Raw genomic sequence first — 43380 nt, forward strand, 5'->3', positions numbered from 1 at the left:
AACGGTCTGAGGATGTCTTTGACAATCTTGGGAAATGAATTTATAATCATTATCAATTATTATATTTTAATACTTCGCCCAGAATTTACCATATTTTGGGCTATTTTTATCACCTCTTTCTTAACATTCAACACTTGTGGCAATGGCCAAATTAATCAGTAAAATGGCAATGGGTGCAGTGATCAGGGAAATAATTAAATTTATTCGGTCACGAACAATTAACTGAAGGTGTCTTTGAGCTAATATCAAGGTTTGATACCCCAGGGAAGCTTGAACCTGTCTAGGCATTGCTTTGATGATTTTGGAAGCGTTGATACCTAAGCGTTGGTCGATATACTGGGTTTGATAAGGTGAACGCTTAAATTGTTCAGCAGTTGTCATCACAACTTCTTGGTTATCCAATTTAATATAAACATCAGCAAAATCACATTTTTCTAAGTTAAAGAATATACAGGCATCTTCAAAAGACCCAAAGTAACAGAGGTTACCGCCTTGACCTAAAAATGCGATGCGGTCACAGAGATTAATATTACCAGTAGCATGGGTGACTAAAATTATGGTTCTGCCTTGGTTAGCCAACTTCCTCAGAAGCTGCATCATTTTTTTATCTAACCCTGGATCTAAACCTGATGTGGGTTCATCTAAAAAAAATAGTTTGGGATCTACTAATAACTCTACTCCGATGGAAACCCGCTTTAATTGTCCACCACTGAGGTTTTTGACAAAAACATCTCGACTGGCTAACATTTCAATCTGACTTAGGGTTTGTTCAATAATTAAATCAATATCAGCATCTGGTGGGAGTCTGAGTTTGGCAGAGTATTTTAAAGCTTCTACTACTTTTAATTCTTTGTGGAGAATATCTGATTGAGGGACATAACCAATTTGATTGCGATAAATATTAAATTTATGTCGTAGGTTTTCTCCATTGATATAAACGGTTCCCTCGGTGGTGGGTTGAATTCCCAACAAAGTTTGCATTAAGGTAGATTTACCTGCTCCGCTACCCCCAACAAAAGCAACCAATTGTCCAGGTTCTATGGGTAAAGAAATTTGATTAAGCAGGACTTTTGTGTGGTTTCGAGTTTTAATAGTTTTGAAAATATTTTTAGCATCAAGACGAATATGACTGCCTGTATCAGAAGTTACTAATTCATCCCCTTGTAAAACCAAGGTATAGGGGGGGATTTTGATAATGGCACCAGAATTTAAACGAATTTTGCCATTAATTTTTATATCATTCACAAATATGCCATTGGTACTGCAATCATACAAAATATATTCCCCTGGGTTGAGATATTCAATCACCGCGTGTTTACGGGAAATGGTAGGGGCAATTATTTGTAAGTTGGCTGTGGGATCTCTACCTAAAATAGTGGATCTTTCCTTGAGAGAGATAGATGCAAAACTTTTCAGGTTATGAGAACTACTATGGGAGTAACGAAACTCTAGTGTTACTAAAATACTAAAATTTTGACCAATTTTGATAACATCTCCATCTTGGAGACAATATCCTAAATCATGGCTAATCAAATGATTATTGATAAACAATCTATTGCTGCTTGGTTGACGGCGATCACCATCGTAAATATAGTATTTTCCTTCAACTTCTAGTAAAGTAGCTTGGCAGCGACTAATCACTGACCAGTCTGGGGGTACTAATAAGTCTGCTATTTGAGGATCTCTGCCTAATATATGTTGACTATGGGAAAGTTCAAAAGCTGGTAGTATTTGACCCTGATTGGTAAGAACAAGATAGGGTCTGGTGGTTGGGGTCATATTAACTGATGATGATATGGAATTATCAATGCAGAACTAGGAAAAATTGTTCTGTGTTACCTTATTAGGTTCTCAGCAGAAAGTTTGTCATCTTATACTTTTAGAGGCAGCGAAAATTTGGCTAGCACGAACCGAATTAACATATCGCCAATGCCAAGGCTCAAAACTGACTCCTTGACTATTGTTTTGAGGAAAGGATAATTCAAAGCCGTATTTATAAGCATTATTGACAAGCCAGCTATAGGCAGGAGTTGATTCAAACTGAAATTTCAGATCAGTATTAGAGTAATTACCATCACCAATATCTAAGGCATAGCCAGTATGATGTTCACTGTGACCGGGAGGTGCACTTAATCTGGCAGCAGCTTCTTTGTTGCCTCTTCTTTGGATCTGTTGTTGAAAAAGCCTTTCTTGATCTGCTATGGAACGGAAGCCAGAAATAATCATTAACTGAATGCCTTGTGTTTGGGCTCTAGCCTTCATCTGCTTAAAAGCTAGAGCCGCTTCTTGGTCTAAATATTCAGTGCGATGATAATACTTGCCCACAGTTACAAGCCGTTTAGAGGAGTTTTCTGCAAATGCAAAATGTCCTAAGTAAGTATTTATGTTGGATAAACTAGTTTTTTTAGGATTGGGGGGATTAGATTTTTCCTGATACATAGGGTCGAGATATTCTGGAGCAGGTTCAGACAGCACTGGGGGGAGTACATTGCCAGGATGGGGATGAGAATCTACAGATATTGGTTGATCCTCCACAGGAATACCAGGAGCAGAAAGAGATGGCACAACCACAGGAACTGAAGCAGGATAACTTGTATTACTCTGGGTATCCCTTTGGGGATTTAACTGAGATAATTCTGAGGGTAAAGTATGTGGACTTTTCTGGTAATTTTTGCTGAGTTCTGGAGTATAAGAATTATCAGCTTTAGGAAAGTACCACGAAGCAAAGAAAAGTCCCACAATTAAGGAAACAATAAAAACAGTGGTAAATAAAAGAATAAATAGCAGAAGTTTCTTGGTATTCATGGTTTTTCAAAAATAAAACTTACAAGTCAACTAACTGACCAGCTATCCAGCCTGTGATACCGGAAGAAGGATGATATACCTGATACCAAAGGTAACCACTTCTGTCGTAGTCTCTACCTAGAATTTCGATAGGCTGTCCAGTTAAGCCTGTTCCAACAACACCATAATCAGTGCCTGGACCAGAGCGAATATTTTTTGTTCCCGGCCGTCCACCAATAGTTGCATAAGTACCACCACTAGACCCACTACTGGGATTGACTATTATTCTCCTAACGATAGTTTTGGGAGCAGCAGCGGCTTTTTTCTCAGCTTCCCGACGCATTCTTTCGGCAGCTAGACGATTTTTTTCAGCTTCTGCTCTTAAAGACTCAGCTTCTTGCCGTTTCTTTTCTTCTTCTGCTAATGCTTTTTGCACATCTTCTTTTTGTTTTTCACTATCCGCTAGTTTTTGTTCAGCTTCTTTTATCTGCTGCATAATAAGGAAACTTGCTGATACACCTAGGGCTACTACAACAGCAGTTAATAGGATGAGAATTAACTTACTCCAAGGAAAAGAAGATTTTGAATCAGTGGGACTATTTGAAGTTGAGTAACTGGATGAGGGAATAATGACTGTGGGGGTGGGAGATGCTGGAGCAAAGGTTAATGTTTGGGAGTTACTAGAATTAGTAGAAAATCTAGTGCTGGATATGTGGAGAGCCTGATTCATTTCTTCAGCAGTGGCATACCGACTAGCAATTTCCATCTTGACAACTTTGCTTAAAACTGTCCTGAGTCTTGGTTCTACATTAGGGGCATAACTTTCCCACTCCAGTTCCCCAGTAGCAGGATGAATTGACATTTCAATTGGTAATTTTCCTGTAATGGCATAAATCATTGTTAGCCCCAAGGCATAAAGGTCTGTGCTAAACACTGCTCGCCCTGAACTCTGCTCTGGAGCCATAAATCCTCTGGTTCCTACTACCACTGAACTAACTATGGAACCAGACCCCAAGGTGGCAGCCCCCATGGTTTCCTTTACTGCCCCAAAGTCAATTAATACAGGTAGGTGATCGCTGTTTCGGAGGATAATATTTTCAGGTTTAATATCCCGATGAATAATATTTTTGTTGTGAATGTATTTCAACGTATTGAGTAGGGAAGTGAGGATAATTATTGCTTGCTCGGAGCCAATGATTCCCACTTGAGCCAGGTTTTTGCCTTCAATGTACTCCTGAACTAAATAAAATTGATCATGATGGACAAAATAACTGAGTAAGCTGGGAATCTGTGAACTATTCCTACCCAAGTCTTCCAAAACTTTTGCTTCTTTTTCAAACAACTTTTCAATTAAGTCATAGGCGGTGTGATTATCAGAATTAATTGGCTTCAATCGCTTAACTACCACCAGTGACTGAGAAGGTAATTGGGTATCACGGGCGAGAAATGTTTCTCCAAATCCTCCTGAACCCAGGGGATTGACAATTTCATAACGGTTAGTGAGTAGTTTATCCATAGTAGGAGTTAAGAATTGAGGAAAACTTTAACTTTGGAATAACTGCATCCAATGGGATTCCACAGTTTTTTAATTTTCAACTTTGCTAACTTAAATTAAAGTTAATTGACATCTTTGCTGTACTTAAAAGATTGTATAGTTACAGCGCCTTTAAGTCAAATTTTATATATTTATACGTAGAAATATATAAAGTGCGCTAAATGGCTTTGAGAAAAAGCTTTTCTGGGATGAAACCTATTTGATTTGATAAGTGTAAAACTTAAGTTCACTTGCACTAAATCTCTCTGACAAGTGGGATTCAAAAGCGTGTCCGCTCTGATGTTCATCCCCTAACCATTCCTGTCCCGCCTTGAGTGGTGCATCGAGGGTGTAATAAATTTGTTTTTGACAAAAAATCCTCTGCTGTGGCTGATAATAGGGAACTGCTGATAATTAGAGTCCATGGGGTATATTTTGACCAGTGTTATGTACGGGCGGTGAAATTAGCTAAGATAATCTCACTTTTCAATTAAGGAACTGGTGTCGCTAAAATAACCACCACCCAAAATATTGGCTATCACCCTTCAAGCTTCCCTGACAAAGTTCATCGGTTTAGAACAGGCTGATTTGGACAAAACTATTTACCACGGTTTGGTGTCCCAGTGCGACGACCCCCTAGCCATACATTGGGATTTACACACCATTCAGCTAGTTATGTACTGGGAAAAAATGCTTAACTTTACCAGGGATTAGCATTATTCGCTTCTTGACACTGGCTGAAGTTGTTGAACTTCACCGTGAGATTATCCAGCAGTGTGGTAGCGCGTTGGGTATGGGAGATAGATGTGCTTTAGAATCTGCACTGGCTCAACCTCGGATGACTTTTGGCAGGGCAGAAAAAGACATTAAAAGACATTTCCTGGGCTGATATATGTTTTTTTGCCCAGTTTCAGATATATTATAGATTCGTGCATAATAATGCCTAAATATATACAATATATAAAAATATATGTATATGTCTTTTTTTCATCTACGTATTAAAAATATGTATAAATAAATGCTCAAATATACTAATTTTTCCTAAAACCCTACCAGAAATTATTAATCAAAATGTCTAAAAATCTTGATATTACCTCCCTTAATGAAAGTAATAATAGGGTTGTTGTCATGGTGGAACCACACAGCCAAAAAGCACAAACGCAACAAGTTGTTTACCGCATTTTAGATGCTAATCTAGACCGGGCTAGGGAAGGCTTGCGAATTATCGAAGAGTGGTGTCGCTTTGGCTTAAATAATGGTCAATTGGTTGGAGAATGTAAGTCCTTGCGTCAAGAATTGGCTCACTGGCATAGTGCTGAAATACGGGCAGCAAGAGATACACTGGGAGACCCAGGTACGGAATTAAGCCATCCCCAGGAGGAACAACGCTCTAGCATGAAAGGGCTATTGCAGGCAAATTTTTGCCGAGTCCAAGAAGCAATGCGCGTGCTAGAAGAATACGGCAAGCTTTATCATCCCAATATGGGTAAGGCTTTTAAGCAGATGCGCTATCGTGTTTATACTCTAGAGACTGGTTTAATGGGCTACCAGCGTCATCAACTGCTGTGGCGATCGCAATTATATCTAGTGACTTCCCCATCAGAAACTTTGTTCACAACCATTGAAGCTGCCCTCAAAGGTGGGCTAACTTTGGTGCAGTACCGTGATAAAAATGCTGATGATAACCTACGTTGGGAACAGGCGATGAAATTACGCCAACTTTGTCATTCTTACGGTGCTTTGTTGATCATTAATGACAGAGTGGATCTAGCTTTGGCTGTGGATGCAGATGGAGTACACTTGGGACAGCAAGATATGCCCATTGCCATAGCGAGACAATTACTGGGTCACCAGCGTTTGATTGGCAAATCAACTACAAATGCTGAAGAAATGCAAAAAGCAATTGCTGAAGGTGCAGATTATATTGGTGTCGGCCCAGTTTATGAAACTCCCACCAAAGCAAACAAGCCAGCAGTGGGCTTAAAATATGTAACCCACGCAGCCCAAAATAGCTCAATTCCTTGGTTTGCCATTGGGGGTATAGATGCCAACAACATCAACGATGTAATTCAGGCGGGAGCAGAACGGGTGGCGGTGGTCAGGGCTATCATTCAGGCGGAACACCCCACCTTAGTAACACAATATTTTGTCTCTCAGCTTCATCGTACCAAGTTATAAGCAATTTACGACTCAAAATCAGCATTTTTTAAGATGTCTAATCAAATTAGCCTCCAGGTGAATGGGGAAACTCGCAGTTGTTTTTCCCAAACTTGTTTACCAGATTTACTCCAACAGTTGGGTTTTAATCCCCGTTTAGTGGTGGTGGAGTATAACGGTGAAATTTTGCACCGTCAATTTTGGCCACAAACACAAGTACAGCCAGGAGATCGCCTAGAAGTGGTGACCATTGTTGGCGGCGGTTAATTTAACAAACCATTGGGGAGAGGTTCACAGAGGTATAGGGAACGGTGAAGGGTTTTGCGTCTAGCTAATTCTTTGCCTTTACGACCAAGTTTTTCCCGTAGCTGGTGATCGCTACACAAACGTTTGAAAGCTTGAAAAACCTCGTATCCAGATTTGGAATTCACCAGAATACCATTTTCCTCATGACGAACCATATCAATGACAGAGCCTAGACGGGAAGCAATCACAGGCTTACCAAAGTAGTTTGCTTCTAAGTATACAATTTCAAACCCCTGTATGGAGTCTTTGGTGTCTGATAAAGTTAGCATGGCAAAAATATCACAGGCTGCATAATAGCCAGCTAATTCACCCTCAGGTACGTATCCCATAAAGTGTACCCGTTGGTGTACCCGCAAGCGCTGTGCTAAATTTTTTAATGCGGATTCACATGGTCCTTCCCCACAAAGTATGTAGTGAACATCAACTCCCATTGTTAGCAGTAGCGGTAAATTTTCTATCACGCGGTCAAAATTTTTCTCCTTAACTAACCCTCCCACGGAAAGAATCACTATTGCTGTTTCTGGAATGTTGTAAGCCTTCCGTAGGCTTTGACGTAAATCATCAAGATTACCTTGACTTTTATCTACACCAAATTTTTCCGGTCTGATTACAGGTTGAATTACATGAGTAGGAGTTTGTAAGCGAAAATTCTTACGGAGGAAATCCTGGGTAATGTAACTGTTGCAAATAACTCCTTCAGCCCGTGTTAAGGTGAATTTTAAAAGCCATCGCCATACAGGATTGTGTAAACTGTCAACAATATCACCACCATGTAAATAAATAAAAAAGCGTATGGGTAGAATATAGCTCAATAGTAACAGCGCCGGAAATCCATAGGCGTGTCCCCATTCAATGTAACGGTAGTGATAACGAAAATACAGTTTGATAGCCAGGAGAAACGAGCAAATTAAATCGATAACAGGTTGTAAGAAACTCCCTATCAAACTACCTAACCAACATGGAAAATTTGGCCAGCGATATATAGGAAACTGTTGGGCTTCGTCAAATACTTTATCGCCAGAACAACCAGCAGCCAAAACAACTATCCGTTCTGGATCTTGAACACAGCGATTATAGAGATATTCCCCGATTACTGCCTTTTTTGGTAGAAAGACATGGGATATTACTAGAATGTCAGGAGATCCGGTTTGATTTCTGATTTTTGTTGGCAGTTGAGAGATATGTTCCATGTTAGTTTTGATAATGTGAATTGCAGAAATGTTGACTGTTGACTGTTGACTGTCCAAGTTGTGCGTCGGTGATAAAAAATTTGAGCAATTAATGACTCTATTCTCAATAGACAATGAACTTTATCTGGGTAAAACGCAAAAATTGTAAATTTTTATTCCAGGATTCAACACTTCTGTGTAAATTGAAGTGATTATTTAATTTGTAATATTGAAATTGAGCTATAGCATTTACCTTAGTTAAATTGTATGAAATTGACTTAGTTTGTTCTTCCATATTTATTCCCCACTAAAATTATTTTTTAGTATTGACTTTGTTGTAGCTCAAGCAAAGAAGTTAACTAAAGAAGAAACATAATACTTTGTTGTGTGAAGATATCTGCTACAACAGAAGTGAACATCGAAAGTTGAGATTGGTAGTGTCAGTGATTCCAACATCTTGTTGTAATATGTTGGCTGTTGAAATTAAGTTACTATAAATGCTCTGTCTAGCATATGTTGAGCAGCAATTTTTTGTGATGATTTCATGGCATACTTAATTAGCTCTGTATTTAATTTCTCGTGATTTTGTCATGTTAGCTAACAGTTATCCTCGAGAAACCAGAGATTTACACATTTCTTACCAGAAATTTTTACAACCCGTAATTAATATAGACAAGAGATGGATATTTGTATACATGATTACCACTTTGGAGAAGATAGTTTTTAAAAACATAATTTTCCATTTTTGTTTCAGGGAATGGATGACAAATATCTCAGCAATATTTTAGGACATTAAGGATGGGAAATTATTTATTATTTCTGTGAAGTGTTTGTTAATTATATTTGTGTTTGATGAATTGCCCAAATTTGTTTTTTTTAATTAAACCATAAATAAATATTTAACAAAATGGATGATTATAGCTTATTTACTAAATAATAAACTGCTATAAAAACTACTAAAATTTGCTTATTTAAACAGATTATCTTAAATAAATGTACATAGGTTGCCAAAGTGCCAAAAAAGCAATTCTTATAATTACTTATCCCCAGTTAATTGGGAATAAAAATAAAATCTGCCATCAAAATTCTTGTAGACACCTTTCCATGGAAGGTCTATTTGAAAAAAAACCTCTGATGCACAGTTTGAGTATTAACAGGTTAGTAGATGGAATTTTTGTAGTTGACTTAACTTATCTGCATTGATTTGCCATCAGCCGATGGGTATAATGGGTATAAAATTTTTTCTAAAGAATCACCTTAAGTCGCCAGATAATATCAGTGTATGGGGGGAAGTGTGATTTAACCACTTCTGGTAAATCAGAAATATCCCTTCAGCTTACTGCATAACTTAAATAAGACGCGTTAAATTAGAGATGTAGTTGCCAAAAAGATAAACATCAAAAGTCAAGAGCAGGTGGTATCAATCAAAAACCCTACTGTTCTGATGTAATATAATTCTGGGGGATTGAATATTTCTACCATCTCGCAAAGCAATTATAAACCAATAATTAATAGAATTTCCAACCGTGCTTACTATGGGTAACAAAATACAAAAAACCGTCAAACCACTGTTAAAAATTTTCTTGGTCTTTAGCCTAGTACTAACTTTAGCACTTAGCCACCCTGATGGAGCTTTAGCCGCCCGCACTGGTGGTCGCATTGGTGGAGGCTCCTTTAGATCTCCTTCTAGCCGCACCTACACACCTCGCACTTATGCTCCTCCCGGTGGAGGAAGGTACTACCCCGGTGGTGGTGGCTTCGGCTTTCCTTTTTTGATTCCCTTCTGGGGTATCGGAGGAGGATTTGGCGGGTTATTTACCATCTTAATCTTCTTTGCCATCGCTAATTTCCTCCTTCAAACCTTCCGCCGTGTTAGCAGTGGTGAAGGCGAAGAAGTTACCTACAGCAGCAATCAGCCTGTTTCTGTAACTCGGTTACAAGTTGGTTTGTTAGCACAAGCCCGTGGTTTGCAAGCGGAACTTAACAAAATTGCCGAATCTGCTGATACCAATACCCCCGAAGGAAGATCAGCAATTTTACAAGAAACCAGTTTAGCTTTACTCCGTCATCCAGAATATTGGGTATATACAGGAGGGGGGACAGAGCAACTTAAGTTAAGTTCCGCTGAAAGTCAGTTTAACCGTTTGTCTTTGGCAGAACGTAGCAAGTTCAGCGAGGAAACTTTGTCTAATGTCAACAACCAGTTAAAAGCAGCCTTTAACAAAGATGCTTTACCCAATGCTGACCAACTGGAAAATCCCACCCGCCTCATGAGTGAAGGTCCTGGAGAATATCTGATTGTTACCTTATTAGCAGCAACATTGGGTAAGTTCTCTATTCCAGAAGTTAATAGTTCTGATGATTTGCGTCAAGGGTTGCGGCGCATTGGTGGAATTCCCGGTGATCAAATTTTAGCTATTGAGGTGCTTTGGACTCCTCAAGCTGAAGGTGACACCCTCACATCTGATGATATACTGGCGGAGTATCCTGATTTGAAGTTGGTATGAAAAGCCTATGTGGGCTACTGTGGAATTTGACTTGATTTCCCAGGCCTTCATAGATTGGATATCAAAAATAGATGTCAAATCAAAACCTCACTCAGGTGACGAAGGTCTTGGGGGAAGGGTGAGGTTTTTATAATTTTTTACATAAATTTACGGAAAAACAATTGCTTTTAATAACCTTGGCATAACTCAGGCTTTACCTGTTGGCCTTACAGGATGTGGTATATACCTATTTTGTAAGACTTTGGTTGAGGTTTCCATGAGTACAAGGTCCAATAACCCATTGAGGTTCAACCGCCGCCGGTTTCTACTCAATTCTGCTGTGACAGCGGGTGGAATTATTACCACCAATCTGCTCTCAAAATCATCAGTGTTCGCACAAGCACCAGCATTAATTACCTCTAACGCCATGCGCCCCAGCATACCCTATGGTGTTGCCACTGGGGACATGGGCAATAATGGCATTGTAATTTGGAGTCGCAGCGATCGCCCAGCGAGAATGTTAATTGAATATTCTACCAGTGAATCTTTTAACCGGGTGGGACGTGTTCTCGGTCCAATTACTTCGGAAGAACATGATTATACAGGCCGATTTTTGCTGAAGAACCTACCTCCAGACCAGCAAATATTTTATCGAGTCACCTTCCAAGACTTAGACAATTCCAGAATTCAAAGTGAACCCGTAAGCGGTACTTTCCGCACTCCTTCCACAGTTGGGAGGGATATTTTGTTCGTCTGGGGTGGAGATACCGCCGGTCAAGGATGGGGTATTAATCCCGATTTCGGCGGGATGAAAATTTACGAAACCATGCGTCAACTTAATCCCGACTTTTTCATTCATTGTGGGGATACTGTTTATGTTGACAACCCCATTGTTTCAGAAAGAACACTTGAAGATGGCACAATCTGGAGAAACATCACCACCGAAGAAAAATCAAAGGTAGCAGAAACCCTCCAGGAATTTCGTGGCAACTTCCAATATAACTTGCTGGATGATAACGTCAAGCGTTTTAATGCTGAAGTGCCCATGTTGGCACAGTGGGATGACCACGAAACCACAAACAACTGGTATCCCGGAGAAATTCTTCAGGATAGCCGCTATGTAGTTAAGGATGTTAACTTACTAGCGGAAAGGGCAAGACAAGCATTTTTTGAATATATGCCCATGAACTACAGCACAAGATTTGGTGCTGATAGCTCAAAAATTTATCGTTCCTTCCAACATGGCCCATTACTAGACATATTCATGCTGGATGAACGTACTTATCGGGGGCCAAATACTCAGAATGTTCAGCCAAAGTCAAATGCGGAAACAGTTATGCTGGGTAGGCCACAATTAAAATGGTTGAAAAAGCAACTACTAGAGTCAAAAGCTACTTGGAAAGTAATTTCCAGTGATATGCCCTTAGGACTGATAGTTAGAGACGGTCCCAGCAACTTTGAAGCTTGGGCTAATGCAGACAATGGCCGCCCCTTGGGAAGAGAATTAGAGTTAGCCGAATTACTGCGATTTATCAAACGTCGGAATATTGAAAATGTTGTTTGGATAACTGCTGACGTACATTATGCAGCAGCCCATTATTACGACCCCAGCAAAGCAGAATTTACTGACTTTAAGCCTTTTTGGGAATTCGTTGCAGGACCCCTTAACTCTGGTACATTTGGCCCGGGACAATTAGAGAATACCTTCGGTCCACAGTTAATGTTCCAAAGTAATCCCCCGGGTATGAGACCAAATCGCCCCCCCAGCGAAGGTTTACAGTTCTTTGGCGCAGTCAAGATTGATGCTGATACCAAAGTGATGACAATCTCTCTGCGTAATTTAGTTGGGGAAGTTATTTACACCAAAGAATTAACACCGGAAAGTTAAGTCTTTCTTTAGCTCTTTTAGATCCAGCAAGATAGAACCCTATCTTGCTGGCTTTTTTATATTGTGGTTGACAGGGTATTTTGGATTTTCTCCCCATCTATCAAAAACCTGAATAGTGCGAAAATTCCATAACAAAACTTTGAGCCATAGCCTTTCCCGCCCCACATCACGTTATCATCAGCTGTTGTGGAATCTCCGTGCATTACCCCTACCATTTATGACCGCTTCTCATCCTGAAACCCAACCAACGGAACCCAATAACTCCGCCACCCCTCACATCGACACCAAACTGGTAGACCGCACTAAGCTCAGTAAAATGTACCAGCATTATGTAGAAGTGAAAGATAAATATCCCCACGCCGTACTGCTATATAGGGTAGGAGATTTTTTTGAAACCTTTTTCCAAGACGCTGTAACGGTATCCAGAGAACTAGAACTCGTACTCACCAGCAAACACGGCGGCGAAATTGGTCGCATAGCCATGACCGGCGTACCCCACCACGCCTGGGAACGCTACACCACCCAACTAGTGGAAAAAGGCTATGCAGTAGTAATTTGCGACCAAGTAGAAGACTCATCCACCGCCGTCGGCTTAGTAAAGCGAGAAGTAACACGTATCCTCACCCCAGGAACCTTACTAGAAGAAGGAATGTTAAAAACTAGTCGCAACAATTACCTAGCCGCCGTAGTAATTGCAGCAAATCATTGGGGATTAGCCTATGCAGATATTTCCACCGGAGAATTCCTCACCACTCAAGACAGCAACTTAGAACACCTCACCCAAGAGTTAACGCGGTTACAACCCGCCGAAATACTAGTTCCCACCAACGCACCAGACCTAGGTACCTTACTGCGTCCTGGAGAAACCTCCCCCCATCTTCCCCCCTGTCTACCACCGTCATTTTGTTATAGCCTACGCCCCCAAACCCCCTTCTCCCAAAACGAAGCTCGATGTAAACTATTAGAAAAATTTAAATTGCGATCGCTAGAAGGAATTGGTTGCAACCATCTACCCTTAGCCCTACGAGCAGCTGGTGGCTTATTAGAATATGTAGAAGACATGCAGAAAGTCAACCCAGTTGCCCTGCAAAAACTACGCACATACACCATCACCGACTACCTAATCATTGATAATCACAGCCGCCGCAACCTAGAAATCACACAAACAGTCCGAGACAGCACATTTCACGGTTCCTTACTGTGGTCATTACACAGAACCACCACAGCCATGGGCGGGCGAGCATTGCGACGATGGTTATTGCAACCATTACTAGACATTAAAGGTATTCGAGCCCGTCAAGACACCATTGCAGAATTAATAGCAAACACCCCCCTACGCCAAGACTTGCGACAACTACTAAAGCAAATTTACGACTTAGAACGGCTAACAGGAAGAGCCAGTTCAGGAATTGCCAACGCCAAAGACCTAGTAGCCCTAGCAGACTCCTTCTCACAACTACCAAAACTATCCAACCTAGTAGCAGACGCGTCATCCCCCTTCCTCAGAGCCCTACAAAAAATTCCCCCCACCATAGTAGAACTAGCAGAAAAATTACACGCCCATCTAGTGGAATCACCACCCATAAACATCAAAGAAGGCAACTTAATACGCCCAGGAATAAACCCTGAACTAGACCAGAGAAAAACAACCGTAGAATCAGATCAACAATGGATAGCCAACCTAGAAATTGACGAACGAGCAAAAACAGGAAATTCCACATTAAAAGTAGGATTTAATAAAACCTTTGGTTACTACATCAGCATTTCCCGTAAAACAGCCCACATACCCGACAATTACATTCGCAAACAAACCCTAACCAACGAAGAACGTTACATCACCCCAGAATTAAAAGAACGAGAAGCCCGGATTCTCACAGCCCGGGAAGATTTAAACCAGCTAGAATATCAGATTTTTACAGAATTGCGCCAAGAAGTAGGAGAAGAATCCGAAACAATTCGTAACATTTCCCGTGCCGTAGCCGCCGTAGATGTGCTGTGTGGTTTAGCAGAACTAGCCATACAGCAAGACTACTGCCGTCCAGAAATAATTGAAGGACGGGAAATCACCATCATCCATGGTCGTCATCCTGTAGTAGAACAAACCTTACCCACAGGATTCTTCGTACCAAACTCCACCCAATTAGGAAAACAAGAAAAAAACCACCCACACCCAGACAAAACAGAAGAAAACCCAGACTTAATCATCCTCACCGGACCCAACGCCAGTGGGAAGAGTTGTTACCTACGTCAAGTAGGGTTAATTCAGCTAATGGCGCAAATAGGTAGTTTCGTCCCCGCCAAATCGGCGCAATTAGCATTGTGCGATCGCATCTTCACCCGTGTAGGAGCCGTAGACGACCTAGCCACAGGTCAATCTACATTCATGGTAGAAATGAACGAAACCGCAAACATCCTCAACCACGCCACCGCGCGATCGCTAATATTACTAGATGAAATTGGCCGGGGAACCGCAACCTTTGATGGTCTTTCCATCGCCTGGGCTGTAGCAGAACATATAGCAACAGACATTCAAGCCCGGACAATTTTCGCCACCCACTACCACGAATTAAACGAACTAGCCAGTATTTTACCCAACGTAGCCAACTATCAAGTCACCGTAAAAGAATTACCCGACAAAATCATTTTTCTCCACCAAGTCCAACCCGGCGGAGCCGACAAATCCTACGGTATTGAAGCCGGACGACTAGCAGGCCTACCAGACCCAGTAATTCAACGAGCAAAACAAGTAATGGCGCAAATTGAAAAACACAGCAAAATTGCCCTAGGGTTGCAAAACATAAAATAATACACTCTCATTCATCCCCACCCTAAAATAAACCCCTTAAAACCCATTCAAATAGACATCACCAACCCAAACCCAAACAAAATTTACCCTTCCCAAATAACTTCATGATAGAACTACTACAACAAGTCAGAGTAATTGACCCAACCCTAGAAATTGACCAAATAGCCGACGTACTAATCGCCGACAATCAAATTCAAGACCTAGCCACACAAATCACCAACATCACCCCACACACACAAATCAAAAATTGTCGAGGATTAATCCTCGGCACAGGGTTAATCGACATATATAGTCACTCCAGAGAGCCAGGATTTGAACAACGAGAAACTCTGTCATCCCTACTACAAGCCGCCGCAGCCGGAGGGTTTACCAGAATTAGCATCCTACCAGACACATGCCCAGTTATCGACCACCCCGCCATTGTTGCACAATTGCAGCAAAAAAATAAGCCCAACCCAAACACACCCCATCTTTATATCTGGGGTGGAATAACTCAAAACCTAGCCGGCAAGCAACTAACAGAACTAGGAGATTTAGCCGCATCCGGGGTAATTGGATTCACAGACAATCAGCCCTGGGAAAACCTAGACATAGTGCAACGAGCCTTAGAATATCTTCAACCAACTAAAAAACCGGTGGCATTCTTTGCCAGCCATAGCTCATTATCCCCCAATGGAGTAATGCGCGAAAGCCCAGAAGCTCTGCGCCTAGGCTTACCCCCCATCCCAGCCAGCGTTGAAACCACCGCCATTGCCTCCTTATTGGAACTAGTGGCGGCCACCAGCACCCCCGTACACATCATGCGAATCTCCACAGCCCGCAGCGTAGAACTCATCGCCTCAGCGAAACACCGCGGCCTACCCATCACCGCCAGCACCAGTTGGATGCACCTATTACTTGACACCAAGGCAATTAAAACTTACAACACAAGCCTGCATTTAGACCCACCCCTAGGTAATTCCAGTGACGTAGAAGCTTTACGCACCGGAGTCAAAGAAAGAATAATAGATGCCATCGCCATAGACCACGCACCTTACACCTACGAAGAAAAAGTCCAAGCCTTTGCCCAATCTCCTCCAGGAGCCATTGGTTTAGAATTAGCACTACCCCTACTATGGCAGCATTTGGTTGAAACCGGTAAATTCACAGCCTTGCAATTGTGGCGGGCTTTAAGCACCGAACCCGCAAAATGCTTGCAACAAAAACCAAGCGCAATTACTCCCAAGGAAAAAGCAGAACTGACCTTATTCGACCCCCAAAAAACATGGATAGTAGAACAAAAAAACCTTCACACACTTTCTACTAACACACCCTGGCTAGGACAAGAACTCAAAGGCCGTGTTGTGAAAATTTGGGTTTGACACCCCCAGGTAACTGCAAAGCAGTGTAGCAGGAGATTCTTGGTTCTTAGAAACACGCTTCGATTTTATTTAAACTATTTAATAAAGTGTTTGAAAACTTATAATTAATACATCAAACATTACTTTACCCCACCTTCCCTATTTCCCCCCTTCCTTAAAAACAATTTAGTCTTCCACACGGTAGCCCAACTCCGCTAAACTCATAGACGATTGTCGCCATTTTGGTTGTACTTTAACAAATAGCTCTAGGTAGACCTTACCAGCAATGAGCTTTTGAATTTGTTCCCGGGACTCACTACCAATAGCTTTAAGCATTGAGCCTCCCTTACCAATAAGAATACCCTTTTGGGAATCCCGCTCAACGTGTATAGTTGCAAGCACACGGGTGATGCTGGGTGTTTCTTCTACTTTATCAACAGCGATAGCCACTGAATGAGGAATTTCTTCACGAGTCAACAGTAAAATCTGTTCCCGAATCAATTCCCCCATAATAAAGCGCTCTGGTTGGTCAGTTACCAAGTCAGGGGGATAGTAAAACGGCCCAGTGTCTAAATGTTCAACTAACAATTGTTGTAATTCTGGTAATTCTGCACCAGTTTGGGCGGAAAATTTGACCATCGGCCATTGTTGGGGTCGGGCTAAACCTTGGTAACTATTATCAATCAACTCAGAGTTTAGGGGTTGTTGGTCAATTTTATTCAAACCCAAAATTACGGGAGTTTCATTAGGTAATAGCAAATCGGCAATAAAGCGATCGCCCGCACCACAAACCACTGAACCATCTACCACAAACAGCACCACATCCACAGAGTCAATAGCATTTTTGGCATTTTTCACCAGCACTTCCCCCAATTGATGATGGGGTTTATGAATACCCGGTGTATCCACAAAAATTAACTGTGCCACTGGAGTAGTTAAAATCCCTCGCAAACGATTGCGTGTAGTTTGTGCTACTGGTGAGGTAATAGCTATTTTTTGCCCTACTAATTGATTCATCAAAGTAGACTTACCGACATTGGGACGACCAATAATGCCGATGAAACCCGATTTAAATTCAGGAGGAGCCTGGGGGATGGATACTTCTCCTGAAAAAGAGAAGTTGTGATTATCAATACTAGTCACCTTAAGCTCCAACGTTATATATTACAGGTTAGATAAGTTGATTCTGTTCTCAGGTCCGCAACAAACATAATTTAACCCTGGCATTTTGAGGGACTGCCTTTATATAAGTTTAATCTAATCATGACCTAACATAACTCACCTCTCCCCTGGAGCCAAGGCGAGAAGATAATAAACTATTGCTACCCTATGAACACTAAAGCCACTCCCTTAGCCTAGTAGAGCCTTCGCGCCTTTGCTAAAGTGTGGTAAATTCAACATTATCAAAAATAATTAATGTTAATTTCCACTGAAAAACTATACCGAAACTGTGAAGAACAATCAAAGCCATCCCTCATATTATTGAATTACTTGCTTACATCCTCAAAACAATGACAACCACAGAAATCAATCCCTATCTCCATGGTAACTTTGCACCAGTCAGGGAAGAAATTACAACTGATACACTCAAAGTCATAGGTGAGCTACCGGCTAACTTATCGGGGATGTTTGTCCGCAATGGGCCTAATCCTCAGTGGTCACCCATTGGCAAGTATCACTGGTTTGATGGCGATGGAATGTTACACGGTGTCAGGATCACCAAGGGTCAAGCAACTTATCGCAATCGTTACGTGCAAACACAAGGATGGAAAATAGAACAACAAGCAGGCAAAGCTCTGTGGTCTGGGTTATTTGAACCAAAACAAATGGATACTCCTGATGGTATGTCCAAAAACACAGCCAACACAGCCTTGGTTTGGCATGGTGGTCAAATGTTGGCGTTGTATGAAGGAGGGGCGCCCCATGGGATCAAGCTTCCTGATTTACAGACAATTGGTGAACATACTTACAAGGGGAAACTGGTTTCTTCCTTCACAGCTCATCCCAAGGTAGACCCAAACACGGGTGAAATGATGTTTTTTGGTTACGGGCTTACACCACCATACTTGCAATATGGCATAGTTTCACCAGCAGGGGAAATCATCCAGACAGTACCAATTGACCTGCCAATGCCGGTGATGATGCATGATTTTGCCATCACTGAAAACTACACCATATTCATGGATTTACCCTTGACTTTCAATTTGGAAAGAATCAAACGGGGGGAACCTCTGATTAGATTTGAGGGCCATCGCCCCAGTCGCTTTGGTATTATCCCTCGTTATGGCGATAATAGTAATATCCGCTGGTTTGAAAGTTATTCTTGCTACATCTTCCATGTCCTCAACGCCTATGAAGAAGATGATGAAGTAGTACTAATTGCCTGTCGCATGAGTGGGAGTACAGTTCTGGAGGTTGATAATTCCTCAACCGACCCAGAAGCAAATATTCCCCGCCTACATTGCTGGCGATTTAACCTCACCACAGGTAAAGTGCGTGACGAAATGCTAGACGATGTACCAGCAGAATTTCCCCGCATTAATGAAAACTTCTTAGGGCAATCAATACAATACGGTTATGCTGGCAAGGTGGCCAAGGATCCGCTACCATTGTTTGATGGATTAATTAAATACAACCTGAGTAATAGAAAATCCCAAATTCATCAATTCGGTCCAGGACGTTATGGCGGCGAGGCTGTGTTTGCACCTAGTATTGGTGCAACAGCAGAAGACGACGGCTGGTTAGTTACTTTTGTTTACGATCAAGCTTCACAAACTTCTGAACTTGTAGTTATCAACGCCCAAGACGTCACGGCGGAACCTGTGGCGCGGATACCAATTCCCCAAAGAGTACCCTATGGCTTCCACGCTGCTTGGGTTTCTGAGGAACAGTTAAAAATTAACTGAATAAACCAAAAGAACCTCCCACATATGGATATTTCAGTGCTTGCAATTAGTATTGAGTTTGAATAACAACAATGACTAACCTCCGGCGCAGTTGCCAAAGTAATCGCTAATGTCAAATCTGCAAACGACGAATTTTCCTTGGTAACAGCTGAGGTTGCGGAACAGTGAGTAGTTACACAATGTTAGTGGGGGTTTAATTTCCATCCATCAGCGTTGAGCTACCCGCATCAATAATAATATACCTACTCCTAAAAACAAGAAATTAGGTAGCCAAGCTCCTATCAATGGAGAAAAAACACCAGCTTGTCCCATTGCGCCACTAATAAAGAAAATTAAATAATAAGTAAAAATTACTATGACACTCACACCAAAACTTGTGCCTCGTCCGCTACGCTGACGTCTTGTTCCCATAGCCGCACCCACCAAGCCAAAGACTACACAGACAAATGGCAAAGAAATTTTTTGTTGGATGCGTACTTCAAGTTTACGAATTTTTTGCCTATCGCCACCAATACGTTCTATTTCTAATTGTTCTAAAGACTGAGCAATATTCATTTCCCCAGAATCTCGGCTTCTTTCTACTAAGTTTAATGGTGTGCGAGGTAGTTGCAGTTGTTGGTGTTCAAAGCGTAAGATATTGCGATAGGATCTGTCAGGAGCTACTAAATAAACTGTACCGTTGTAAAAATCCCAAACATTGTCAGCAGAATTCCACTCAGCAGATTCTGATACAACAATTTGATTTAAACCTTTTGTGCTGCGGTCTATGATGGTTAAACCATTCATTTGTTTACCATTAAATCGGTCAGCATAAAATAAACGTGACAATATTCTAGTCTTGCTACCATCTTCCTCTATGCTTTCTCGGTATTCGGGGTAGAAGATATTTGTCTGCTGCAAAGTGGGTTTATTTGACTTGAGAGCTTTTTCCAAAGTCACAGTTGCTTGGTAATTTGCTGCTGGCGCTATTTGTTCATTAAAAACAAATGTCATGACTGTTACCACCATGCTCAACACCACAGCCGTTAGTACCATGCGATAGACACTGACTCCACAGCCACGCATAGCAATGAGCTCGCTTTCGCTGGAAAGACGACTATAAGTCATCAAAGTAGCTAACAGCGTGGACATGGGGAAGGCTAACACAATAAAATTGGGGAATTTTAGCAAAAAAACCTGAATTGCAATATTTATCGGCAATCCAGATTCGACAATTTTCCTCACTAACTCAAACACAGCATCAATAGTCACACCTAGTGATGAAAATGCTCCCACACCAAACAAAAAAGGTCCTACCAATTCTTTGGTCAGGTAGCGGTCCATGAGAGTAAAAGGCAACAGCGAATAGAGACTGGATAAAGAATAAAGCTTCTTTGATATCATAAGGAACTATCAAAACTAAGTATGGACATCCCAGTTCACGCCTGAAAGTTATCTCCCAAATAGTGTTGGCGGACAAGGGGATTATTATAGAGTTCTTCAGGATTACCAAAAGCCAGAATTTGTCCCTCACGCATAATATAGGCCCGGTCTGTAATGGCTAAGGTTTCCCGGACATTGTGGTCTGTAATTAAGATCCCCATACCGCGATGGCTTAATTGTGCGACAATGTGCTGAATTTCCGCAACTGCAATGGGGTCAACTCCGGCAAATGGTTCATCTAAAAATAGAAATTTCGGGCCTTCTCTCCCAGCCGCTAAAGCCCGCGCTAATTCTGTCCGCCGTCTTTCTCCTCCTGAAAGTTGAATTCCTTTGCTTTTAGCGACTTTTTCTAAGCGAAACTCCCGCAGTAAAGTTTGCATTCGTTTTGACCATTCCCATCGAGGCACATGAGTTTGTTCTAGCACCAAGAGAATATTATCTTGTACTGTGAGTTGGCGAAAAATACTTGGTTCTTGAGCTAAATAGCCAATGCCTAATTGCGCTCTTTTATGCATTGGCATAGCAGTGATTTCCAGACTATCCAGCCAGACTTTGCCGTGGTTAGGTTTTTCTAGACCTGTAGCAATGTAAAAAGTCGTCGTTTTACCGGCACCATTGGGGCCCAGTAAGCCTACGACTTCACCCTGAGAAATGGAAAGGTTGACGCGATTGACGATATTTCGCTTACCGTAAGATTTGTGAATATTCTCTAAAACAATTTTCACTATTCGCGCCCGGTTTATTAATCAATGCTAATTAGATTGTCCGCCAATTTCAGGATCATTGACCATGTAGGTGGACTCAACTTGACGGTTGGATGGAGGTAAAGCTACAAAACGTCCTTCGTCAATAAGATATGTTACTTTCTCCGCACGGATGCTATTGACTCCCTGTTGCAAAATATAAACATTTCCAGTCAAATCAATGCGACGTTCCCTGCTAAAAAATTGTGCTTGAGCGGCTGTGGCTTTAATCTGGCGAGCGGGATACAACATTTGCACATTACCGCGAGCTGTGGCTACTTGAGTGTTGGCGTTATATTCTTGCACATCAGCGCTGATGGTCAAGGGACTATTTTCCCGAGATTTTTGTGCAGTGGCAGTTTGGGTGTCAGTGGCAAATGTCAAGGAACCCAAGAGTGCAGCTGGTAGCATTAAGGCTAATCCCAGGCGACGCATTTGTGATATTGGTAATTGATGGAAGGACATGATATTTTAATTACAAATTTATGATATCAGCTTGCATATTAATCATCTCAATTTGTTTATCCAGATATAAAATCTACATTTTGGAGTAAATTGGGATAACTATTATCTGCAATATCGACGCTGTGTCACTCCTGAAGGTTTCGCTGAACTGGACGGAAATCTTGAGATGTTAGCTTTTCAACTGGAGAGTGCCGACAAAAAGCTGGCATTTGTTGGCATTTGTCAGCTTTTTTAAATCGGCTACAGTTTACTTATTCCCTAGCACAATTTTTGGTCTAGGCAAACCATGACTATTATCCGAGTTACCAGCACTAAACTTTTCTGCTCCGATTTGTTGTAGTGCTGATAACAATGCTGCACTCTGACTTAATAACTCGTCCACATCAATGTTGCTATAAACAGATGGGTAACGTCCCAGGCGGTTGCTGCCTTCTCCCAGTAAAATTACTGCACCTCGCCAGTTGCCATTAGCCAAATGGTACTGTGCTACAGCAATTTGTAAAATGCCTTGATAAAAGGTTTTTTCTGGTTCCTTTGCTTCTATCCACAAAGCTTCTAAGGTGTCATGACAGGCGTAGAAGTGCCCAGAGTTAAACTGTTCTACTCCTTGCCAAAACTCTTGGGGGATAATTTCGCTCATGCCATGCTGTTTCGCACTTCTTTAATGGTTTCTAGACTAATTTCTTGTTTGTCTCCAGCAAACTCATTGTCTGAGGTGAGAAATAGCATACAGTGGCACTCTTTGCGTTCTCTCATGGGCACACAGGGACAGTTCCAATATGCAGCATTCACTTCAGCTTCTTTGTCTTCGTAGTGGCGACAGGGACACAAAGGCGAACCTAAGTCATCTTTATGTTTTGCTAGTCCCTCAATTACCACTGCGGTGACAGAAGGTTCCGAACAAAAGAATGTTCCAGTACGTTTAGCATACTGCTCGGAAAAATGCCGCATTGCTTCTAAGCTTTTATCAGTGGATGTTTTGTTATTTTCTGATGAGATCATGTGGATCGGCGCTGATAATTTAAATATTTGTTTGCATTGTACCTCATTGGTCATTAATCATTGGGAAGAGTATATTTTTTGCAATAAGCCCATGGTCTGGGGGGTCTGATTGCAGACTTCCAATTCTACAGTTACTTTCCCTTGGTGATACAGGTTGGAGTGGGCAATGTTTAACAACTACACCCACTGGCGATTGCCTCCGCGATTGCACAAAGCGCAATCGCGGTGCTAAAAAACCAACTGGCTATGGACAAACACCCATGACTAATGGCAGTAATGGCATAGAGCCGCCATTAAAGAACACAAAGCGGCAATTTCTCTATTCATCTGATGCAATTTTAGCAATCAATACGTTATGTATAGAGTTCAACAACTCCTCCGCTGTAAAAGGTTTTGCTAAAAATCCTTGAATCCCTGTCACACTGGCCTGTACTAAAGCTTCAGCACCAGAAATAGCACTCATGGCAATAATTTTTACTTCTGGGTTGATGACTTGCAAGGTGCGAATGGCTGTTGTCCCAGATGTGGATGGTGTCATCATATCTATCAACACTAGTTGAATGTCTTGCTGGTGTTCACTATAAAGAACAAGAGCGTCAATTCCTTTCTCAGCAATTAATACTTTGTAGTTGTGAATCTCTAATGTGGTTTTGGTAATTTGAGTGATTGCTGCTTCTTCATCTACAACTAAAATTAATTCTCCGTTTCCTGTGGGCATTTTGCTCTCGTCTCCTGTGGACAAAGTGCTATTTTCACTACTGGGCAGGTAAATGTGAAATTGGCTACCAATTCCTACTTGACTGGATACTTCTACGAAACCGTCGTAGCTTTTGACGATACCAATTACTTTAGATAAACCTAAACCAGGATTTTTATTCTTTTCCTTGGTAGTGAAAAAGGGTGTGAAAATCTTATTGATGATTGTTGGATCAATACCAACTCCGGTATCAGCAACTGTAATCACTACGTAGGAACCTACTTTGGCACCGATATGTTTTTTTGTCAAGCTTTCATCAATGAAGGCTTTCTTGGCAGAGATTCCTAGTTTGCCACCTTGAGGCATGGCGTCACGAGCATTCACTAACAAGTTCATCAATACTTCATACAGTTGGGTTTGCTCTCCCGAAACTATCTCTATATTTGCAGGTATGCTTATATCTGTTTGGATAGATTGAGGTAATAGTTGTTGAATTGTCTGCTCAATGTCTTTCATCAGATTTGATAGTGATACAGTTGAGCCTTTTGTGTGAAAGTTGCTAGTAAATGACAAAATTTGCTCGACTAAATCAATTCCCCGTTTGGTATTAGTTTCTAATAACTTAAGCATTTGTACTGAACTTTCGCTTAGGTGGGGATGTTTAATGGGTAACAGTTGCGCCACGGTGATCATCGGATAAAAGATATTGTTAAGGTCTTGAGCGATGGCACTAGTCAGAGTACCGAGGCTTTCTAATTGCTTGGCGCGCTGAAGTTGTATTTCTAGTTGTTTTTTCTCGGTGATGTCGGTGTCAACACTCATAATGGATTTGGGCAAACCTGCGGCATCATACATTAGTGTCCAACGGCTGTTAACGATAATGGACTTACCGTTTCTGGTTAGTTGTCTCAACTCTCCAAACCATGAACCATGCTCTAAAACAGTTTTCAGCGCCACTGTGAGTTGAGGCGAAAGTTCTGGACACAACAGCTCCCAAGTATTTCTTCCTATCGCTTCCTCAGCCCGCCAGCCATAAATATTTTCTGCTCCTTTGTTCCAATATAAAATTTGATTTTGTAGGTCTCTCACTAAAATTGCATCTGTTGTAATATCTAGCAGCGCCGCCTGTTCGCTGATTTTTTGCTGTGCTTGGAGGCGATCGCTAATATCCCGGAATAACCATCTCAAGCCTTGTTTTTTGTGTTGATAATTACTGTCACTGGCGACAATGGTTACTTCCGCCGGAAAGTCTATTTCCCCTTTGTTGTGGAATATCCGTAATTGTTCTGTGCGTTGCTGTTTTTTCTGCCGTAATTCCAGGAGCAAGGAGCGAAATTTTAGCAATTCTGTCTGATGGATAAATACAGAAAGCGGTTTGCCCATGAGGTAAGACTGACTGACATTAAGTAACTTGGCCGCCGCATAGTTAGCTTCTTGAATTATCCCAGTTATATCAGTAACTAAATATCCATCCGGGGCAAAATTGAATAAATCTTCGTAAGACTGACGTTCTGCTTCTACAAGATGGCGGATAGCGGCTAATTCCTGGTTTTGTTCCGTTAGCTCTTCTGCCAAAACATGTAGTTCTTCTAAAGAAATTGAAGTTTGGGCGATGGCTTCTTGCAAGAGTTGTGTAGAAGTACAAGGTTTTTCTGCTTGACTAGCACGCTGAGATAAGTTTTCTAATCGCTTATGAGCTTTGGCAATAGCTTCCTCTAAATTATCCTTGATCATTTACCTTCTTCTCCTGTGATTTCTCCTATAGTTGTTTCTGTCTCGAAAACCTCTCTCGTAGAACAAAAGACTGTGGCAGTTCTTTCCCTTGGACTCTTGGGGTAAGCTGGGTATGGATTTTTTCATCTAATCTAAAGAATTAGATTGTTGTTGCTGTTGTCTTTATAGAATTTATGTGCTGTTTATCATACTTTCGATTCGCTGTACATCTGTCATAATCAATACTGCTCCTTCTATTTCTGTACTAAATAAAGGAGTAATAGCGAGATAACATTTTATCAATCTACCCCGGCGATTGGTAGCATCTAAAATCATTTCTTGGAACTGCTGTTTCCCAAATAGGCAATCTCGGATAGGCGATCGCAATTGCTCAATTGGCAAACCAATATCTAGACTAAATAAAGATTTTCCTAATACTTCTTCTGTTCTTAATCCCCACAAATCTTCTACCATATAATTCCAAACTAAAATATTAAAACTTTTATCAATTACTACTATTCCGGTTTGCAGACTTTTGAGAATACAAACCAAAAAAAGATTAGTGCGGTTGAGTTCTATAGTGCGTTCGTTGAGTTCGTTATTAATTGTTTGTAATTCTTCATTAGAGGATTGTAGTTCTTCGTTCATTGTCTCCAATGCTTCATTAGTAGATTGGAGTTCTTCATTGGTAGTTTCCAATTCTTCATTAGTAGATTGGAGTTCTTCGTTAGTAGTTTCCAAATTTTGTCGGGAACGTTGCAATTCTTCTTGCAGTTGGAAAACACGGGTAACATCTTCAAAAGTGATACTTACACCTAATACAGAGTTATCCAAATCTTTCAAAGGTATAATTCGTACATCCCAATATTGCATTTCTGCATTGGATAAATAGCGTTCTACATTTGTCAGAGTGATGGTATGGCCTTCTGCATAAACCCGTTGAATGGGTGCCCGCAGTTCTATGGGTCGGTAGGAAAGTTCTAAATCTTGAAAGGGACGACCTAAATCCTGAGTTGAAAGACCAAAAACAGTACGAGCTTGAGTGTTAACTAACGCTAATATACCATTAGCATCCACTACTATTTGGGCGATGGATAGGGAATCAAAAGCCATTTCTCGCAGCCGCATCTGCTGAGATAATCTGTTGGTAGATCCTGGATCTACTGTATTCGCCATAACTAGCAAGGGATCCCGCAAGTTTCCTACTGATACTTTCCTGAAAATGCGATTTTTTAAATTTACGGAACTAAATGAATTGGAATGTAATAACAGCATCTCTGCTTTTCCCAAAAAAAGATATCCTGTATCATTTAGAGCAAAATGAAACCGAGCCATAATTCGCCCCTGGGTCTCAGAATTAAAATACATGAGTGTATTGCGACATATGAGCAGGTCTAAACGAGAAATTGGGGCATCTTGCAGCAAATCATGACGACCAAAAATAACTGAACGGCGTAAATCTTGGCGAAAGACATAGTTATTTCCTGTAAACTCAAAATATTTATCTTTCAGTCCAGGTGGTAATACTTGGATATCCTTAACTGAATATAGAGCTTGACGGGCTTGAGTCAAAGCTTCTTCATCTAAGTCTGTGGCATAAATTTTTACCCGTTTTCCAAATTCTTCTGCTCCCAAAATTTCAGCCATGAGTATGGCTACAGTGTAAGCTTCTTCGCCAGACGCACAACCTGCACTCCAAATCCGGATTGGCTCCAAGTTATTTTTCAGTGCCACAATATTGGGTAGTACTTCCTGTCCTAAAAATTCCCAGGCTGAAACATCTCGAAAAAAACTGGTCACATTAATCAAAATGGTGTTAAACAATTGACTGAATTCCTCTGGATAAACTTCTAAATAGTCTAAATAATCCTCAAAGCTTTCTATGGAAAAATATTGCATTCGCTTCCGTACCCGGCGCATCAAAGTTGAGCGCTTATAGCCTGTGAAATCAAAGCACCGACTTTGTCTAAGATAACTGAGTAGATTTTCAAACTCAGGGTTACTTTCTGGGGAAGTCATAACTAAATAATGAAGAGTTGGGAATGGCACACACAGTAACAAGGGGACAGTTTTTGCCCCCATATTCCTGCCTTTTCTATCTTGTTGGCGATATTTTATACTTTATGCAATTTAATCATCCATAGTCAGGATGTGGTTGAAAGAATCAACTCTACCTGGAACAGCTATCTTGACAGCAATCACCATCTAACGGAAATATTACCAAATTCCAAACCAGCTTGAAATTAACTAAAAAACTCCTAAGCTCATCTCTCAGCTTGATAAAATGGGGTTTTTTCTTGCTTCAAAAGTGTTTAGATGAGAAAACCTAATCCTAAATCATAAAAACAACTGTGGCAATTTTTTTGTGCCAGTATCTACTTTGTCACACTCACGCCTGATAAGCTTACGAGTAAGCACTAGCCAGTAAACGCTCTAATGCAGTTGGTCAAGATAGCGATTTAATTAGACCATAGGAGAATAAATTATTAGTGTAGATTACGAACTACCAATGAATATATTCTATATGTTACATCATCCGATACTTTATTTTGCAAGCAACAACAAGACCTTCTGTTTATAGATTTTGTTAGCTTGAAATATTCTAGATGATTTTCAGATTACTTGGTATACATAATCATGAACTTAACCAAATGAAATATAACCTATATTATCCTGTGCCTCAAATCAGTTCAGTCGCATAACCATCCAGGAAACAAACTCCCTGGCTGAGAAAATCACAAGCCGTTTATCTTTGTATACCAAGCTAGGTAAGCACTAAATTTTAACCTTTTCTAATTATCGTTTTTTAAATTTTTTGCTTCTAAAATTAGGACGCATTGCTTCTCTACCTAAAATAAACATTCCCGTTACACCCAAGCTAACACACCAAACATACTCGTACCAATATTGGCGAATTTGAGCGATGGTATTGAGTGCAGGATGCAAAGAGTTCAAATAAAGCAGTAGCACAAGTATCATCAACCCCCCAAAACCAACAAAGCTTAAACCAACATAAATCCGTACAGGACGTAGTTCAAAGTCGCTAATTTCTTCTATGTTAATTTCTGCGAGTTCCTGCAAGGATTCATCAGCTACAGTTGATGCTACTTGTAATTTATGACTAAGTTTTGGCGGTAATATCGATATTAGTGTCGCTACAGTGGGGCGACGTAGTGCAGCCTCGGTAGACCGCAGCAATTCTAATGGCTGATAGGTATGACTCGGTTTAGGAAATTCTATATTTTTCCTAGTAGTGGGAATGGTGGCTTTGCCTTTAAAATCCATAGCGCACCTAAAAAAAAATAGGCTGCTAATAGCCTAGCGAATCAATTAGCAGTCCTGCAAATATCTTGAGCCCCTTAAAAGCCGGAGTTAGGTGGTTAACTTATGCAAGGTCTGTGAATTTAGCAATCACGGGGATTTTGGGCAGACTGCTAGTGCATCGTACCACGCCATCCCTCAGATTTTCTTGACGCACAATCATCAAATCAAATACCTGTGCCATATTTGTGGCTAGGGAACTACTTAATGGTTGTGCTGAACAGTATCCAGGCCTGTGGAGGGGTCTACCTAAAGACTGATACCAATTCCTGTTTAAATATGCGATTCTGAGCAAGGTGTAGAGGTATAGAGTTGCTTTAGGCTAGACTCATAACAAAAATTTACCTCTGTAACTGCAATTTCGTATTAAAAAAAAGATGGTTCTCACAATTTAAATGTTTTCATTCTTCACAATTTTTCTATTTTTTCGGATCAGTTGAGTATCAAGCAAAAAAACTTATTGTGTTGAATATCAATTCCTTGATGAAAAAAAGAGGAACAGTGTATGGATACTGCGGTTAAATATGATATTGGGGTTATTAGGGAAGAGGCGCGTCAACTGGTCAAAAAGGGAATTATTGACCGTCAACAGCCAATTTATTCCCTATGTAGATATGTTCCTAATCATGATTGGATATTATTTGAGTTGGAACTAGAAAAAAACGAATTTTTGCTCAGAGATAGGATAATTGACCTATTGAGTAGTGAAACATGGGAAGAAGATTGACAAGCAAAATAAATAACAAACACTGAGACAAAACCCACACATTGATTCTGGGTTTTGACATGAGAGCCATTTTTTGCATTAATTTGGCAGATACAAGATTACATAGCCTTTTCTATGATTCCTGAGAATTGAAAATATTATAATCCCGGTAGATTGAACATATCGGGATTCTGGTTGCTCACGAATATTTTATGAATGCTAATCAAATTATTTTTAAGGCTTATACTGTTTTTTTTATCTAACTACAGGCAAATAGGATATCAATTAAGCCTTTGCTATTACACCGGTACATCTTGCATTCCAACCCACCCAGTGATAGTTTTGCCTTTACTGCCATAAGTTCTATGCTGATGGCGATTTTCAATTTTTTCGGCTATTTTTTGTACAAAAACCTCTTCGAGCAAACTAGAATTTACTCGATTATACACTGGCATATCTTGCCAACAATGGCGGCAAAACCAAGCAAAGCCTGAAGCGCGCACATGGGGCAAAAGTAATCCTGAACAACAAGGGCAGTAATTCATAATTTTCCATAATCCTGATGATAAAAAGCTGTGTATTTAAAATCAAGGCTGTTAATTAATCAGTCCGTTCTCATGTAAAAAGCTATTTATATTTCCAGTGTAATTAGTAATTATGATAATTGTTAAAAAATGCTGATATAGCACAATTTTTTGTAATATTTCGCTATTTAATATTATTAAAAGCAATTAAACTTCATAAAACTTAAACTTAGCTATATCATTACCTTGATTACCGATAAAAGCGAAAAACCTGGCCCTGCTTTGGACTAGCTTTATAAAGCTCACTTTTTATTAATTAAGCTAAGGGTAAATTCATTGGAATACCTTTGAAGCAAGAATCTCCAGCTTATAGCTGTGGGGATTGTCAAAGCATCAGCATGACACAGCCAAAACAATGCTGTGAGAAAAACTTTTAATCCACATTAATGGCGGGTTTATCCCAGGCACTATTTTAGGCGTGTCAATCCACCACAGCTGAGATTTTCTGAGGTTGAGCTACTTAACAGCACCCAAAACTCAAACTGCTTCTGTATTCTTCTCCCCAGTCCGAATACGTACAACTTGTTCTACAGGGGAGATAAAAATTTTGCCATCGCCGATTTCCCCTGTGCGAGCAGCAGCAATGATTTTATCTACCACCATATCCACCTGGCTATCTTCAATCACGATTTCTACTTTGAGTTTTTGCAGAAACTCAACAGTGTATTCGGAACCCCGATAGCGTTCTGTTTGACCTTTTTGCCGTCCAAACCCCCGGACTTCAGAAACAGTCATGCCGACAATACCAGCGTTGACTAAAGCAATTTTTACTTCATCCAGCTTAAATGGGCGAATAATTGCTTCTACTTTTTTCATCATCTTGACTCCTGACTTCTAATAGGTTCGTTTATCAATTTACCCGATAGTCGTAAAACTCCATATTTTCAAATTGGAGATGTAACACTTCCACCAAGTTTCCCAAGGTTACACTGACTTGAATCAGTGTCAAATATCTCAGGAGATATGGAGATATAATGTCAGACCTTTGACCATGAGAGCTATTCTAAAAGAATATGTAAGATTTGCAACTTTTTTTAAACTGTATGCGCTCTAATAAAAGACCTCTCAGGTAGTTGTATGTAACTTTTGTATCTTCAGACAATTATTTAACCAAAAAATGAGATGTGCTACCTAAATTCAGGCAAAAACCTGAAGGGTGGTAATCATCAGGAAACCGGGTAAAACGAGGATTGTACCCGACAGCAAAAAATATTTTGTTGAATGCCCATGGGAACGGTGGTGCTGATATTTTTAGTTAAGGTAGGGATAAAACTAGGTTTAGACCTTAGTGGAATCAGTGGGGCGTCCTTAATAGCACCATTGAAACTTGGTTTGTGGACTCTTTAAGAATCCCCTGGCTTCTAGCTATGGGGAGCATCAGCAAATATTAATGCTTAAACAGCAAGAAAGCAACTGAGTTTGTCTCAGTACATTGGCGCTGGAATTGTCAACTAACGATTTTGATGTTCCAGTAAAGGACGCACAATCAAATACCCAGCACCAAAAGCAGTAAAAATGATTAACAAGATAACGATAGCTAACCACCAACCACTGAATTCTTTAACTTCTTTCTCCGTTGGAGGATAATAGTTAACTTCTTCCTCCACAACATATGTTTCTGGCATCCTCTGGTGATTGGTTTCCACAGGTGCAGACACCCTGGTTGGCTTAACAACAGGTGGACGGTGAGGAGGAACCTGCTGAGGTGGAGAGGATTTTTGTCCAGGACTTTTAACTTCACCAGTAACAAGGGTACCTTGGGGATCATTCCGCTCATGAGTAGAATTTACAAACTTTTGCAGATGTAAAAAAGACTCTACAACCTTGCCAATTTCTTGGCGTAGTAATTGATTTTCTTGCTCTAGTTGCTGTTTTTGCTCAGTGAGTGCATTTAGTTTTGCTTGTGTCAATTGTAACTCTTTTGCCAATTGTCGGTATACGTACACTGGCACAGACGGAAGGTAGGTTTCAGGAATTGGAGGTTTTGCTGGATTGTGGTGAACAGAACTTGGGGTTGTTTGCATCAGGGACTTGGTATCAAAAATTAAGGCTATGATATATCACAAAGGTACTATCAGAGTATAGTTACCCTTAACTTTTTAACAGGGGAAAAAAATGTCCCACAGGGCCTTGTCCTTTGCCAATATCTAGAGCATAAGTGAGTGAGGTGGTGACATAGGTCTTTGCTTTTTGTACCGCTGACCATAAGTCCATACCCATAGCCAGATTAGCCGCAATGGCAGCTGATAATGTACAACCAGTACCGTGGGTATTTTTAGTCTCGACTTGCTTTGTCATCAAAGTTTCCAGTTTTTCCCCATCAAAGCAGATATCAACACCATGACACTTACCCTGCATCCCACCGCCCTTCACTAAAACGGCTTTTACCTTGAGATTTCGGTGTATGACTTGAGCGGCTGCGCGCATATCATCTATGGTATTGATTGGTAAACCGCTCAAAATTTGTGCCTCGTAACGATTTGGTGTGACAATGGCAGCTTTAGGTAATAGGGCATTACGTAGAGTCTTGACAGCATGATCATCAATTAGTTGCGCCCCTGTGCGTGACACCATTACGGGGTCTACTACTAAGTTATTGATTTGTAATGTTTCTATTTGCTCGGCAACAGCAGAGATGATTTCTTGGTTGAGCAACATTCCAGTTTTGGCAGCTTGGACACCAATATCTTTCACCACTGCTTCAATTTGGGCTATGACGGCTTCTGTTGGCATAGCATCAACCCGTGCTACTCCTAGGGTATTTTGTGCAGTCACACAGGTAATTGCACTGGTACCGTGGACACAATGAAAAGCAAAGGTGCGTAAATCAGCTTGAATGCCGGCACCTCCACCGCTATCTGAACCAGCAATGGTTAAAACCACAGGTACTTGAGAAAGTATTTCAGTATTCATACATTCATAAAAATTATGGTTGAGATGGTGTTTGCTGGGCTTAGTACAGCCAACTTAGAACATTGACCAAGAAACGAGACCCAGTCCCCTGGCTTCAAACATGGGGATAAGCCGATGGTGACTTCAACCACACTGAATATTATATAGCTCCATTTCATATAATCTTTGTGAAGTCTTCACATCATCAGTATAGGAGGGTGAGCTATATCATTAATACATGAGTCAAAAATACAAACGAAGCAACAATATTACCCATTCATGCAAATACCACTGTGGATTCTTTAAGAATCCCTGCCTTTTAACCATGGAGAGTATCAAGTAGACTTTGTAAATACTTAGCCCATTTTGCAGCTAGAGGAACTTCTGTAAAGGGAACGTGTACTGACTTGGATTCAGGAAAGAGAAATTCTAACTCAATAATTCGACCTTTTTGGGGGTGATTTTCTGTTGTTACCACTTTCTTGTCTACTACAAGACGTATTTCGCTGACATCCAGTAAAGAAAAAGTTTCTAGTTCTATCAGTGCTTTAGGTGTGGGTTTCCCCCAAGTTACATTGTTATCTTTTAGACCCAAAACCGCATAAATATCATACTTTGATTTTTCAAATTGCTCCGCCCAAATACGGTATGCTTCAAGTTTTTGGTACTCCCTTGAACCTTGCCAAGCCAGCCAGAAAAATGCTGCTAATAAAGGTAACCATAAAAGACCACGTTCCATTGTTTTAACAGTCCTAAATATTGCGTAAAAATTGTACAAAGTACACCAATGAGGTGTGAGGATAGGTTATGGTAGTGAGCAAACTGGCAAAAAGCTGTGATGAGTTGAAATGAAAAAACTTATATTATTTTGCTTATTTGTCATCGGGCTAGGGGCTGCTGTTTTTGGTTTCCTGAATTTTCATGGTTTAGCATATCAAGGTGATTTTGAGACAATTTTGCTAGATTTTCGGGAAGACCTTCCCAAAGAGGTATTACAGCAGAATTTACAAGCGATCGCTCAAGAATACAACGTCACGCCCCGATTAGACAATCAATTTTCCAACCAGGACAATGTGTATATTATTGAAGGCAATGGCCAGCGATTGAAAAAACTGAAAAAATCTTCATTCGCCCAATTTACAGAATTAATCGAGCCAAATTATATCTATACAAAGATTCCTCTACCAGCTCAAGCAACTGGGTATGAAGAAGTACTTTCATCTCCAGATCATCCAGCAGATCCTTCATTAGTGGGACCTAATGACCAATATTACAGCAAACAGTGGAATCTGCACAACATTGGCATGGAAGGGGCATGGAGTCAAACCAAAGGCAGTGGTGTCATAGTAGCAGTAATTGACACTGGTATCACTCCCGTGCGCGACTTGATAGACACCAAATTCGTCAAAGGCTATGATTTTGTAAGGGATGGCGAAGAAGCCACAGATGACAACGGACATGGTACTCACGTTGCCGGCACCATTGCCCAAACTACCAATAATAAATATGGTGTAGCCGGCATTGCTTACGAGGCTAGTCTCATGCCTTTAAAGGTACTCAGTGAGTATGGTGGGGGAACTGTTGCCGATATTGCCGAGGCGATTAAATTTGCGGCTGACAATGGTGCTGATGTCATTAATATGAGCTTAGGCGGCGATGGCGAAAGCCAATTAATGAAAGAAGCCATTGACTACGCTCATAAAAAAGGTGTAACAATTGTTGCCGCAGCCGGAAACGAAAATCACAATGGGGCAAGTTATCCCGCACGTTACCCCCATGTTATTGGCGTTGCTGCATTCGGCCCAGACGGAGAAAAAGCCCCTTATTCCAACTTTGGAGCAGGGGTAGATATTTCTGCCCCTGGTGGTAGTGACATGGGTAAAATTATCCAAGAAACTATCAACCCTGAAAACAACGGCGAAGGAATATTTCTTGGACTCCAGGGTACAAGCATGGCTTCTCCTCACGTTGCTGGCGTAGCCGCACTAATTAAAGCTGTTGGAGTCAAAGAACCAGACGAAGTATTAAAAGTTATAAAGCAATCAGCACGAGTTATCCAAGATGATAGCTTAAACTATTACGGTGCTGGACAACTTAATGCCGAAGCCGCAGTCAAACTTGCGACTACAGGGCAAATCAGCTTCCAAGATTTCTTCAGGTGGTTACGAGACAACGGTTATCTTAACCCCCGATTTTGGATTGATGGTGGTGCGGTAGCACTGTTACCTAAACTACTGATGGTATTAGGTTCCTATCTGCTGGCTTGGTTTTTGCGGGTTTACTTCCCCTTTACTTGGAGTTGGTCCTTATCCAGTGGTTTAATTGCTGGTAGTTCTGGGTTATTTTTCCTCAAGGGAATATATATCTTTGACCTACCCCAATGGCCTTTCCGGCTTTTAGGTAGTTCCATTCCGGAACTAGGCAACACTCTACAAGGAACAAACGCCTTAAATCCCATATTTGCCAGCGTACTAATTCCTATAGTACTAATGGCATTATTCTTAGGACATCCTAGCTGGAAATGGTTTGCCATTGGTTCTACCCTGGGCTGCGCGGCATTTTTGACAGTTAGTGCCATTTACGACCCAGCAGTTTGGGGTTTAGGAAGTAGCAACCTAGCCCGGATTTTTCTCATCACCAATGCCTTACTGTGTTATGGACTAGCTCGTTTAGCATTAAAAACTGACAATCAAATAGCATAAGCGGAACATGGGGAATTAGGCTGCAATATCTTAGTTTCCCTACTCCCTACTTCCTACCTTCTAAATTATGAGCATCACAGTTACAGGTACTATTCAACGTCGAGATATTGGTACTGGCGCTTGGGCGTTAGTTACAGATGATGGTAATACTTACGAAATCCTTAGAGGTGCTGACAAAAACTTGCTCAAATCCGGACAAACAGCAAAAGTTACAGGACGGGTGCGTGAAGATATCATGACCATGGCCATGATTGGACCTATCTTGGAAGTCCAGTCATTTGAGATGCTTTAGGATTTTTTGCTAGTTGTTACCTACCGAATTGAGAACTTCTTGTAGACGGGTTCTAAACTCACCTTTGGGATGACCTCCTTTTACTTCGCCGACAATTTGTGATTCTCCTTCTGGAGAATCACAAATTATGTAAGTAGGCCATCCCATTTCTGATTTATCTGGATATTGAGTCAACAGAATTTTGCGATACTTACGGTAAGTAGCGGTATCTTGCATTTTTACATCAATAAATTCCAAACCCAGCTCTTCAGCTACCTTTTTGTCATAAAAAGACATTTTGTGGCAGATGCCGCATTCTTCTGAAGAAAATTTAATAACAGCTAAACTCATGAGGCTACGTGCTATGTAAGCTCTAGGGAGATTATCACATTTTGAAAAAATGAACAATAAAATTATAAAAAAAATTAATGGTTTCAGCAAACACAGGCTTTATTTGTCTGATGCAAGCAGGGGTTAGCTTCATTGGTTGTGCTGTAAAGCCCATAACGAAATTATCACCTGGTTTTTTTCTACCCTCAAAGCTAGCCAATAAAAATCTGTATATTTAGCTAAATATTTAGCCAAAAACTATGATAGGATATAGGAAACTACAGTAAAAGCATCTACTAGTTCTAGTTTTGTCTAACAGCCAGAAAATACTTTAAGAAAGTACGGTAAGTAATGCAACAATGCACTACTATCTTCCTTTTAAGGTAGTACTATTGGGGTGAATCCAGCTAGAAACTGTCATCAATGCTCAAAATCTTTTAAAAACCTTATGGGTGCAGAGGTTGCCAACTAGGGTCTAACAGTGTAGCATGGTTGGGAAATATATCTAGACGGCCCTTTCTGTTTGGAAATATTATTATGGAGATAGCTGACCCTGGTGCTATAAACTCAAGTTTCATTGCTACGGGATGCAGAAGCTGACTCGGTGTGATGGCCTGGAAAAAATTTGTGTAAACCACTTATTAAAAAACTAACAACTTAAGTCCTCTGTTAATCCTTTAAGAGTATCTAACTGCTAACATCAGGTCAAACTGCGAAAACAGTAAACTCTCGAGAGGTTTATACAGGCACAACGTTAACTGTTAAGTTTTATTTGTTCAGTTACATCTACTTCTTCTTGGTGGTTTTGTACAGATTTTTGGAAACGGTTTACTCGTTGGTTTAGTTAACAAATCATGACACTAATAACAATAAAAAACCATCAACACTAGAATATTTTTATAACCTTGCGTTATAATATTGGCCTAAGCCGCTAGAAATAAGCCAAGCCTATCGGCAGAAAACTTTCTCCAAAAACTCCATCCAATTTTTGTCAGTCAGGGGAGTTATTTGTCAGGGTCCATCTACTAATTAAATGTTCTGAGCTTACGTCTAGCCCTCCGGATGAATCTTTCCCAAGATTTGTTATTATTTCGTTTAAGTAAAAAAACCTTGTGGTGGCAACCAGCGAAGGGAGCTAGTGTTTAGGGTGTATCTGCCAATAAACTTTTCTAGGACTAAATGGGATGTTCGGGATAAAATTGTCACAAATGGGAATGTTGGTTATACCCAACATAAAAAAATCCCTCAGTGGTGGCGGTCTAGGGGAGTTAATTATCAGGACGCATTGATCAAGAATCTGTTTTTAGATGAAAGAGTTGAGTTCATTCTGGACAAAATTCTCATTAGTGATATGATGGTTTCTGTTTCCAGAATAAAAAAATCCCCCACTGAGTGTTAGTCAGGCAGGGGTTACCACTAGTTCCTTTAAGCCGTACATATCAGCCAAAGTAATAAAACTCAACTCGGATGTAATTGGTTTATTGGACACGATTAAAAAAGTAATTCCTGAAGTCTTCCACCAGGGAACAAAAGCCTTGCCGTTTAGCCCTGTAGCGGTTGATCCGTTACGCACTCACAATTTTCTACAAATTGTTTAAACGGCACTAATTATGAGGTTGCATCTGCCAATTGAATATTCACGTTGCAACTACTATTATCCGGAGAACATTATCATCAAAATGGTTACTGTTAAGGTCGCAAAAAAATCCCCTGGTGAGTGTTAGTCAGTTAGGGGAAATAATTATGAGGTTGCATCTACCAATTCGATATTCACCATGGAACTACTATTCTCCGGAGAAGCCCGTCATCCTGATTGTCAAAACATAAAAAAAATCCCCCAACGGGTGTTAGCCAGTCAGGGGAGTTAGTTATCAGGGTGCATCTACTAATTTAATCTTCTAGCTGTAACTACCTTTTCCGGAGAAAATTCTTATGGACTTTTCATGAGGATGTATTTTTTCTGTGACATTCTCCGTTATGACATCCCAAAAATACAAGAAACTAAAAATATGATTCACTTGTCATAATGAAAAATAAGCATTAATTGAGCATGAACCCTGTGTATAAAACCATGCCCAAATAAATGCCCAAACACCAAAAATAACCCTTTGGAAAATTGTTTGAGTGTTTATGCAAGCAAAATGGCTGGAAACATTGATTTATGGAGTTTAATCAGGAATTTCACCTTTCCGTAACCCCAGTAGGGCAGAATGACTATTTGGTGCGGACGGAACAAGTTGCCCCTGGGGTGCCATTGGCAGAAGAACTCGTAACTTGGCCTGTAGCTGAGTGGTTGGTGTCTGCTGGACATCTAATGAATGACCCACTGAAATCAGTGTTGCAGGGAGAAGCCATTGCTAGAAACTCTGTTAATCTGGTGGCATTGGGACAGCAACTTTATAACGCACTGTTTCAAGGTACTCTCAGAGACAGTTGGATTACTGCCCAAGGTATTGCCCAGAACCACCAACAATTGCTGCGTTTACGTTTGGGGCTAAAAGACATCAGGTTAGCACGTTTGCCGTGGGAAGTGATGCACGCAGGCGATCGCCCTCTGGCCACTGGCCCTTATATTGCTTTTTCTCGGTACCAATGCGGAATGATGGCAACATCTCGTTTGCCTTCAAGAAACAGACCAACAATGTCAGAAACCCGTGGAGTCAAAGTTTTGATGGTGCTGGCTTCTCCTCCTGATCAAGTTCGTCTAGACTTGCTGAAACAAGAAGCTATTAAACTGCAAGGCGAACTTCACCGTCAAACATCACGAACTAACGAAAGTGGCAATCATTTACCGGAGATAGAACTAACCCTGTTAGATCAACCAGGGCGAGAAGAATTGACCCAGGCTTTAGAACAGGGAAGTTATCAAGTTTTACACTACTCCGGTCACAGTAACTTAGGACCCAACGGTGGACAAATTTATCTTGTTAGTAGAAGAACTGGCTTAACGGAAACCCTCAGCGGTAATGACTTAGCCGGTTTGTTGGTCAACAATAATATTCAAATGGCGGTGTTTAATTCCTGTTGGGGGGCGTACACTGCCACATCAGATCCCGCCGGAGATTTGACGGGTGAACGTAATTTAACCGAAAGCCTAGTGAGGCGGGGAATTAGGGGCGTTTTGGCTATGTCAGAAAGAATTCCTGACGAGGTAGCGTTAACCTTGACACAATTATTTTACCGCAATCTCAGCCAGGGATATCCCGTGGATTTGTGTGTTAGTCGGGTACGTCAGGGACTAATTTCTGCTTATGGTTCTCACCAAAGTTACTGGGCGTTACCAATTTTATATCTCCAACAGAATTTTGACGGTTTGTTGTGTTCAGAAATGTCTTTAAGTGTAGATTCACTCAAAGGATATACTCATAATCCGCCTTTGAGAGTAAATCCCACTGCTATGTATTTTGCAATGGCAGATGATGCGGATATGGCTTTACCCATTGATGACATGATTCCTTCTGGCTTAGGTCATGATGGTTCAGATTTAGACTGGCTAGGTGAAGAGACATGGGGGGATTTAGTTGATGAAATTGAGTATGATGACCCTGACTATGCAGAAGATTCGGCCTTAGTGTCAGATTTGTTTCGTCAGCTAGATCAACAAAAAGCAGTCAATGAGCAATTGAGTGGCACACTTGGGCAATCCATGAGATCTGACCAATTTCCGCTAGATGAGGCTGAGGAAGATGTTGCTGCTGTGGATCACCAAATAGTGGAATTATGGACAAAAATACCAACAGTTTTAACGGAAAACACTCAAGATTTGAGACAAGATGGGAATAATCTCTCCGCCCGCAGTTCATCACCACCAACCCCATTAAATCCTCAATCTTGGACTCCTCAACTGCCGCCTATTCTCAGTATTATAGGCGCAAATAGGTTGGTAACCTTGACCCTAGTTTTCGCTACTTTGATGGGCTTGGGTTGGTGGTGGCAAAATCGACAAGTATTGTTTTTATCCGACATACCGCCAATTCCTACCCAGTCTAGAGTCGGCGGAAATGAACCAGAAATCGAGATCACAAAGGCTGTGACTGGAATTGTGACTGCCAAAGCTACAGAAAAATTAAGCCAGGGTAACTTGCAAGAAGGATTGATGGTGGTACGAGAACTACTTAATCGCGGGGCGCTGAGTGCTGCTGAAACCTGCTTGAATTTAATTCCTAAAAACCAACTGGATAATCCATCTGTTAGTTTTTTTAAGGGACGATTAGCATGGCAGTCTGTGCAGAGTGGAGACAAGAAATACAGCATAGATGATGCCCGCCGTTACTGGGAAAATGCTGTACAGGCTGAACCGGATTCGCCCTTGTATAATAATGCTTTGGGATTTGCTTACTATGCACAAGGCAATCTCAATGGAGCTAATCACTCTTGGTTTAAGGCTTTGACTTTAGCTCTCCAACAGCAGAATAATCCTCCTGCTAAATCCGGAACTTTGGAAGCAACAATATCTGAAGACGCTTTAACTTCCTATGCTGGGTTAGCTCTTGGGTTGTATAAATCCGCGCCAAATCAACCCGGTACTAAACAAGCACAGTATATCAAAGAAGCCATCAAACAATCTCAAACTGTGCTGAGGAATGATCCGATAAATTTTCAGATTAGTAAATTAAGTAGCAATTGGCTGTGGACAGAACAGGCCATTGCAGATTGGCGATCGCTCCTTCAGGAAAAAGGTGAGTAATTCCTAATTGACAGATAAATGGACAAACTTCTAGATGTTTGATGTTTAAACCTCATGAGCTTGCTCCAAGAATCCATGTGTCAGTGAAAACATTGCAAACATGGGATGCATCAGGAAAACTTCCTGCTCAAAGAACTTTATCAAAACATGGTTTTTACACTGACAACGATTTATTAATAACTCAAGGACTAAAACCAACACAAGCACAAGGAAAATTAATAGTTTATTGCCCAGGGTCTTATAATGGGCAAAAACCACAATTTAAAAATCAGATCCTAGCAAGGGTAGGGCATCAAATTACTTAAGAAGGTAATTTCCAGAGTTAAAAAAACTACCTTCTTTGTGGACACCACTGGCACTGAGGTAGTTAAAAAGTACCTTGAACATCAAGGTAGCAAATAAGGAAACACGGCGATAAATCCCCTTGACTCCCGTTTCATCCCCTGGCTAAAGCGTAGAAGTTCTTACCCTCCCACTATGGTTTCATAGACTGTAACTTTTCTAGTTGTGCTAGTACTTCTGTACTGTGGATTGATGGGTTGACTTTGAGAAAAATCTGACGCAAAATCCCTTCGGGATCAATAATAAAACTATGGCGCATTGACACAACACCGATCCAGGAACCATAAGCTTTACTCACAGCCCCAGTGGTATCAGCCAATAGGGGAAATTTTAGCCCCTCTGAATCACAAAATTCGGCGTGGGAATCAACATCATCAGCGCTAACACCAATAATCTGAGTGTTTTTCTTGATGTATTTGGGTAAGTCTTGCTGAAAACGACGAGCTTCTATAGTGCAACCAGAGGTAAAGTCTTTGGGATAAAAATAAAGGACCACCCACTTACCCTGTAAATCAGAGAGAGAAACTTTCCCCTCACCTGTGTTAGTAGGCAAGGTAAACTCCGGTGCAGGCTGATTGATGGCCGGAAGTTTACCACCAAGAGCATGAGCAGCTGGGGTAAGATGCAACCAACTGATAACAGCAAAACAGCTGACAAGTAATATGTTGAAAAAATTGCGCCGAGAAATCATGGTACACACCAAAATGAGAACTTTACACAAGTTTACAATTGTTCGTGACCTTGATGAGATTCCGGTGGAGTATCTATGCTTTCAATATATTGGCTATCTAAGAGAAACTTTCCTCTAGCAAAGTGTATACCCCAATATCCTCCGGGACGGCGGTCAAGGACTGTACCCTCTTCTCCTATGCGAATCACATCTGGGGGGCGTAGCATGGGCATGGGGTCTGCGGTTTTGACGTAGGGGGGTAGTGCTACAACTTTGACTTTACTACCAATGGCAAATTCTTTGGACATTTTGATCAAACTATCAGTTTTTACTCACTCATAACTCATAAATCATAAATTTTACTAGGGTTCATCTAGTTTTTTATTTAGTGTCAAGGTTAAGTGCCAAAAGTGGAGAATTATTGGGAATTGCGTTGTTCACGGCGCCATCGCACATTTTCCCCCATTTACTCTAATTATTGGCGTTATTAGGTGGGTCAGCACTGCTAGCATCTGTTCTTTAGATGATTCTCCTCTTTGGCGCATTTGGCTTTTCTGTTGTTTAGTCAAATTTAAGTCAGCCCAAACCCGTTATATCTGGTGTTACTTTATCCTATTTTACTGTCATTTGTTGGTTTGTTTTCCTTGATTATAGTGAATTTTTCTTAATTAGAATATAAACTCCCACACCAGTACAAATTATATTTGGTAGCCATATGCAATAAAATGAAATAATTTCTGATATGATAAGAATGTTAGTAATTAATTGAGTTCCATCATATAACAGGATAATTACTAATGTTATAGTAAAGCTATTATATCTAATTCTCGATTTTAGATTAATTCCTATTGCTGAACCCAACAAAGCAAATACAGCACAAGAAACAGGCAAAGTAAATCTTTCCTGAATATTAACTTGTAGACTGCGAAAATTTCTGCCATCGCATCCCTGTTGAAAAACTAACAATCGCTGATGACCTTGAAATATATTCATTTCTCTATAATCAAGTTTTTGTTGTTCTATTTGCAGTTGTAAAGATATATTAGATAGATATAGAGGCATGGCATCAAACATAATTCTTTCACCATAAGACCCATCTGGATTAATTATACTTTTTACTCCATGATAGAAATAACAAAATTCCTGTTGCCGATAGCATTGAGCAAGCTTAGAGTTAATAATCACCTTTAATTTTTGGGAATTTCTAATTAATAATGTTACTTCTTGCATCTGACCATAATTAAATTTCTCTGCATATATAGCGTTTTCCAGTCTAATGATGTACACTTATTAAGATAAGGTTGTGCATCTACTTGATGGTAAAAATGAAAGCATATTCTCTCGACTTTCGCCAAAAAATACTTGATACATACTTGGAAAGTGGAATATCACAACGTCAATTAGCAAAAAGATTCTGTGTAAGTTTAAGTTTTGTGGAGAAATTACTAAAGCAATAT

The 43380-nt window shown here is 40.7% G+C and carries 36 protein-coding genes; 14 read left to right on the forward strand and 22 right to left on the reverse strand.

Going from position 1 to position 43380, the window contains the following annotated elements:
• Positions 1 to 120: 120 nt before the first annotated feature.
• The 3 genes from NWP25_RS03570 to NWP25_RS03580 all read right to left on the reverse strand — a co-directional run bounded on the left by NWP25_RS03570 (position 121) and on the right by NWP25_RS03580 (position 4300).
• The gene (locus NWP25_RS03570) at positions 121 to 1779 is read right to left on the reverse strand and encodes an ATP-binding cassette domain-containing protein (protein ID WP_280698884.1); all 1659 of its coding nucleotides are present in this window, start codon (positions 1777 to 1779) and stop codon (positions 121 to 123) included.
• 87 nt (positions 1780 to 1866) lie between these two features.
• Positions 1867 to 2805 (reverse strand): M15 family metallopeptidase, encoded by a 939-nt coding sequence (locus NWP25_RS03575; protein WP_280651958.1) that lies wholly within the window; start codon positions 2803 to 2805, stop codon positions 1867 to 1869.
• Positions 2806 to 2824: 19 nt separating this feature from the next.
• Positions 2825 to 4300 (reverse strand): protein kinase domain-containing protein, encoded by a 1476-nt coding sequence (locus NWP25_RS03580; RefSeq protein WP_280698886.1) that lies wholly within the window; start codon positions 4298 to 4300, stop codon positions 2825 to 2827.
• A gap of 549 nt (positions 4301 to 4849) precedes the next feature.
• Between NWP25_RS03580 and NWP25_RS03585 the strand changes: the two genes are divergently transcribed.
• The 4 genes from NWP25_RS03585 (at position 4850) to thiS (ending at position 6742) form a co-directional block, all read left to right on the forward strand.
• Positions 4850 to 5032 (forward strand): hypothetical protein, encoded by a 183-nt coding sequence (locus NWP25_RS03585; RefSeq protein WP_280651956.1) that lies wholly within the window; start codon positions 4850 to 4852, stop codon positions 5030 to 5032.
• 13 nt (positions 5033 to 5045) lie between these two features.
• Positions 5046 to 5207 (forward strand): hypothetical protein, encoded by a 162-nt coding sequence (locus NWP25_RS03590; protein WP_280651955.1) that lies wholly within the window; start codon positions 5046 to 5048, stop codon positions 5205 to 5207.
• 182 nt (positions 5208 to 5389) lie between these two features.
• Complete coding sequence (locus NWP25_RS03595) at positions 5390 to 6496, forward strand: thiamine phosphate synthase (RefSeq protein WP_280651954.1); 1107 nt, start codon at positions 5390 to 5392, stop codon at positions 6494 to 6496.
• Positions 6497 to 6529: 33 nt separating this feature from the next.
• Positions 6530 to 6742 (forward strand): sulfur carrier protein ThiS, encoded by a 213-nt coding sequence (gene thiS, locus NWP25_RS03600; protein WP_280651953.1) that lies wholly within the window; start codon positions 6530 to 6532, stop codon positions 6740 to 6742.
• On the opposite strand, the gene NWP25_RS03605 is transcribed toward thiS, so the two are convergent.
• Positions 6739 to 7971, reverse strand: coding sequence for a glycosyltransferase family 4 protein (locus tag NWP25_RS03605; protein WP_280651952.1), 1233 nt, complete (start codon positions 7969 to 7971; stop codon positions 6739 to 6741). The two genes, thiS and NWP25_RS03605, sit on opposite strands and share 4 nt — an antisense overlap.
• Before the next feature lie 1514 nt (positions 7972 to 9485).
• Here NWP25_RS03605 and NWP25_RS03610 point away from each other — a divergent pair.
• From NWP25_RS03610 to NWP25_RS03625, 4 genes are all read left to right on the forward strand, one after another.
• Positions 9486 to 10457, forward strand: a complete 972-nt coding sequence (locus tag NWP25_RS03610) for a DUF1517 domain-containing protein (protein WP_280651951.1) — start codon at positions 9486 to 9488, stop codon at positions 10455 to 10457.
• 256 nt (positions 10458 to 10713) lie between these two features.
• Positions 10714 to 12324 (forward strand): alkaline phosphatase D family protein, encoded by a 1611-nt coding sequence (locus NWP25_RS03615; RefSeq protein ID WP_280656255.1) that lies wholly within the window; start codon positions 10714 to 10716, stop codon positions 12322 to 12324.
• Positions 12325 to 12541: 217 nt separating this feature from the next.
• Positions 12542 to 15130 (forward strand): DNA mismatch repair protein MutS, encoded by a 2589-nt coding sequence (mutS, locus tag NWP25_RS03620; RefSeq protein WP_280698891.1) that lies wholly within the window; start codon positions 12542 to 12544, stop codon positions 15128 to 15130.
• 104 nt (positions 15131 to 15234) lie between these two features.
• Positions 15235 to 16491 (forward strand): dihydroorotase, encoded by a 1257-nt coding sequence (locus tag NWP25_RS03625; RefSeq protein WP_280656256.1) that lies wholly within the window; start codon positions 15235 to 15237, stop codon positions 16489 to 16491.
• A 165-nt stretch (positions 16492 to 16656) separates the two neighbouring features.
• On the opposite strand, the gene era is transcribed toward NWP25_RS03625, so the two are convergent.
• Positions 16657 to 17613: a GTPase Era gene (gene era / locus NWP25_RS03630; RefSeq protein ID WP_280651948.1), complete on the reverse strand. Its 957-nt coding sequence runs from the start codon at positions 17611 to 17613 to the stop codon at positions 16657 to 16659.
• A gap of 368 nt (positions 17614 to 17981) precedes the next feature.
• On the opposite strand from era, the gene NWP25_RS03635 reads away from it, so the two are divergent.
• On the forward strand, positions 17982 to 19376 hold the full coding sequence (locus NWP25_RS03635; RefSeq protein WP_280651947.1) for a carotenoid oxygenase family protein: 1395 nt from the start codon (positions 17982 to 17984) through the stop codon (positions 19374 to 19376).
• A gap of 207 nt (positions 19377 to 19583) precedes the next feature.
• Here the strand turns inward: NWP25_RS03635 and NWP25_RS03640 are convergent, their stop codons facing one another.
• The 8 genes from NWP25_RS03640 to NWP25_RS03675 form a co-directional block, all read right to left on the reverse strand.
• On the reverse strand, positions 19584 to 20699 hold the full coding sequence (locus tag NWP25_RS03640; protein WP_280652015.1) for an LptF/LptG family permease: 1116 nt from the start codon (positions 20697 to 20699) through the stop codon (positions 19584 to 19586).
• Positions 20700 to 20794: 95 nt separating this feature from the next.
• Positions 20795 to 21523, reverse strand: a complete 729-nt coding sequence (lptB, locus tag NWP25_RS03645) for an LPS export ABC transporter ATP-binding protein (protein WP_280651946.1) — start codon at positions 21521 to 21523, stop codon at positions 20795 to 20797.
• Positions 21524 to 21550: 27 nt separating this feature from the next.
• Positions 21551 to 22006: an LptA/OstA family protein gene (locus tag NWP25_RS03650; RefSeq protein WP_374913095.1), complete on the reverse strand. Its 456-nt coding sequence runs from the start codon at positions 22004 to 22006 to the stop codon at positions 21551 to 21553.
• Positions 22007 to 22253: 247 nt separating this feature from the next.
• Complete coding sequence (locus tag NWP25_RS03655) at positions 22254 to 22646, reverse strand: DUF309 domain-containing protein (RefSeq protein ID WP_280651945.1); 393 nt, start codon at positions 22644 to 22646, stop codon at positions 22254 to 22256.
• Positions 22643 to 23008: a ferredoxin thioredoxin reductase catalytic beta subunit gene (locus NWP25_RS03660; protein ID WP_280651944.1), complete on the reverse strand. Its 366-nt coding sequence runs from the start codon at positions 23006 to 23008 to the stop codon at positions 22643 to 22645. Before NWP25_RS03660 ends, NWP25_RS03655 begins: the two co-directional genes overlap by 4 nt.
• 319 nt (positions 23009 to 23327) lie before the next feature.
• Positions 23328 to 25439, reverse strand: a complete 2112-nt coding sequence (locus NWP25_RS03665; RefSeq protein ID WP_280698888.1) for a PAS domain-containing hybrid sensor histidine kinase/response regulator — start codon at positions 25437 to 25439, stop codon at positions 23328 to 23330.
• Positions 25440 to 25610: 171 nt separating this feature from the next.
• The gene (locus NWP25_RS03670; protein WP_280656258.1) at positions 25611 to 27437 is read right to left on the reverse strand and encodes a CheR family methyltransferase; all 1827 of its coding nucleotides are present in this window, start codon (positions 27435 to 27437) and stop codon (positions 25611 to 25613) included.
• Positions 27438 to 28214: 777 nt separating this feature from the next.
• Positions 28215 to 28703, reverse strand: a complete 489-nt coding sequence (locus NWP25_RS03675) for a hypothetical protein (RefSeq protein ID WP_280651941.1) — start codon at positions 28701 to 28703, stop codon at positions 28215 to 28217.
• Positions 28704 to 29244: 541 nt separating this feature from the next.
• Here NWP25_RS03675 and NWP25_RS03680 point away from each other — a divergent pair.
• Complete coding sequence (locus tag NWP25_RS03680) at positions 29245 to 29466, forward strand: DUF4327 family protein (RefSeq protein WP_280651940.1); 222 nt, start codon at positions 29245 to 29247, stop codon at positions 29464 to 29466.
• A 278-nt stretch (positions 29467 to 29744) separates the two neighbouring features.
• On the opposite strand, the gene NWP25_RS03685 is transcribed toward NWP25_RS03680, so the two are convergent.
• The 5 genes from NWP25_RS03685 to NWP25_RS03705 all read right to left on the reverse strand — a co-directional run bounded on the left by NWP25_RS03685 (position 29745) and on the right by NWP25_RS03705 (position 33660).
• On the reverse strand, positions 29745 to 29990 hold the full coding sequence (locus NWP25_RS03685; protein ID WP_280651939.1) for a hypothetical protein: 246 nt from the start codon (positions 29988 to 29990) through the stop codon (positions 29745 to 29747).
• Positions 29991 to 30506: 516 nt separating this feature from the next.
• A complete protein-coding gene (locus tag NWP25_RS03690) occupies positions 30507 to 30845 on the reverse strand; it encodes a P-II family nitrogen regulator (RefSeq protein WP_006197171.1) in 339 nt (112 codons plus the stop codon).
• A gap of 635 nt (positions 30846 to 31480) precedes the next feature.
• Positions 31481 to 32053: a hypothetical protein gene (locus tag NWP25_RS03695; RefSeq protein ID WP_280651938.1), complete on the reverse strand. Its 573-nt coding sequence runs from the start codon at positions 32051 to 32053 to the stop codon at positions 31481 to 31483.
• Positions 32054 to 32120: 67 nt separating this feature from the next.
• Positions 32121 to 32942: a bifunctional hydroxymethylpyrimidine kinase/phosphomethylpyrimidine kinase gene (gene thiD / locus NWP25_RS03700; protein ID WP_280651937.1), complete on the reverse strand. Its 822-nt coding sequence runs from the start codon at positions 32940 to 32942 to the stop codon at positions 32121 to 32123.
• A gap of 298 nt (positions 32943 to 33240) precedes the next feature.
• Positions 33241 to 33660, reverse strand: coding sequence for a hypothetical protein (locus NWP25_RS03705; protein WP_280651936.1), 420 nt, complete (start codon positions 33658 to 33660; stop codon positions 33241 to 33243).
• A gap of 109 nt (positions 33661 to 33769) precedes the next feature.
• Between NWP25_RS03705 and NWP25_RS03710 the strand changes: the two genes are divergently transcribed.
• On the forward strand, positions 33770 to 35623 hold the full coding sequence (locus NWP25_RS03710; RefSeq protein WP_280651935.1) for a S8 family peptidase: 1854 nt from the start codon (positions 33770 to 33772) through the stop codon (positions 35621 to 35623).
• A 67-nt stretch (positions 35624 to 35690) separates the two neighbouring features.
• On the forward strand, positions 35691 to 35915 hold the full coding sequence (locus NWP25_RS03715) for a hypothetical protein (protein ID WP_280656261.1): 225 nt from the start codon (positions 35691 to 35693) through the stop codon (positions 35913 to 35915).
• Positions 35916 to 35924: 9 nt separating this feature from the next.
• Here the strand turns inward: NWP25_RS03715 and NWP25_RS03720 are convergent, their stop codons facing one another.
• Positions 35925 to 36245 (reverse strand): thioredoxin family protein, encoded by a 321-nt coding sequence (locus tag NWP25_RS03720; protein ID WP_280651933.1) that lies wholly within the window; start codon positions 36243 to 36245, stop codon positions 35925 to 35927.
• A gap of 2140 nt (positions 36246 to 38385) precedes the next feature.
• Between NWP25_RS03720 and hetF the strand changes: the two genes are divergently transcribed.
• Positions 38386 to 40911, forward strand: a complete 2526-nt coding sequence (hetF, locus tag NWP25_RS03725) for a cell division protein HetF (RefSeq protein WP_280651241.1) — start codon at positions 38386 to 38388, stop codon at positions 40909 to 40911.
• 41 nt (positions 40912 to 40952) lie between these two features.
• Positions 40953 to 41216 carry a MerR family transcriptional regulator gene (locus tag NWP25_RS03730; protein ID WP_280651242.1) on the forward strand — a complete coding sequence of 88 codons (264 nt, stop codon included), beginning with the start codon at positions 40953 to 40955 and terminating at the stop codon, positions 41214 to 41216.
• Positions 41217 to 41386: 170 nt separating this feature from the next.
• Here NWP25_RS03730 and NWP25_RS03735 read toward each other — a convergent pair whose 3' ends face one another.
• From NWP25_RS03735 to NWP25_RS03745, 3 genes are all read right to left on the reverse strand, one after another.
• The gene (locus NWP25_RS03735; RefSeq protein WP_280651243.1) at positions 41387 to 41944 is read right to left on the reverse strand and encodes a peroxiredoxin; all 558 of its coding nucleotides are present in this window, start codon (positions 41942 to 41944) and stop codon (positions 41387 to 41389) included.
• A 32-nt stretch (positions 41945 to 41976) separates the two neighbouring features.
• Positions 41977 to 42231 (reverse strand): regulatory protein SipA, encoded by a 255-nt coding sequence (sipA, locus tag NWP25_RS03740; protein WP_280651244.1) that lies wholly within the window; start codon positions 42229 to 42231, stop codon positions 41977 to 41979.
• Positions 42232 to 42571: 340 nt separating this feature from the next.
• Complete coding sequence (locus NWP25_RS03745) at positions 42572 to 43210, reverse strand: LptF/LptG family permease (protein ID WP_280698890.1); 639 nt, start codon at positions 43208 to 43210, stop codon at positions 42572 to 42574.
• Positions 43211 to 43380 lie beyond the last annotated feature (170 nt).

Origin of the sequence: Umezakia ovalisporum Ak1311 (genome assembly GCF_029891685.1) — a bacterium.
GTDB lineage: Bacteria > Cyanobacteriota > Cyanobacteriia > Cyanobacteriales > Nostocaceae > Umezakia > Umezakia ovalisporum.

Bases quoted from the DNA above. Each gene is read 5' to 3' on its own strand.
- NWP25_RS03570 (WP_280698884.1), bottom strand. From the start codon at position 1,779: ATGACCCCAACCACCAGACCCTATCTTGTTCTTACCAATCAGGGTCAA.
- NWP25_RS03575 (WP_280651958.1), bottom strand. From the start codon at position 2,805: ATGAATACCAAGAAACTTCTGCTATTTATTCTTTTATTTACCACTGTT.
- NWP25_RS03580 (WP_280698886.1), bottom strand. From the start codon at position 4,300: ATGGATAAACTACTCACTAACCGTTATGAAATTGTCAATCCCCTGGGT.
- NWP25_RS03595 (WP_280651954.1), top strand. From the start codon at position 5,390: ATGTCTAAAAATCTTGATATTACCTCCCTTAATGAAAGTAATAATAGG.
- thiS (WP_280651953.1), top strand. From the start codon at position 6,530: ATGTCTAATCAAATTAGCCTCCAGGTGAATGGGGAAACTCGCAGTTGT.
- NWP25_RS03605 (WP_280651952.1), bottom strand. From the start codon at position 7,971: ATGGAACATATCTCTCAACTGCCAACAAAAATCAGAAATCAAACCGGA.
- NWP25_RS03610 (WP_280651951.1), top strand. From the start codon at position 9,486: ATGGGTAACAAAATACAAAAAACCGTCAAACCACTGTTAAAAATTTTC.
- NWP25_RS03615 (WP_280656255.1), top strand. From the start codon at position 10,714: ATGAGTACAAGGTCCAATAACCCATTGAGGTTCAACCGCCGCCGGTTT.
- mutS (WP_280698891.1), top strand. From the start codon at position 12,542: ATGACCGCTTCTCATCCTGAAACCCAACCAACGGAACCCAATAACTCC.
- NWP25_RS03625 (WP_280656256.1), top strand. From the start codon at position 15,235: ATGATAGAACTACTACAACAAGTCAGAGTAATTGACCCAACCCTAGAA.
- NWP25_RS03635 (WP_280651947.1), top strand. From the start codon at position 17,982: ATGACAACCACAGAAATCAATCCCTATCTCCATGGTAACTTTGCACCA.
- NWP25_RS03640 (WP_280652015.1), bottom strand. From the start codon at position 20,699: ATGGACCGCTACCTGACCAAAGAATTGGTAGGACCTTTTTTGTTTGGT.
- NWP25_RS03650 (WP_374913095.1), bottom strand. From the start codon at position 22,006: ATGTCCTTCCATCAATTACCAATATCACAAATGCGTCGCCTGGGATTA.
- NWP25_RS03655 (WP_280651945.1), bottom strand. From the start codon at position 22,646: ATGAGCGAAATTATCCCCCAAGAGTTTTGGCAAGGAGTAGAACAGTTT.
- NWP25_RS03660 (WP_280651944.1), bottom strand. From the start codon at position 23,008: ATGATCTCATCAGAAAATAACAAAACATCCACTGATAAAAGCTTAGAA.
- NWP25_RS03665 (WP_280698888.1), bottom strand. From the start codon at position 25,439: ATGATCAAGGATAATTTAGAGGAAGCTATTGCCAAAGCTCATAAGCGA.
- NWP25_RS03670 (WP_280656258.1), bottom strand. From the start codon at position 27,437: ATGACTTCCCCAGAAAGTAACCCTGAGTTTGAAAATCTACTCAGTTAT.
- NWP25_RS03675 (WP_280651941.1), bottom strand. From the start codon at position 28,703: ATGGATTTTAAAGGCAAAGCCACCATTCCCACTACTAGGAAAAATATA.
- NWP25_RS03680 (WP_280651940.1), top strand. From the start codon at position 29,245: ATGGATACTGCGGTTAAATATGATATTGGGGTTATTAGGGAAGAGGCG.
- NWP25_RS03685 (WP_280651939.1), bottom strand. From the start codon at position 29,990: ATGAATTACTGCCCTTGTTGTTCAGGATTACTTTTGCCCCATGTGCGC.
- NWP25_RS03690 (WP_006197171.1), bottom strand. From the start codon at position 30,845: ATGAAAAAAGTAGAAGCAATTATTCGCCCATTTAAGCTGGATGAAGTA.
- NWP25_RS03695 (WP_280651938.1), bottom strand. From the start codon at position 32,053: ATGCAAACAACCCCAAGTTCTGTTCACCACAATCCAGCAAAACCTCCA.
- thiD (WP_280651937.1), bottom strand. From the start codon at position 32,942: ATGAATACTGAAATACTTTCTCAAGTACCTGTGGTTTTAACCATTGCT.
- NWP25_RS03705 (WP_280651936.1), bottom strand. From the start codon at position 33,660: ATGGAACGTGGTCTTTTATGGTTACCTTTATTAGCAGCATTTTTCTGG.
- NWP25_RS03710 (WP_280651935.1), top strand. From the start codon at position 33,770: ATGAAAAAACTTATATTATTTTGCTTATTTGTCATCGGGCTAGGGGCT.
- NWP25_RS03715 (WP_280656261.1), top strand. From the start codon at position 35,691: ATGAGCATCACAGTTACAGGTACTATTCAACGTCGAGATATTGGTACT.
- NWP25_RS03720 (WP_280651933.1), bottom strand. From the start codon at position 36,245: ATGAGTTTAGCTGTTATTAAATTTTCTTCAGAAGAATGCGGCATCTGC.
- hetF (WP_280651241.1), top strand. From the start codon at position 38,386: ATGGAGTTTAATCAGGAATTTCACCTTTCCGTAACCCCAGTAGGGCAG.
- NWP25_RS03730 (WP_280651242.1), top strand. From the start codon at position 40,953: ATGTTTAAACCTCATGAGCTTGCTCCAAGAATCCATGTGTCAGTGAAA.
- NWP25_RS03735 (WP_280651243.1), bottom strand. From the start codon at position 41,944: ATGATTTCTCGGCGCAATTTTTTCAACATATTACTTGTCAGCTGTTTT.
- sipA (WP_280651244.1), bottom strand. From the start codon at position 42,231: ATGTCCAAAGAATTTGCCATTGGTAGTAAAGTCAAAGTTGTAGCACTA.